The sequence below is a fragment of the Nostoc sp. C96 genome (assembly GCF_059384975.1).
The window spans coordinates 1,347,917-1,405,587 of record NZ_CM182020.1 but is presented as its reverse complement, the minus strand read 5'-3'; the positions used below and the strand labels follow the sequence as shown (position 1 = coordinate 1,405,587).

Below are 57,671 nucleotides of genomic sequence, written 5' to 3'. Positions count from 1 at the left end.
CAGGGCAATTAAAGCCTACTTCCAAGGCAACCCCGTAATGCTGGGACTGTATAAACTGTTTCCCGATATGTTTTTGGAACAGTGCCGCCAAATGTCCTACTACTCTAACCTCGGCTTATTCTGGGAAGTCATGGCCCCAGTATTCTTTGAAATGTCCGACATCTACGACGAAGGCGGGTTTAAGGGTGTACCTGATGCGATGAACTTTTTGGTCAATGGCATATTTGCGATCGCTGGTCGTCCCATTTACCATCATGTTTATATCCGTGGCGAATGCTACGAAATTATTCCCAAATCCAAAGGCTTCACTTGGTTATATGAAGCAGCATTACCCTACGTAGAAGCTGTATTCTACCGCACCGCCCCCTTTAGAGGCACAAAATCTTACAACGCCCAAGCAGGACAAGTCCCAGATGACCAAAAAGATTTCCACTACGGCATTCTCTACGCCGATGTCTTTCCTGTAGGTACTGCTGGTATTCCACCAACATTATTAATGCAAGATATGTTGCACTTCTTACCACAATATCTTGTTGATTATTACAAACAACATTGCCGTGGTGAAGACGATATGTTGATTCAGTTGGGTATTAGTTTCCAACGCTCAATGTATAACGTGACTTCTGCCGTAATTCAAGCTTTACGCACTGCACTTTTATATCCCTTAGATGACCCCAATCCTAAACATTTGCAAGCCAATCGTGAGTTTTTTGAACAGCAATTAAATCGCTTTACTCGCGCTGATTATAATATGCGTGATGCTGCCCGTCTGCGGAATATTCAAACCCCAGATTATCGCTAATTAAACAGCGAGAAGTTTGAGACTTACTGTATATACAACCAAGAGCGATCGCATTCCTCTGATATCTTTTTAGCCCAGAATATATTCTGGGCATTTTTGATAACTGAAATTCTCGTGAAAAATCAGGTCTTAGATGTATTTTGTATACACAAGTTCTGTTTTTTCTTGTAAATTTAGAAAAAAAGATTCAGCAGGATTAAAAATCTTGAAAAAGGAGGCTTTACAAGCCAGTGCTGCTTGTATTCGGGAAACATATCCGAAAAAACCTATAGGTGAAAGTAATGTTGCGATCGCCTTGAAGCTCGTCACCCAGATGCTCAAATCTCAATTGTTCGCATTGACTCTAAAGCTGGAAATTCCTAAAAAGGTGTAATTATTGGTGTAGCAATTACTGCTTTATTGAACGACAGTTGTTTTTTGCTATTGAATGTACGTTATTAAACTACTGCTGCGCTTGGATTTCGTCTAATAATTCTTCATCAGAGTAGTTAGAATACCATTCACCTTGTAACTTTAACCTAACTGACTGTGCGCCACCACTGGGTGTACAAACAACCCAATATGTATCAGGTTCGCCTTTGACTTGCGCTGCGTCTTGATTTTCTGTGCTGTCAGAAAGTCCTGAAAATGCTTGTACACATTTCCAGGCGGTTCCATCAGCAGCTTTCACTTCTCTTTCCATTTCTAACTCCTAAAATTATATTTCTAAGGTTTTCTTTTCGGTTAAACACATCGCAATTCCCTTTTCATAATATGCAGCTTCGTTAATAAAAATAGGATAAACTGTAGATGTGCTTTGATAGGCGATCGCAGTTCCATCAAATGTGAGAAATATCGGTTCACCAGGGTTAAGTGGTTCATAATCTCGAAACTGAAGTTGTGGGTGAATCATTCCTTGAATTTCTCCATATTCGTTTCGCGGATAATCAATCACTCCCGCATATTGATAATATGTAAGTGTGCTATTTTGCGGTTGTTCTATACCATGATTATAACTTTCGATATACTCTAAAACTTGATAAATTAACGCTTCAGTTTTTTGAAATAACTCAGCATTCAAAACTCCCTGTGCTACAGGCCCAACTTCAATTGCAAAACCTAATTCAGATATTGAACACAAAAAGTTAGAATCTCTTGTGGGTTGAGAATAACAAATTCTCACATCAGGGTTAATTGCGCTTAAGTGGGCGGCTAATTGTAAGATAAATGGATGTTTACTTCCTAAAATTATAGTTAACTGCATATTTGCAGTTGAACTATGCAAATCAATAATAACTTGTTGCTGATGTTTGCTTTCTTCTGCTAGTAAATAATAGATGTTTTTTGCCAAAATATCTTCATAACTTGCAAGTTGAGTATTTTTGATATCTTCTGCTGCAAAGCAACGATTTAAGTCTTTGTCAATATAGCGTCTAGCTGCTGCAAACGCCTTGGGATTACTCAATAAAACGCGAGTATCAAAACTAGGATGCTGAATCAGTTTTGGAAACTGTTCAAACTTTTTACCTAGATATATTCCTGTAAATTCATTGCCATGTGTACCAGTAGCAATTACCACTGAATTGATGTTTCCCATAGTTTTTATAAATTGTTGGGGTCGATGCCTTTTTGTTGTAATTTAGCTAAGAGTATAATAAGCTAGGAGTTAATATTTGTAATTCATTATCCACGGGTATATCATCAGAATCTGGTAATTCTGCTGATGAAGTTAAACAGGATAACGGATTGTAGTGAAACATAAGTGTATTTTCTATTAAAAATTCTCTGCTTAACTTGCCTGAGTCTGTCTTGGTAAACGTCTTTTTAAACTACAAAAACCAATAGCTGGGACTACTCCTAGGATAATTGCTGTAAATCCTTGTTGGCTGCCGTACAATATCGCTTCGGGCAGAAAATTCTGTACAAAAGATAGTAACCAAACCAACAAACTAATCAATAAAAAAGCAACAGAAGGAACAAAACTCCACCACCAAGCTTTGATGGTATAACGCCGCACTACTAACCATTGAATCAATCCCAACCAAATACCTGAAAAAATATAAGCAATTGTTGATAAGAATCCAAAGATAATAACTAACTCAGAAGACAACGTTTCATTCAGTGAACTGGCTATGGAGGAAATATAATTAATCCAAGCTGTCGCAACACAGTCAGCAGTTAGCCAACCTATGGTAGTAGCAATCATCCAGCGCCAACCAGAGAGATAGCGTCGCATGACTAAAGCTTGGTCGCCAGCAAAAACTAAGGCAAACACAATATTACTGAGTAATCTTATCCAATAACTCCATGTTTGCAATTGTACAGACCCAGCCGCAGCTAGACTTTGCGTGAGAATTCTTTCGATCGCCAAACTAGCTACACCACCTACTACCCAACCTAAAACTGTCATACCAGTAAACAATAAAAAAAACTTGCGCCGTTGGGTGCGGGGTATGAAAAATTTTACTGATGGAGAATTGCTATTAGTAGCTGCAACATTAGAAGGATTTGGATTATTAGAATTAGTTTGCATATTAAGTTAAGTAAAGCTAAGACTTGGGCTTTTCAAGCAAGCCTTCTGAAAAAGCGTAATCCCAGAATGATAAGCTAAACAGTGACATAACAAAGTGACTTAGGATGAAGTGTTAAATGGGTGTTTCGTCAACGGCCCCTCATCTCCTGCGGGCTGCTCGTGGTGAAATAGTAGATCGTCCCCCAGTATGGATGATGCGACAAGCGGGACGATATATGAAGGCGTACCGAGACTTAAGGGAAAAGTATCCTTCATTTCGCGATCGCTCCGAAATTCCTGAAGTAGCGATTGAAGTATCCCTACAACCTTGGAAAGCCTTCCAGCCGGACGGAGTGATTTTATTTTCCGACATTGTAACTCCATTGCCTGGTTTGGGCATTGATATGGACATTGCGGAAGGTAAAGGGCCAATCATTCATTCGCCCATTCGCACTCAAGCACAAATCGATAGCCTGCATGATTTAGAACCAGAGGCGGCTCTACCGTTTATTAAACCCATCTTGCAGGCATTACGCCAAGAAGTGGGCGACAAATCAACAGTATTAGGCTTTGTCGGTGCGCCGTGGACGTTAGCTGCTTACGCAGTGGAAGGAAAAGGTTCTAAAACCTATTCCATCATCAAAAACTTGGCCTTCTCAGACCCGGCAATTTTACACCAACTGCTGACAAAATTGGCAGATGCGATCGCTGTTTACGCTCGTTACCAAATTGACTGCGGCGCTCAAGTAGTGCAAATGTTCGATTCTTGGGCGGGACAATTAAGCCCTCAAGATTACGATACCTTTGCCCGTCCCTATCAGCAACGGGTATTCCAGCAGGTCAAACAAACCCACCCCGATACACCATTAATTCTTTTGGTTAGCGGTAGTGCTGGCGTGTTGGAAAGAATGGCTCAATCTGGTGCTGATATCGTCAGCGTTGATTGGACTGTAGACATGGCGGATGCTCGCGCCAGATTAGGCAAACACGTTAAAGTACAAGGTAATCTTGATCCTGGCGTACTCTATGGTTCCAAAGAGTTCATCCGCGATCGCATTCATGATACCGTTCGCAAAGCTGGTAATTGGGGTCATATCCTCAACCTCGGTCATGGTGTATTACCAGATACCCCAGAAGAAAACGTCGCTTTCTTCTTTGAAACAGCCAAGCAACTCAGTACAGCAGCACTGGTGAGTTAATTACCTTTGTGTCTTTGTGGTGACAATTTTTTAACCACAAAGACACTATCAGTTCTGTTAATAAAGTGCTGAGTAGTTATATGACCTATAGCCAATCTCACCCCTATCTTTCACCAGAAGAATATCTAGAAAATGAAAAATCTAGCCCCATTAAACATGAATATATCCAAGGGCAGATTTATGCAATGGCGGGAGCAAGTGACGCTCATGTAACTATTACTGCTAACTTAGTTGCGTTACTGAGAAATCACATTCGCGGAACTGGGTGTCGTCTTTATGTCGCTGACATGAAAGCACAAATCGAATCTCTGAATGTGTTTTACTATCCTGATATTATGGTGACTTGTGACCAACGAGATACAAATTTTGAATATTTTAAACGCTATCCCAGTTTAATTATTGAAGTTTTATCGCCTTCCACTGAAGCTTTAGATAGAGGTGATAAATTTAGTGACTATCAAGAAATAGAAACATTGCAAGAATATGTATTAATCAGTCAAAACCGTCAGAGGATTGATTGTTTCCGACGGAATGCAGAAGGACGATGGGAACTTTATAGTTATAAAGTCAATCAAGAATTACACCTTAGCAGTCTGGATTTTTCTTGTTCTCTCACTGATGTTTATGAAGATGTATCTTTAAGAGAAATTTTGTAATAATTCAGTACCCAGAAGTGGTAAATTCATGCGGTAAAAATAAATTTTTAAGCGGAACATTTCACCTTATTTTTAACTCTAAATAAAAAAACTCACTATGAGTCAGAAAAGAATTTTAGTCACAGGCGCAAGCGGCTGCATCGGTCATTACATTTCAGAAATATTAATTCAAAATACAAATCACGAGCTATTTTTACTAGTAAGAAACCCTAATAAACTGCAAGTTAATACGCAATTTCGTCCAGGTGTCACCGTCTTGCAAGGCGATATGCAAGAAATTAAACGCTTTGGAAATTTGTTATCAACTATTGATGTGGCAGTGTTAACAGCAACAGCCTGGGGTGGAGAAAATACTTACGATATTAATGTCAACAAAACACTAGAACTGCTACGTCTATTAAACCCTGAACGTTGCGAACAGGTAATTTATTTTTCTACAGCTAGTGTGCTAAATAACAACAATCAACCTTTGAAAGAAGCAGGTGAGATTGGGACAGATTATATCGGTTCTAAATATCAATGCTTGCATGAAAAAGAAAAACTAGCGATCGCACCTAAAATTACCACAGTTTTTCCCACCTTAGTTTTAGGTGGTGATGCCAACAAACCCTATTCACACCTCACTTCTGGCATTCAAGAAGTTACAAAATATATTGATTTAATTCGCTTTTTACAAGCAGACGGTAGTTTTCACTTTATCCACGGACAAGATATTGCGACCGTCGTAGAATATTTAATTGAAAATCCACCCCAAACAGACGAACAACGCAAGTTAGTTTTAGGTCAAAAAGGGTTACACGTTAATCAAGCAATTGAAGAAGTTTGTGCTTATCTAGGCAAAAAAATCTATTTTCGTATTCCTCTATCCATCTCATTAGCTAATTTGATTATTGCCGTGTTTCGTATTCAAATGGCAGCTTGGGATAGATTCTGCATGAACTATCGCCATTTTACATATAAAAATGCTGTCAATCCTGCTAGTTTTGGCTTACCAAATTATTGTGCAACCATGAGTGATGTTTTAAAAATTAGCAGTGTGCCGAGAAAACAATAATGTTATTGAAATCTCAATGCCTTATACTCTCTGCGCCTCTGCGTGAGGTAAATCATCCGGCACTTTCAATCCTACACTCGACCTAAATCCAAAACAAAACCCTGTAACACTGTTCACCTAATTGCACAGACAAAACCTTTAACGGTAAGCTAAAGCCAATGTAAAGTCAATAAGTAATTATTTTCGTTAGAGTGGGATAACAATTAGAGTGTGAGGTTTGCTACTAGATGCGAGTTTTATTAGTTTATCCGATATTTCCTAAAACCTTTTGGTCGTATGAAAAGATTCTGGATTTAGTCGATCGCAAGGTTTTATTACCACCTTTGGGTTTAGTGACTGTAGCGGCAATTCTGCCCCAAGAATGGGAATTTAAACTGGTCGATCGCAACATTCGCCCAGCAACAGAAGCAGAATGGGAATGGGCAGATATTGTCATTTTCTCAGCGATGATTGTCCAAAAGCAAGACTTACTAGAGCAAATTCAAGAAGCAAAACGCCGTGGTAAGTTAGTCGCAGTTGGTGGCCCTTACCCAACTTCCACACCTTCTGCTGTGCAGAATGTTGGTGCAGACTTCCTGATTTTGGATGAAGGCGAAATCACCTTACCAATGTTTGTGGAAGCAATTCAACGGGGTGAAACTTCTGGGACTTTCCGCACTGCTGAAAAACCTGATGTCACCAGCACACCAGTCCCCCGCTTTGATTTATTAGAATTAGATGCTTATGACATGATGTCAGTGCAGTTTTCGCGTGGTTGTCCCTTCCAGTGCGAATTTTGCGACATTATTGTACTTTACGGCCGCAAACCACGTACCAAAACACCAGCACAATTGTTAGCAGAGTTAGATTATCTCTATGAATTGGGTTGGCGGCGGGGTGTGTTCATGGTAGATGACAACTTTATCGGTAACAAACGGAATGTGAAATTGTTGCTGAAAGAGTTAAAAGTTTGGATGGAAGAACATCAATATCCCTTTAAATTTGACACCGAAGCTTCAGTTGACTTAGCACAAGACGAAGAATTATTAGAATTGATGGTTGAGTCTGGTTTCTCGGCAGTATTTTTGGGAATTGAAACACCAGATGAAGATAGCTTGCAATTAACCAAGAAGTTTCAAAATACCCGTAACTCTTTGACAGATGCAGTACAAACCATCATCAAAGCGGGGTTGCGGCCAATGGCTGGGTTTATTATCGGGTTTGATGGCGAAAAAGCTGGCGCAGGCGATCGCATCGTCCGTTTTGCTGAACAAGCAGGGATTCCTTCAACCACTTTCGCCATGTTGCAAGCATTACCAAATACTGCCCTGTGGCATCGCCTGAAAAAAGAAGGTAGACTGCGGGAAAATACCGAAAGCAACATCAACCAAACCACGTTGATGAACTTCATCCCCACCCGTCCTTTAGAAGAACTGGCCAGAGAATACGTTGAGGCTTTTTGTGCTTTATACGACCCAGTACAATATTTAGACCGCACTTATCGCTGCTTTTTAATGATGGGTACACCAAAATGGAAAGCACCATTCAGAATGCCAGAGTGGGTAGTAATTAAAGCATTGTTGATTGTAATTTGGCGACAAGGCATTAAACGGGAAACTCGCTGGAAATTCTGGCATCATTTGTTCAGTCTCCTCAAGCGCAACCCTGCTGTTGTTGACCACTACATTGCTGTTTGCGCCCATAACGAGCATTTTTTAGAATATCGCCAAATTGTCCGCGATGAAATTGAAAGCCAACTAGCTGCATATTTAGCCCAAGGTGCTGAAAAACCATACATCCCAGTAGTGGCGGAAAAAACAGAGGCGATCGCTAGTTAAATTTAAGATAGGGAGTAGGGAGTGGTAAATCAAAGATGAAAATGCACTCCCTAAATCCAAAATCTGAAATCTAAAATCTAAAATTGTATGTCTTCCACTCCATCTGAAAAAGTCCGTTGGACAACTGCCGACTTAGAGTTATTTCCTGACGACGGCAAGCGTTATGAGATAATTGATGGAGAGTTATTTGTGACCAGAGCGCCTCATTGGAAACATCAAAATGTTTGTGTCAAAATTGGCACTCAATTAGAAATTTGGTCAAATCAAACAGGTTTAGGACAAGTTGCCTTTGCACCAGGAATTATTTTTACTGATGATGATAATGTAATTCCTGATGTAGTGTGGGTAAGTAATGAACGTTTATCAGAAATATTAGATGAAGCTGGACATTTAACAGGTGCGCCAGAGTTAGTAATTGAAGTGCTTTCTCCTGGTGAAGTGCAGAAGAAACGAGATAAGCAATTAAAACTAAAACTATACTCAGTTCAAGGGATACAAGAATACTGGATTTTTGACCGCGAAAAAGAAACAGTTGAAATATACCGTCGCGAAAATGGCGTTTTAAAATTAGCAGCGACTTTATATAAAGAAGATAATTTAACGAGTCCACTTTTGCCGGGATTTAGTTGTGTTGTTAAAGTTTGTTTTAGTTAGCGATCGCCACCTAGTAATCTTGCAGTTACAAATTCGTTAACTTGCATACTTAACAATAACCCTGTTGTCATCGCAGCTAACAAATATCCGCAGCATTCATCGCCCTGAATAACTTTTTCACAGTCAATTCACAAGCTTTTCGGTTTTTTCCTGACACTTCCACCTCAAAAGCTCAACATTCACCCTTTGAACCTCAACGTTCCAGCAAAAAGGCTGAAACTTCACCCTCAAAGGCTCAACATTCACCTTCTGAACCTCAACATTCAAGCAAAAAGGCTGAAACTTCACCCTCAAAGGCTCAACATTCACCTTCTGAACCTCAACATTCAAGCAAAAAGGCTGAAACTTCACCCTCAAAGGCTCAACATTCACCTTCTGAACCTCAACACTCAAGCAAAAAGGCTCAACATTCAGCCTCATAGCATTTCACGAAAAAAATGATACAAATTTATGGGCTTTTCATTCTTTCCCCCTGCGGTCTATTTGTATCAAACTTAAAGTGAAACGGTATCAGCACTCGGAACTTGGAGTTCAAAACCTCAAATGTCTCTTTCCGAACTCAATTGACTACACAATTTACTGAAATGATTGCACAACAGTCAAAATTAAAAATGCCAAAACCCCGGCTTTGACAAAACCGAGGTTCTGGTTGCTCAGAAATTATTGATGACTACATCAAAATTACTTGCTGCTTTCAGCAGTTGTAGCAATCATTTTGGCAGCATTTTCTTCGCTTTCGAGAATACCGAACTCAATCAACAATTCTTCCAATTCTTCCATTTCAATTGGGGTAGGAATTTTGAGATTTTCGTTGTTGATGATTTTGTTAGCCAAGATGCGGTATTCGTTACCTTGGTTGCTGTCGGGTGCGTACTCGTTAACGGTCATCCGGCGCAACTCAGCGTGTTGAACAATATTGTCGCGGGGTACGTAGTGAATCATTTGGGTGTTCAAACGTTTTGCCAGAGTTTCGATCAATTCGATTTCTCTGTCAACGTTACGGCTGTTACAAATCAAACCACCCAAACGCACACCGCCTGTATGTGCATATTTCAAAATACCACGAGCGATGTTGTTTGCAGCGTACATCGCCATCATTTCACCTGATGTTACGATGTAAATTTCTTGTGCTTTGTTTTCGCGGATAGGCATTGCGAAACCACCACACACAACGTCGCCTAATACGTCATAAGATACGAAGTCAACGTCTTGGTAAGCACCGTTTTCTTCTAAGAAGTTAATAGCGGTGATAATACCACGACCAGCGCAACCTACACCGGGTTCTGGGCCACCAGACTCTACGCACTTAACACCACGGAAGCCTGTGAGCATTACTTCTTCGAGTTCTAAGTCTTCTACTGCACCACGTTCAGCAGCCAAGTGTAATACTGTAGTTTGTGCTTTAGAGTGCAGCATCAAACGGGTGGAGTCAGCTTTAGGGTCGCAACCTACAATCAGAATGCGTTGACCCATTTCAGCCATAGCTGCCAAGGTGTTTTGAGAAGTGGTAGATTTACCAATACCGCCTTTACCGTAGAAAGCGATTTGTCTGATTTTTTTGTCAATAGCCATGGTTGGTGTTTTCCTGTGATGATTGTGATTGCAAAGTTGAAGAGTCAATAGTGGTTAAAGGTTGCATACCTGAGAATGTGTCTTTCAGGAATATTGCAAGTATTGCCAAATGCAAATTCAGATAAATCTCAAGAGATGAAATTGGTATTTGTAGCCTGGTTGCTATCGGGTGTGTGCAGAAATTCCATCTCTTGAAAAGCAAAGTTGAGAAAAGCGAGACTTACACATTACAGGTTGGTGTAATTCAATCCCCATCGGTTGCTCAAGCCTTAAGAGTGGTGACAGTGGCAATTGACATTTCCCCAGGTTTTAATAAACCCAACCAACCAAAATTGCACTACACTCTGAATGGCTCTTGCTTACAACTTTCCTGTTTTTGGATGTGCCACAACTGCTCAAAACTTTTCATCGCGATCGCCGCAAATGATATCTTGAGATATCAAGCGATGCCAGCGGCAACGTCAAGGACGAACGCAGATGCTGGTATTGCTGCAAATATTCCTGAAAAATTACTCAATCTGCTAGTAATTAATGCAGTAAAATCAATCTTTTATGACAAAGATAGAGTTTATTAGGCTTGCATTATTTTCAGTAACCTTTCTGATTTCTTTTAAAGTGCCAGATGTACTAAGAGTCTTTCTTCCCAGGCTCCTAGAGTAATTATTTCTGGCTGATAATACTAGCTTTTATAGCCAATTTTTACTAGTAATTATCTAAGCAAGTTATCACTGACTTCAAGATTGTATGAAGGTGAGTATCCTATTTATCTGGCTGATTTCTACCGTTAGCAAAAAGCGTCACGATATTGAAGTGGATTTACCAGAGCAAAAGGACTCTATTGAGGTAAACTCAATATTTTTCTTGAAGTCTTTTGCGTTCTTGCTTTTTTTGATTCCTATAGTCAGCTTAACACCATTTGACTAATTTACTTATCGAAATTTGAATTATTTTTGCTTTTAGTTAATGATGCTGATTAATATTTTACTTAGACATTAGTGCTGTCATAAGATTGGTGAGATTATAAAGTTTTGCCTGACATTTTAATTTTTCCTGTTTGTTTGATTTGAACTTATCTAGTATCACTAACCATACATGAATAACAAGAACCCCAACTTATTTTAGAAGTCAGGTTTCTGAGCCTACACAAGTTATTTACATATTTTGACGAGATGAGCTTTTTACCTAATTTTAAATGTATCTTTATTTTCGTAGTCAGGCATTCGCTCTACTATCCCGATATCACACCTCAATGCTGTAAAAGCTAATGAAAACAACTATGACTGGGAGCCAAACAAGTGCAGATTACTAAGCGCAATGTCGAGTTAAGAGTCGATGACAGCTTAATGCGGGTTTATGTCGCCTCTCCCAAACCAGCAGGAACTTACCCAGGCATTTTGTTTTACAGTGATATTTATCAATTAGGTAGCCCAATGATTCGCTTGGTTAACTACCTAGCAGGATTTGGCTATGTTGTCGCCGCACCCGAAATTTTCCATCGTCTTGAACCCATTGGCGCTGTCATTGAACCGGATGATTTGGGGAGAATGCGCGGTAATGATGATGCACGTCGCACAGCGAGCGCAGAGTATGATGCAGATTGTCGGGCTGTAATTGATTTTCTCAAAACTGACGCTGCTGTTAATCCCGATAAAATTGGTACTCTCGGCTTTTGCATTGGCGGACATTTATCGTTTCGCGCCGCCTTTCAAAATGAAATCAAAGCTGCTGTCTGCTGCTACCCGACTGGTATTCCCAGCGGCAAACTCGGTAAAGGAATCGCCGATACTATTCATAGAGTGAGTGAAATAAAAGGCGAATTGCTGCTGATACTCGGTACTCTTGATCCTCACATTCCCGAAAGCGATCGCCATATATTAATTAAAGCAATTACAGATGCTAATATACCTCATCAAGTATTCTTATATGAAGCTGAACATACCTTCATGCGTGATGATGGTTATCGCTACGACGCTGTTGCAACTACCTCTGCTTGGACAGAAATCATCACCTTCTTAGCCAGAATATTTCCCTAGTAATAATCCAGTAGCGCACAAATGTGCGCCTTTTTAGTGAAGGGTGATTACCCTCATTGAATATCACAAAGTCTATGTTATTGTTTCACCAGAAATATTAGGATGCTTTACGCTTTGCCTCCATGACTAGGAGGCATTTATTTTAGGAATTACACGGCTAAATTTATAGTATTTCTCAACTCTGTGGGGTTAAAAGAAAAAATAATTAACCGCAGATGGACGCAGATTTGTATTCTACTCCAGTGAAAAGCGCCATAAATAAATGTAGAGAAGTTTCATGTCTCTACAAAATTTTTGTTAATACTTAAGTTGGCATCAGAGATAATATTGCTACTCCCCACTCCCTATTCCCTCCCTTTTTGAGAGCAATGTAAGACAATAGTCTAAAATCTAAGTTTATATATCCAAAATCAATGGATCGACGATCATTTTTACTCAGTATAGGTGGATTAGCACTGTCGCAACTGCTGGTTGGGTGTGGTAATAACAATCAAACCAAACTCAGCATTCAGTTATTGAAAAGTTCTATTCCTAGTCAAGTAGTTGATAAATTCAGCCAAGCTTTGCAACCAAAGGCGCAGCTAAAATTTGCCCCAGTTGACCAAATACAAAATTTATATCAGCAATTGCAGCGTTGGCAAGAACAGCCAAAAACCCCAGACAAGCAGCAAGCTTGGACTCGCTGGGTTCCATTTATGAATTCGCAAACAACAACTGTAGTTGACTTGATAAGTTTGGGAGATTATTGGCTAAAAAGCGCCATTGAACAGAAATTAATTCAACCGCTAGAAGCAGCAGAAGTCCAAAAATTACAATATTGGTCGAAGTTGGATGAAAGATGGCGACAACTAGTAACTCGCAATGACCAAGGTAACTTAGACCCTCAAGGCAACGTTTGGGCTGCGCCTTATCGCTGGGGTAGTACAGTGATTGTATACGATCGCTATAAATTCCGCGAATTAGGATGGCAACCACAAGATTGGAGTGATTTATGGCGGGATGGATTGCGATCGCAAATTTCTTTACTAGATAATCCTAGAGAAGTAATCGGGTTAGTGTTAAAGAAACTCGGCAAATCATACAACACCGAAAACCTCGACACTGTACCCAACCTCGAAAAAGAACTACAAACCTTAAACCAACAAGTAAAATTCTACAGTTCTAATACTTATTTAGAACCTTTAGTTACTGGCGACACTTGGTTAGCCGTTGGTTGGTCTAGTGATGTGTTACCACTCCTGTCACGTTATCCGCAACTAAATGTAGTTATCCCTCAGTCGGGAACAGCCATCTGGGCAGATTTATGGGTACGTCCCACAAAAGCCAGCAAAAACGACATATCATCTAGATGGATTGATTTTTGTTGGCAACCAGAAATAGCCAAGCAAATTACTGCCAAAACTAAAACCAATTCCCCAATTTTTCCCGATATTGCAGCTACCGATATTCAAGAACCAATACGTAGTTTGTTACAGACAAATCATCAAATTTTCTCTAAAAGTGAATTCCTGCTGGCCTTACCGACATCAACAGCCAAACAGTATGAATCTCTGTTTACCAAAATCAAAACCAGTTAATTAATCAAAATACTAATTTTTGTCTTGATAAGCACAGCCAATGTCGTTAGGACAGTGGTAGACAGACAAACTTAGTACACTATTCCATTAATTTGTAGCGAATTGGCGCTGGAAATACTCTGCATTCTCTGCGTTAACCTCTGCGCCACTCTGCGTTTAAAAAATTTACGAACTAAAAACTTTTAAATCTATCACCCTCACTGCGATGATTGCTGCAATCCTAATCTATTTAAAGAATTTATCTGAATGCGGCATAATGTTGGGTTTATTTGGAAATTACAGGTATAACTCCCCAAAAGTTCCTGCTGATAATTAAACACCCGCAGATTATAAACATCTTTTCTGGCAACATTACCTAAGCGATTCACAAAACTGTAGCGTTCTAAATAATCTAGAATGCTCCAAACTTGCTGATTGACAATCACATCTACTCGCCCAGGCGCTGTAGCATTAGCAGGATAAGCTATCCAATTATCCAACAATTTATTTTCGGAATTAGCTTGAGCTAACCATAAACTCGGAGTTGTTAATCCTTGTGGGTTAATGGTATTGGCTGTAATTACAGTACCGTTGGGCTTGGTTAATAAGTCTAGCTCTAAAGGTGCATTAGAAGGTAGCAGCACTGAGGATGTTTCTGCCAGCGAGGGAGAAATTGGCGAAAGATAAATTGTACTCAAGCTGAGACCGAGGAGTAGTGAAAAGGATTTTTGATACCTTAGCAGTTTCTGTCTAGACATAAACTAACACCGTTTGATTCATGGATTAGAGGTAGTGAAATTTACTACATATATCCCTAATTTATCTAAAATTAATGTCTGTCTTGATTTGCTAAAGTTCCGCATCAACTAAACTTTGATCGCTAAGATACGAATTCGTCGATAGTCTGCTGTCCAAGCATTATCTCGGTAAAGTGTGGGCTGGAGATAATCTTCTACTATACGTATAACTTCTATTTGTTCCTCGGCAGATAATGGAGCTAAAAAACTACTGCCAAACATTTGCAGCCAATTTTTTATACCTACTGTCCCATCGGCTAAAGGCGTAGGACGAGAGAATAAAATAGCTTGGTTAACTTCAAACCCTTGTTTTTCAAGTAAGGTAGTATACTCACTAATACTAGGAAAATACCAAGGGTTTAAAGCTTGGGGATTGGGTAGACCAATTTGTTCAAAAGCCACGTACAATGCTTGCACGATCGCCTGAACGTTGCCTTTACCACCAAACTCAGCCACAAAACGGCCTCCTGGTTTGAGTGCTTGATATATGGATGCGATCGCGGCCTCTGCTTCTTTAATCCAATGTAAGGTAGCATTAGAAAATACGGCATCGAATGACTGATCTATCTGCAAGTTGCGAGCATCAGCCACTTCAAAACGTAAATGCGAGTAATTTTGTCTCGCCTTGTCAATCATGGTGGCGGCGCTATCAATTCCCATCACCTCCGCACCAGATTCGGCAATTTTGGCTGAAAGTTGACCAGTTCCACAACCCAAATCCAAAATTAACTCTCCTGGTTTGGGGTTCAACCATTGCAACAAATCTTCGCCGTATTGCCACACAAAAGCATGTTTATCTTGATAAAGAAACGCATTCCAATTGTGTTTGGATAACGAAATATTATTCATAATTAGTGAAATTCCCAAGTGTTGACTGCTTATGCTTAATATTTACATAGGAATTAAGTCCTGAAAAGCGCCATATTACCGCTACGCAACAAAATACCCTACATCAGTAGGGTAGACATTAATTCAGGAAATACTAAATTTCAGCCTTTCAACTTTTACTCAGACTGGCTACAGTACTTATTCAGATCATTCATTAAAGTATCTGATTCTTTGCCAGCGCTTTTAGCGGCGGCGGTTAAGGCTGTATCAATTTCGGTTCTGGCCTTTTTGATTTTTTCTCTACCAGTTGGTGAAGCTTCGGCTGTTTTAGCAGCAGCCAAAGCTTTAGCCGCTTTAGCAATAGCTTGACTAAGGTTATCAAACACCTTCTGAAAACGGCTTTGATATTCTTTGAGTTTGGGATCTGCTAATTTTAGTTCTTCTAAAGATGTATCAATGGCTTCTAAATCTTTAGATAGTTGCAAGCTAGTGATTGCTTGCTTGCCTTTATTTTGATCAATGAGTGCATTTCCTTCATTCACGACTTGAATTAGCCGCTGACACTGGGCGGTTTTATTTTCACAACCAGTAACTAATAAAGCGAGACTTAAACTAACGCTAGTAATAAAACTATATTTACACCACACGGATATTCATACCCCACCAGCAGTAAAATCCAGACAATCGTAACCAATAATTTCATAAATTGTGGAAATTATTGCGTGAATTTCCTTAAAAGTTGGTGAATGGCTAGAAAAATGTTGAAGATTAGCAATCACAAGCTATGTGCTACATAGACTCAAGCTGCATACATTAAATCTGTAGCGACTGGTTAGGCTAGAGAGCTAAAACCCTACACCCATACCTCATACCGTTTCACTTTAAGTTTGATACAAATAGACCGCAGGGGGCAGGGAGCAGGGGGAAAGAATGAAAAACCCATAAATTCTGTATCATTTTTTTCGTGAAATGGTATCAACTGCCGTTCTGTAGTAGTAAATTGTATTCTCATAATTCTCTTTAAATTAGACTTTTAGCTATTATTTGGCAGAATTTTCGATTATTTAGGTTAAAGTAGCGCCAAGATTTGAACTCAAGCCATAAAATCTTATGCGTGTTTTTGTTTGTGCTTTTTTACTGGTTATTAGTTTGTTATTCTCGTTCACGCCACTAGTCAAATCGGCAACACCCCCTTCTGATATTGAGCAGTATCTGATCAATGCTCAATTTCAACAGGGTGAGGAAGCTTTTGTTACCAAGCTTCAGGAAAATGCTAATGATGATCAGACGCGATTTAAATTGGGAGTTGTGCAATTGATGGGTGCAACTCAAAAGTTAATGCAGTCACTGTACCGTTATGGTTTGCAGCAAAATATTCTGACTCAATTCTTCCCAATTTTACGTCTTCCTGTGCCGACCAACCCGACACCGCAGCCAGTCACATATCAAGATGCACGAAAGATTCTGCAAGATTTACTGAATGATCTAACTCAAGTTAAAGATACTCTCGAACCCATCAAAGATAATCAAGTCAAGCTACCGCTGCGACTTGGTTTAACACGGCTCGATTTCAATGCTGATGGTAAGTTAGAAGAAAATGAATCTTTTTGGAAAACTTTCAGCTTATTAACAGGAATACCAGCTACAGAAAAAGCTGCCCAAAGTTTAGCGATCGCCTTTGATGCGGGTGATGTAATTTGGCTCAAGGGTTATTGCAATTTACTGTCGGCGCTCGCTCAGGTGGTTTTGGCTTATGACGAAAGTAAATTGTTTGATTCCACGGCTCATTTAGTTTTTGCTCAACCACAAACTGCTTATCCATTTCTGGCTAATGGTACGGGCGCATTCGGTTGGGGTAATTTTGATATTAGCGATATGATTGCGTTCATTCATCTGATCAATTTTCCTGTTGCGGAACCAGAACGTTTAACGACTGCTCTCCAAAATTTCCAAACAGTCACAGCTTTAAGTCGTCAATCTTGGGAATTGATTTTAGCGGAAACTGATAATGATCGGGAATGGCTACCCAACCCTCAACAAAAGGGCGTAATTCCCAATGCAGTAGTCACTCAACCGATGATTGATGGCTGGCTGACTTTTTTAAATGAGGCTGATACCTTACTCACAGGCAAAAAGTTAGTTCCATTTTGGCGAAAACGCGAAGTTAGAGGTATTAATTTAAACAAGGTCTTTACTCAGCCCAGTACCTTTGATTTAGTGCTGTGGGTACAGGGAACTGGTGCTGCTCCTTATCTGCAATTGGGGAGAGTCACCGATACCAATACTTGGTTGCAGTTGTTAGAAGTGTTCCGGGGACAATTCTTTGAGTTCGCCGCTTGGTTTAATTAAAAACCAGGTTCATATTTAGGGGTGCAAGAGGTTGCACCCCTATTTAATGTTGTAGGAATGCGATCGCCTTTCGGTGTCAACCCCTTATACAGCAGCGGCTAAGTAGCTTTTATTAAATTATTTAGCCTTTTGTTGTCAAGTCTTGTTGACAGTTTGTTACAAAGTTGTTATATTAATTTACATAAGTTAACAACTAAGGAAAAAAACTATGTACACCACAATTAACGAAGACGGCGTTCTCAATAACTACGCAACCGAACCCCAGGTTTACTGCGCTGAGTACCCAACAATTTGGGAACAACGTCGTTATGTTTTACAAGGCGCAATTGCAACTATGTTTGTGACTGCTTTAGTTTTGTGTGCTTTTGCAGTTAGCTAAGATTTTCTGATTTCGGTATTTGTATCACTCATCGTCATTTGTACTTCTCCCCTTCACCTCGGTTAGTTTCGCCGAGGTTTTTTGTTGGGTAGGATTTAAATGAGAAAGGTGTAAAGGTTTTAAATACTTACTCCTAGCCTAGATTTTTAGTTATTTTTAACTTAATTCACATCAATTCTTAAATATTGGTTTTTATCCTGAATTGTGTTGATCATTCAGGGTGAGAACCAATGATTTTAAAAAAAGTTTTGCTGATGGCGATTGGAGTTATTGCGGCGATCGCCCTTGGTGCTTTGACAAGTTTACCAGGAATTGCTCAAACTCCTACAGATTTAGATTTAGCGGCTTATCATGCGCCAATTCACTATCAAGATACCGACAGTACTAAATACAGTGGCGACTATATCACACGATTTAACTATGACGGAGATTGGCGAGGTACAAATAATTGGGATAATCTTTCCGTTTATCCGCTAAATGCTCATGCTTACTATTCTGTAGCTGAGACTTGTACTCACAGGTTTATCACTTATTCTTTCTTTCATCCGCAAGATTGGACAGATACTCCCTTCGACCAAGAACACGAAAATGATTTAGAAGGTTTGCTGGCGATCGTTCGTAAAGATAGTACAACCTTTGGCAAACTCGAAGGTATCGTCACAGTATTTCATACAGACTTTTACTCTTACACACCAGCTGGTAGTTCTTTAACAAACGGTGCAGAAAATATTGACGGAGTACTTACCACAAGCAGTTACAATAGTTCTCCGCATCCCTTAACAACACAAGAAGCCAAAGGTCATGGCTTACGAGCTTGGTCTGCGGGAAATTTCAATGGAAGTAGTACTCAAGACGGAATCATCTATTATCCTTCTAAAACTACTGCGGAAGTACCTGCATCGGGGAACGATCGCAATGTATTGTATTCGTTAATTGATGTATTTGCTTCTGGTGGTTTGTGGCAACATCAATTAGATGAAGCTTCTAGTTCTACAGGGATAACTTATGCGACATGGGGAACATTCAAGGGAGATTCTAGCGGTAGTTGTGGTGATGGTACACCAACTTGTGCTAATAATTCCGCTAATACACCTTGGGGTTGGGATGACTCAAATGATGGCGCAGTATACAGAGGTGAAATGGCTTTAGATCCGGCTCACCTAACGGATGTTTATTTTAATGGTCTGGGTAACTTTGATACAACATACATCCGTAATCGATATATTCAAGATTTGCGCGATCGCGGATACAATTCCAGCAACGTTCCTTTAGGCTGGCCTACCCAAATCAATCTTAATACCTTAATTGGTAAGCTAAAAAACCAGTGTTAATTTGACAAATGAAACCCAACAAATTATAAATCATGTTGGGTTTCGCTATCTATACAGCTAACCGTCGCTACATCTCTTAATTCAGAACTACAAACTACATAGGAATTTCTATCCACATCTCACAACCCTTTCCAGGCTGAGAAACACACTTGAGTTGACCACCATGTTTGTCTACAACAATTTGGTAGCTGATCGATAAACCTAAACCAGTACCTTGTCCAGGTTGTTTAGTGGTAAAAAATGGTTCAAAAATACGCGATCGCAGATTATTAGGAATGCCACAACCATTATCAGCAATCTTAATTTGAATAATACTCTCTGCTGTCACTCTTGTCTGAATCCAAATTTTTGGTTGGTCAGTTATTTTACCTGCAACCACAGAGTCTTCTAGAGCATCAATCGCATTATTGAGAATATTCATAAACACCTGATTCATCTGGGCTGCATAGCAGATTACATGAGGTAATTCACTATATTCCTTAATCACTTCAATAACAGGAGAATTATCATTTCCTTGCAAGCGATGTTGCAAAATCAACAAAGTACTTTCAATCCCTTCATGCAGATCAACAGGTTTCTTTTCTGCTTCATCCAGTCGAGCAAAGGTGCGTAAAGACAAAACTAATTGCGAAATTCGGTCTGCTCCCATCGTCATCGAAGTGAGCATCTTAGGTAAATCATTAGCAATAAAATCTACATCTATTTTTTCAGAAAACTCTCGAATTTCTGCTTTAGCTTTGGGATAAGATTTCTGATACATCCGCAGTAATGTCAGCAAATCTTCAGTATAGTCATTCAAATAAGTAATATTCCCAAAAATAAAACTAATTGGATTGTTAATTTCATGAGCTATACCTGCAACTAACTGCCCTAACCCAGCCATTTTCTCGCTTTGAATTAACTGACTTTGAGTTTGCTGCAATTCTTTGAGAGTTTGCGTTATTTCTTCTTTTTGTCTTTGAGTTTGTTCGAGTAATTCTGCTTGCTGAAGTCCTACCCCTAATTGATTCCCAATCTGCACCAATAAATCCACTTCATCTTCTTGCCAATTACGGGCTGCGGTGTTGTGATACGCAGCTAGTAATCCCCAAAGTTTATCACCCTGAAAAATCGGCACAATCATATATGATCGCGCTTCCATCAACTGACTCAAAGATATATATTTATGAGCATCTTGATTGCTATAAATATCTCTAACTACAAGAGTATGCCCTTTAGCAAAGTCTCCTCCTTGGGTTTGTTGTAAGTATTCATTAGCAATCACATTCAAAAGTTTGCGTACTGATACCCAACCTGGGGCTGCTGACTCAGCAACAAATTCCCCACTCCAATCGGAACGAAAACGATAGATTGTCACCTGATCTACTTCTAACAACCGCTGAACTTCTTGGGTACTGGTGATAAAAATTGTGTTTAAGTCAAGAGATTGGCGGATTTTTTCGACTGTTACAGCTAACGCCTTTTCTCGTTCGGCGGCTTTGCGTTCTCGTTCGGCGGCTTTTGCTAATTGTTCAGCTTGCAACTGCACTTGTTTTAATGCTTCTGCTTGCTGTAAGGCTACTCCTAGCTGTATGCCTACTTGCGCTAGTAAGTTGATTTCTTCATCTTGCCAATAACGGGGCTGGGAGTTTTTATAAGCGACTAACAAGCCCCATAACTTTTCACCTTGAGAAATTGGCACAAACACTTCATGACGGGGATATTTGCCAGCTTGTGTTTCTTTGAGCAATACACGTTCTGTAACAGGCTGGGGTTTGACGCTGGGATTCCAACCATCAACAATGGAATCAGCCACAAATTCACCACTCCAGTCAGGGTAAAAGCGATAAATTGCTACTCGTTCCACATCCAAAAGTCTTCTCACTTCTTGAGTAGTGGTTTTAAAAATAGCGTCAATATCTAGGGATTGGCGAATTTTTTCGACAGTATTTGCCAGCGCTCTCTGGCGTTCAGCAGCTTTACTAATTTCTGCTGCTTGTAGCTGCATTTGCTGTAAAAATTCTGCTTGTTGTAAGGCTACACCTAGTTGAGTGCTAACTTGGGTAAGTAAGTAAACTTCGTCTTCTTGCCAATCGCGGCGGCCAGAGTTTTGGTAAACTGCCAATAAACCCCAGAGCTTTTGACCGTGGTAAATGGCAATGATAACGTAAGCTCTGGCTTGATAGCTTTCTAAAAGTTTGACGTAGCAGTCTGTAAAACCATAATCATAGATGTCATAACAAATACGGTATACTTCGCTCTTGGTAAAAGTACCACCCTGGGTATCTTGTAAATAAGTATCCATGATGGGAGTTTCCGCCAAGTCTTTAACGCTACACTCGCTGACATTTTCTTTTAATTGTGGTTGCGTTAACTGTTCATCAATTAGGGAAATCCAACCTTCTGCGACTGATTCAAAGATAAATTCGCCACTCCAGTCAGAATTGAAGCGATAAATAGCGACGCGATCGGCATTTAGCAATTGTCGGATTTCTGCTGTGCTGGTGCGGAAAATACTTTCTATATCTAGAGACTGCCGAATTTTCTCAACGGTGATAGCTATAATTCTCTGCCATTCAGCGGCTTTTGCTATGGCTTGTGCTTGTGCTAGTTGTGTCGACTGGATTTTGACTTGTTCAAGGTAATCGGCTTGTTGTAGAGCAACTCCTAAATGTGCGGCGATAAGTTGCACAAACTCAATTTCGGACTCTTCCCATTGCCGAGAGTCACTACATTGATGAATACATAACAATCCCCATAAGTCTTTTCCTTTCATTAAGGAGGCTGCTATGTTAGCACGTACTTGAAATCTTTCTAAGATTTGGACATGGCAATGGCTGACACCAGCTTGATATATGTCAGCCATTGCATGAATTCTGCCTTCCTGGTATAGCCCGGCAAATTCCTTAGCAAAGCAGTGATCTTTTAGTTTGGCAGTTAAGGTCCGAAACCCATTCTGAACCTACATCTTCATAGATAAATTCTCCTTCCCATCCCAACTCAGGATAAAAACGGAACACCCCCACGCGATCAGTTTTTAGTAACTGTCGGACTTCTGTAACTGTAATTTTAAAGATAGTGTCTATATCTAAAGTTTCTCGAATCCGAGAAATTACTCCAGACAAGGCTTTTTGTTTCTCACTCTGATACAGGGAGAATGAATTATCTGACTGATATTCTGGTTGTTTTGAATTCGGTTTTATGGTAGAAGAGTTTTCCATTCCTGGTGGGACTTTAAATATTGAAAGTCTTCTATTGTAGAATTCCCTAATTCGTAGGAAAGATAACAGTAGAAGATTTGATATGTAGCTAAATTAATTAATTAGACTTCACGTAAATTAAAAATTACTCAGTAATGCTCAAGTTTTAGTATTCGCTTTCATCGTTAAATCTAGAGTAATCAACAAAATGATACTCTTTACATCTAATTTACATATAGGACTCATCTTTGATTTTTGAAAATAAATACGACATTTTTACCTGATTTTTTCTTGTTTCCTATTGATTGCGATGTCTTGCGCTATCTTGAGCTTGTCAAAGGAAGCTTATAGAAGTGTTTCCTGTTCTTTGACTACACAAATAATTTTAGTAATCAACCCGGAGCCTGTTACATAAGTTTATTTATAAATTAATTTTAATTCTGCAAATCTATGAATTACTAGTTTTTATGTCAATCTAAACAATTAATGAATGAATAATGTGATCAATCAAAACAGAAAAATTATATTTACAGTAATTTCTATTTTGATGTTTGGCAACTGCAAACAATACAGGAATGCGATCGCTAATATCGCATTCCTGCAAAAAAATCATTCAACTGCGATCGCATTATCGCTTTTTGGGAGATGTACGTCGCTGTTCGCGTTTTTCGGCTTCTCGAAGACGGCGATCGCGCCATTCGGACAATGTTAAGTAGCCAACGCCACCAGTAACTGCGATTAACAGCACGAAGGCTAGTAATGCCAGGATACTCAGAAATGGACTTTCCACGATACCTCTACAGTCCGTTGCGTCCCCAAACTACCATTGCGATCGACCAGGTGAACACAACTAACAGTGATACCCAACCCAATGTCAAAATTCCCATAGTTCTAAATTTTGCAAATAATTACAAAAGGTCTCTAATATTTATCATACCTGGAACTGGACACTGGAAAGTCGGAAGTCTGAATCTGATTGTTTCTACTCCTTATTCCTTACTCTCCATTTTTCAAATGAACAGAATGTTAGAGACGCAATTGATGGCAGAACGGTTAGAATCCCTCAAGGCTGGGATGATTGGAGGTTTTTCGCTGGGTGTTACCTGGTTGATAACTAATTTATTCAACACTCTAGTATTGGCTAGGTATTTTGACATTCTCACAAGTTTGCAAGTCACACTGCATTGGTACTTACTCGTCAGTTGGGCGATCGCCTGTTTCTCTGGTTTACTATTTGGTGTTACTTACCGCTATATCATCCGCCAAGATCACAATCTTCAACTGAAAGCTGGGGGGATTATGGCTTTTGGTTTGGTGCGGGGGTTAGCGCAGATAGAATTTGACTGGAGTTTAGCTGGTGCTGTGTTGGCTAGTGAAAGCGTGCTGTGGTTTATTGTAGCTGCGATCGCTCTTGATCAAGCTATTCAAGGTGGTTGGGTTAAGCCTTTCCCATCTATTTAAGAATATCTAATTGTGAACAACCAGTACACACCCATTCAACCCCAATAATTAAGACTAAAAATTCATTAGTCCTATTGAGGCAAATTTTGTTCATTCAAACTACCTCAGCGTTTACCAGGAAGAATCTCGTAAGTTTATAAATTTTTCACTTAACTCAATCGCCACAACCGCTAAAAAGTTATTGCCTTTACTTAGCACGAGTAAAAATATAATCTACGGTTATTAACTAGTTAGATTTTTTAAGAAGACAACTATATTTTTTATATACAGATATTTGTGTTTTTATAACTATTAAGGATGCTATTATCTTTAACATTTAATGGCTAATATTTTCGTCAATTTACGTAGTTAAACCACTATTAAGTAGGGAATACTTACTGTGTTTGGCTTATTATACTAAGGCTTGAATTGTTATGTATTTTCAGCTACAAAATTTTTAAATATATATTCAAGTATTTTTATTTACTTACTTTTATCAAAATATCAAGCAATATATTTTATCCGTAAAATACTAGCATTATTTATAACTCTCAGTATATTGCTATTTAAATTAGCTCATCTATTACAAAAATTCCGTTATTAGAATCTAATAAAGATTTTTCAATAGCATTGACTATTTATCTTGAATTATTTACGCTCAAAAAATATTTTTATTTAGCTGATTAACTTATAAGTATCAAGTTAATTTGACACTTATAAGTTAAAAGGTATGAAAAAATATACCGGATTATATTTGGTCGATTTATGAAATTTCTCAAATAAGTTTTGTAATTTCTAAAAATATTCCTGGATTTAATTCTAGTGAATTGTTTAACTAATTAAAAATTTCATAGAGGCTAAAATGATTTTTAATCAACAGCAAATCATGATCAACTTGCCAATTCACAAAGTTAACATTAAAAAAGTATCTGCCATTTTACGTCGGCGACGCTTTTTAGTGCTAGGTGTGTCTTGTGCAGTAATGTCAGTTGTTGGCTTAATTGCTGTTAATACAAAATCTAATTACCAAAGTTCTATGCAATTGCTGGTGAGTTCTTATCCACAACCAGGAGTTACAACCAGTAATATTGTGAATGGAACTGATAGCGAAATTGTAAAATTTAATCTGCCAGTTGTAGATTACACAGCACAGATGAACATGGTTTTGAGTCCCCAACTCATTGAACAAGCTGTATCTTTACTACGATCTGATTATCCTGATATTACAATAGAAGATATCAACGGTAAACAAGCTCAACTTACAATATCCAAGTTTGATGAGAAAATTATAACTAATAATGTCCCTTCACAAATATTAGAAATTTCTTTCATTGATAGCGATCCAGTTAAAACAAAAAAAGTGCTGCAAGCACTACAACAAGTTTATCAAAACTATAATATTCAACAGCAAAAAGAACGTTTAAATAAAGGTCTAGCTTTTATTAATACTCGCATCCCTCAACTGAAAAAAGAGGTCAATCAAGCAGAAAAAAACTTAGAATATTTTCGTCGTAAACATAATCTGCTTGATCCAGAAATACAAACCAAAATTTTGATTGAATCTTTAGCTGAGGTGCAACAGCAGTTACAAATAACTCGCGCCCAGATGCAAGATGTACAAGCTCGCTACAATAACTTACAACAAGAAGTCGCTACTTCAGCCCATAAAGCCAGAATAAATTCATATTTAAGTCAATCCAGTAGCTACCAAACACTATTAAATGATTTTAAAAAGACTGAACTAACTTTAGCAACAGAGCAGAAGCGCTATACGGATGAGTCTCCCATAATCCAACAACTAAAAGAACAACGTCAGAATCAGTTGTGGCTCTTAAAAAGAGAGGTCAATCAATTATTAGGAGACATCAAACAACCTAATGCTCATCTAGAACAGACCGAAGGAGTTGACCCAGGACTATTACAAGAATTATTTCAAGCCCAAACCACAGCTTTAGGACTCGCCGCCAACGAAAAGAGTTTGGCTGAAACAGAACAAAGACTGCGATTTGAATTTAGTAAATATCCCAGCTTAATAGCGCAATATAACCGTTTATTACCAGAGGCGAAAGCTAAACGCAAACAACTTGAGCAACTGCTTCAAGCACAACAATCTTTGGGTTTAAAAATTGCCCAAGGAGGGTGGGAATGGCAGGTGTTAGAAGAACCAAGTTTAGGCAAACTCATCGGAATTAACAGATTATCACTGTTGTTAGGAGGTCTACTAGTTAGTCCTATTTTAGGTATTGCTGTAGCCTTAAGCTGGGGAATGTTTACCCGGACTATTTACTCAACAAAAGAATTACAACAGTCAACAAATTTACGCTTACTGGGGTCGGTTCCCAAATTAGCCCCAAGAGGATTGAAGAAATGGTTACCAAATATTTCGGGAAATAAACAACGTAATATAAACTATGATTTTGGAGAAACTGATAGTTGGTTGCCATGCCATGAAACGTTAGATATCCTCTACCAAAACCTTCAGATATCCAAGTATTCTTTACATTCCAAATCTTTGATGTTTACTTCAGCTTTATCTGGAGAAGGTAAGACTACTTTGTTATTGGGACTGGCGGCTAGTGCGGCTAGAATGCACAGACGCATTCTGCTAATTGATGCTAACTTTCGGTATCCTAACCTACATAAAATTCTGCAATTATCAAATGATTGGGGTTTATCTCTATTATTGCTAGATGAAACCAGCAACCAAATTCATAATTACATCCAACCTGTTCATCCGTTAATTGATGTTTTAACTGCTGGGCCTAAACCAGAAGATACTATTAGATTACTGAGTTCTCAGCGAATGAAAGAACTGATTAAACGGTTTGAGCAAACTTATGATTTAGTGCTAGTTGATGCTCCGCCAATTTTAGGTACAGCCGATGCCAGAATTTTAGCTGGATATTGCCATGAAGTTGTCATGGTAGGGCGTATGGGTCAACTTACCCAAACTGATTTAATGCAAGCGCAAGAAATTTTGAGCCAGTTAAATTTAATTGGTATTATCGCTAATGGTGTAAGAAGCCATCAACAGGTTTAATTCTGTCAATATCCCATAGTTATCATTGATATTTCTTCTGTTTCCTATCTCCTATTTCTGCATTTTCCTGTGCCACTTTTTCTCATCTCTCCAAAAAATACAGTGCATAATTAATAGGAGGCGGCAACCTCCTATGTTGGAGAACTGTCTCATCTTGAGTGGTAGATGCCATAGTCCCAAGCATCAAGCAGATACTAGTGTGATTAGATGATCAGCATGAAATTCCAACTGTTTTTAGGCTCTTTATTTTCTCAGGTTAAATTCCGGCATTGGTGGATGGGTATCCTCTTGTGGATTGCTTTGGTTGCTCCTGCTCAAGCATCGGTAATTTTACGCGTGGCCATTGAGAGGGGAGTTAATCAAGTAAAAGTCGGGAGTTCTACATCTGCTTTGGTTAAGGATAGTACCGGACGCACCCTAGGGCAATTACCTGCTATGAGCGCCTATTATGCTCAAGCAATTTCTGGAGGCATTGCGTTAGATAAGTGGCAGTCTGGTTTATTTTGGATTGAACCAACAGGTAAAGGATTTGTTTATATTGGCGATCGCTGGTATCGAGGTAGAACTTTAGTTGTCCCTACAGAAAAAGGCTTAACTGCGGTTAACTGGGTTGATGCCGAAGAATACCTCTACAGTGTCCTGGGTGGCGAAATGGATACTAGTTGGCCACAGGAAGCTCTCAAAGCCCAAGCGATCGCAGCTCGTACTTACGCTCTCTACGAACGGGAAAAACAACGCAATAATCCCATTTACGATTTAGGTGATAGCCCGGATCGCTGGCAAATTTATAAAGGAGTTATGAGTGAATCTCCTTCTACTTATGCGGCGGTGGATGGTACAACTGGACAGGTTCTTACTTATAACAACAAAATTATTCTCTCTGTTTTCCATGCTTGTTCTGGCGGACATACGGAAAATGTGGAAGATGTTTGGGGAAATACTTTGCCTTACCTGCGGGCTGTTCAAGACTACGATCAAAATGTCAGTGAGTGTAATTGGGTGAAAACCTTCTCACCTGCGGAAATTAGTGCCAGAATTTCTGGTGTAGGCAATGTCAAGGAAATAATTCCCGAACAATACTCGCCCTTTCGTAGTGTCAAAGCCTTAAAAATTGTGGGAGATAAAGGTACAAAAGTCTTACAAGGTGAGGCGGTACGTACCGCACTCAAACTGAAAAGTACTCGTTTTAATGTGAGTAAAAGTGCAGATGGGAGTTTTGTACTGCAAGGCTTAGGATTTGGTCATGGGTTAGGAATGAGTCAATGGGGCGCATACAACCTAGCTCGACGCGGCATCAACCATTTGCAAATTTTGGGTCATTATTATCAAGGTGTAGCTCTCACGCCGATTAAAGCGAAGTAATAACAAAGTATGAAGTGTGAAGTATAAAGGATGAAATTTATCCTTCACACTTCACCAATTATTCTCCACTTTGTAGGCGCTTTTGCCATTCAGCTTCAATTCGGGCAGAATTCTTGATTTCCTGGTCTAATAAGTCGTTTTCTGTGGAATAGACTAAATCTTTGTTTTCAATAATATTTTCTGTGGCAAATTGTTGGGCATAGTCAATTTTTTGCTGTAAATTTGCATCTGGATTGGTTAATAATTTGGCGCGAGACAAGCGATCGCGGTTACGTGCCACAATTTTTTGATTACGCCACTGAATCCAAAAATAACGTACTAACGGTACACCCAAAAAACCTATACCGTAAGCCAACAACAGCCAATAAATGCCTTGAACAAAAGCGACTAGTCCGCCCAACTGTGCCGCAACTGTGCCATCTCTTAACAAATTTCCCAGTACTAAAGCCCCAACAAAATTGAGCATTCCTAAACCAGCACTCAACATAATTTGTCCAGAATCAGCCCGGCTGAAACGCCAAGGTAATTCTTCTAAGTAAACTGGTACTGACTGACGACCTTTATTACTGGCTTTAACTTGTAATTCTGGAAAATAATAAACGATTTGTCCCTCAGAACTAACTTTTGGTTGGCCGTTGAATTTTATGAGTACAGGCAGCATATAATCTTCGTACTCTTGTTTATAGCCTGGGCCAAGGTCATCTAAATAGGGCGCAATTTGTTCTGCTACCACTGCACCACGCTGATGGCGAATTACAGTCGCTATTTCTTGCCAACGCCGTTCTTCTAATTTGGCATTAGGATTACCATCACCAAACAAAAACGAAAACACCGCCTCGAAGAAATTCATCTCGCTACCTTGACGGCTAGTTTGCCGTCTTTGTTGGTAGGAAGTATCGTAGTAATTTGGACTAAAATACCAAAATAAATCTGGGAAAAAGAAGAAACCGCCACCGCGGCTACTACCTCGATTGTCGTTATCGCGATCGGAACTAGCAGCAGTAATAATAATAACGATGCTAATAGTAATTAAGGCGATCGACAGAACTAAAAATATCCCAAAAGAAATGCGAATTAAGTAGAAAAGAATTCCCCAAACCTTTTGCCACCATTCTTGCAAACGTAACTGGAAATATTTATTACGTAAAATTGCTCTAAAATTGGGCGGAAATAGGTAAACAATGTCACCTGTTTCTGCTACTTGTAAATGTCCACCCGCATCGGCAGCTAAAGCAAGTAACCCTTGCCCAGCCTCTGCAATATTTAATCCTGCTTGGGTCGCCATATCACCGATGGTAACTCGATAACCAAGTTGTTCCACAGCGTGCATGATAGTGGGATTGGGAGCCATTGCTCTCCCCTCCTATTTAAATTGACTCTATCTTTATCTAGTATAAAGTTTTATTTTCGGAGCCTTGGGAGGTACTAATGAATTCCCAATTGATTAATAAAATCAGCAAAAATAATACTGTCTATATGTTAAAATTATATGCCTTGGCTTGGTTAACCAGCAAATTTTCTGTCCGCAAATATGGTTCAGTATACTCTCGCCCAAAGTCCAGAAATCATCCTCACTATTCCTGGCAAAGATTCAGCTAAAGCCCGTGATAAAGCAATGGATCAGTTGATGGAACTGATGGATGCAGGTAAACTCCCCACGGAATTAGAAGAAGGATTTGGCCCTCAACAATTAATTGAAGTTAAGGAATCAACTGTTGATACTGCGAATAACGGTGAGGATGCCATTACTCAAGCAGTCCAATTGTTAAGTAACTTAGCTACACTAAAGTTAAAAGTGCAAGAATCACGCACTGAAGCATTAGAAATTCGTAAATCGGTTGACGTGCTTTTCTCCGATAACTCTGTTACCGAAGAGGAAATTACTCGTCTTAAAGAAGGTTTTAAAGTTCTGAAAAATTTTGCCCAAGCAAATCTGCGTTACCAAGAAGCGCGAACTAAAGCAGAACAGGCTCGGCAAGTTTTAGATCAGGCTTTAAAATCCCCTGAAACTTAAAACTTGAGAAGTCAGAATTTTAAATTCTGACTTCTGGCAGATGATTTAGCGTCTTCTGATGCCTCTAAAAACAGAGTTAGCTTGGTCGGCGCTATTTTCTGTTTCTACTTCCACGATTTCAGCACTACCACTGTTTTTGTAGTATTGCTGATAGTAGTTATGAGAAACAGGTGTTGAATCTTTTGACTTGTTGGCAATCATCCCTAACAGGGGTGTACCAGATATCTGAATTTCTTCCAAAACTTGCTGTAGGGCAGTACGTTTTAAATGGCCTAAGCCAGCTACCATCACAATACCATTGGTGTTGGATGCTAAAAGATAAGCGTCAGCAAATCCTAGTAGGGGTGGCGTGTCATAAATCACTAAATCGAAACTACTTTGCAGTTCGTCCATTAAATCTTGCATTTTCTTAGAAGCCAGTAACCGCACTGAGTCGGGAGGTGTTGGCCCCGCAGTCATCACAAACAGATTGTCTTCAATAGGCGATCGCTCAATGACATTTTCCCAATCCAAATCTTGGGCAATTACATCAGTCAAACCTTGAACGTTCAAAATGCCAAGTCGCTGGTGTAAAGTCGGACAACGGAGGTTAGAATCTACTAGCAACACTCTCTGCCCCATTGCGGCAGCGGCTTGTGCTAAATGTACCGCCACAGTAGACTTGCCATCTCCTTGTCCGGCAGAACTAATTACCAAAGACCGAATTGGATCGTCCGAACCCAACAACATAATATTGGTGTAAAGCGATCGGAAAATTTCAAAGAAAGAAGCCCGATTAGTTTGTTGCAACCCTCTGGACAAATTGGATTGGGGTGCTGCTTCTAATTCTTTTCTCAGAGGTACAATTCCTAGTAATGGTAGCTTTGTACTGTTCTTTAACTCTTGAACTGTGTAGAAAATATTGCTGAGTTTATCGACAATTAAAGCTGCTCCTATACCCAAAACTAGTCCTAAAACACCACCAATTGCTAAGTTCAGCTTGGCATTGTTAGAAATCGCACTTGGTTTATTAACTGTAGCTAATTTCGGATCAAGTAACCGCCAAGGCTGTTGTTTTTGGGCTTTTTCAATTTCTAGAGCTTGTTGTTTAGTAGTAAATTGAGTCAGACTACTGTTGGCAATTCCTAATTGTTGTTGAATGTTGCTGTAATCACGACTCAATGTGGCTAAATATCTTACGTCATTATTCAGATTTTTGATTTTGTCATATAAAAACTGATCGCGTGCTGAAACAGAACGAATTTGGCTTTGCAATTCTTTTTGCAGACGCATTTCCTCTCCAGCCAGCAAAGGAAGTAAATAAGCTTTTCTTTCTCTGAGCGTTTGCATTGCTGGATTTTCTTCACTATATATGGCTGATTTTTGGGCAATTTCAATATCAACCGCTTGGATTTGATCCAGTATCCTTTGATAACGCCCATTTTCACTAAGCAAAGAATTACCTGCTCGTTCGCCGCGACTTTGAGCTAATTCTCTTTGCAAATCCTGATATCTTGCGACTAATTGCTCTAGTTGTAACCGATTCTCTATCCGCTGTTGTCGCAATCCAGCTAATTGACCAGCTAATTCTTGCGCTCTCTGAGTTGGATCAATTAAGTTATTTTCTACTTGTAAATTTCTGAGTTGATTTTGCCAATATTTTACCCGTGCTTCTATTGGTTTTCTTTGTTTATCAACGAACTCAATCGCTTGATCAACATCTAACTGACGTTCTTGTAAACTATACGCTAAATAGGCATCAGCTAGTAGCTTAGAAACATCACTAACTAATTTGGGGTCTGGGTGTGTATATTGGACAGTTAAAATATCTGGCGATTGTGAACCGATGCTTAAGCCAGAAGCTAGAGAATTATAAGTAATATATGGATATTTAGTCTTTAGCTTTTCCACAATCGGATCGAGTACTCGCGGACTACGTAGTACTTGAATAGTTGTATTACCACCGCCATCGCCTTTATTTGAGGAAGCTACCACTCTAGGGGTGGCATCTTCATCAGAAATTGTCTGAGGTACACTAGCTATCACCTTTGTCTCTCCAGTTACCTGTCTGGTTAAAATATCAAACGAACCCAGATATACAGGAGGATCGGTTTCTGCCTTTAACACCGCTACTGTAGCTACTAAAGCAGTGATCCCAGAAATTAGCAATAATCGACGACGCAGAATGGCGAAAATCTGCCCTACATGCAATTCATCGTCATCATTGTTGTTGAACTGAGCAGATTTAGCTTGTGACAGGTAAGGGTGTTTTTCTGACTTCAGCATAGTGTTTGTAAATTAAACGACTGGGGTTTGATGCAGCAAAAACCGCGATCTGAATTTTGGCGTAGATGCTTAGAATGCTTGTAAGTTACCTTGTCTGTTGCTATGCCCTGGCAATTAAGTGAATTGACTAACTAACCAATTCGTTAGACAATTTTCAGTATGCAGGTATTATGAAAAACTTAGTTCATACACTTATCATTGTGGTTACAGTTTTACAAATACAGCTTAGTAAAGGGTAACGCAATACAAATACAGTAACATTGCGTAGGCTAATTTTGCTCGCCCTACCGAACATTCCTTTTTAGCTATACGAAATTTTTAATTAAACTGCAAGAAATTTTTAACTTCCTAGCTCTGTGTAATATCGTGGCCGGAAAAAAATTTATCTAGTGGATTAACTTATAACGAATTTAGCATCATAGCAAAGTTAGCACTTCCGCACGGGCCAAAAAAATCTACCCATAGATGAATAAGAGTGTCAGAGGGTTCTTGATTAAGTCCTAAAATCGCTGAGTGATGAGTGTAAACCCCGTATTTTTAAAGCCTTGAGTCATCAATATAGTCTTAATTGATGGTTCGACTACCATAATTTGTATGTTGCTTGATATTGAGCGTATTAAAAACTTATCCAGCAAGTATATGTATCTGCGACTGGATTTTTGTAGTGAGATGTTATGAGGAGAGAGTTATATACAAATTAAAAAAAGGTAGAAAACTCTACCTTTTTTTATACTGGGGCGCTAGGATTCGAACCTAGGGATGGCGGGACCAAAACCCGCTGCCTTACCACTTGGCTACGCCCCATCGCTTCACCTCTGTTAATATAGCAGTCCTTGGTGGGTTAGTGTCAAGTACTTTGATAGTAAATTTTAGGAAAGAAATTCAGATGCTATTGACTAGATGAGAGGATACAGTTCGTTGCTAAGAATGGTTATAGCAAATGGTGGTAGTTACTTAACACGGTCTGCTGGAGAAAAACTGTACCAGGTATACCAGTGACGGACTGCTAACCAAACCGCCGAAAGTAAACTGGCTCCACTTAAAGTCAGACCACTAAATGGAACTAATAATCCAAATACTGGTAGCACTGCTCCAGCAATAGAACAGATAATTACAGCAATAGAAGCGCTGCGATTGGCACCTAATCCCCAACTTAATGTGAGAAAGATGAGAGAAATCATTGTCCAGGCTAATTCAGGATTTATGAAGCGAGCCAGGTAAGTCAAAGTCAAAATACATGCAAAGAACATACCAGATGCGATCGCCACATTTTGCAAACTCATTGGTACTGACAAATACAACAGCAATATCCACCAGAGAAATAATGCTGGTGATAATAATAACAACCGAGGCATGATCCCCGTATTACGGATAGGTGCGGTGTTGGTAAAAACTCCAAAAGGATTTTTTACAGAAACATTGTCATTAAATATCCAAGTATACTGAGTGCTACGGCGATCAGCTTTAATTTCGTTCGGTACAATACCACTAGCAAACTCAACAGGCGTAAAGTTAGCGGTTGCTGTCAGGCGAAAGTTACTGAGGATTTGTCCCGCAGCATTGTAAACCCAGCGCGGCCCTCCTTGAGCTTGATAAGTAACGCGAAAGTTAGCTGTTTCTCCTGGTTGCAAACTGAAGGGAAACCCATAGTCTCCAGGGTTCACAAGTTCGAGTCGAGTTCCGGAACGTTCGACTTTGTAGTTAGACAGCAGTGAGTAGCCATCGGGCGGTGGTGCTTCAAAGAAAAAACTTTGAACATTTTGGAGTCGATTGATGACTTTATAATCTGCACTGTAATCTATGCGATAAATGGCACTACGACCTTGAACATCTGTATTTTGCTCAAGTTTGACCTGAATCTGCGATCCTGCCAAGGACAGAAAACGGGTAACTTCGCGTGTATCGTTGACTTTAACTATTTTGCCGTTAACTTGGTTGTTATAAGTGAATGGCTCTTGAATCACATAACGGACTTGCGGTGCTGTCTGCTCTAATTTATCGCCAGCAACTGTTTGGGCAATTTGTACAATCTTTGCCTGTTCCCAATGATGATAGCGATTGCCTAAAGTAGAAGCAAGAAAAAATCCGACTACCAACAGAACTAATATCAGAGTCAGGTGCTGTAATCCCCGTAAAAGTTGGGAGTAACGCACAACCCACTCACCAAGAAAAATCACGTTTTCTTCTTGATGGCGACGTAAGGCAAAACTTATAAGTGCGATCGCTACACCCAAGGCTATAACTAAAAATACTAATAAAATAGAAGCCTTGAGTAGTTGGTTGCCAAACTGAATCAGTTCTATTGGATGTGTCAGATCAGGTAATCCAGGAATACCTTGATTAGAAGAGGACATTGATATTTTTTTTACAGAATTTGAAAACTCAGACTGATGAAATTTCGCAAAAGTTTCGCCAACAATGTCTACGTATCTTACTTGTATACTGATTAACTGACTAAGCAGAACACAGAATTTTCACTAATCAACATTTTACGGTTACTTACTGATTACCGTCGTTGCTGGCTGTTTGACAAACAATCTCCATAGAATTAGCTTCAGGGGTTCCAGGTTGAGGGGTAATTTCTTGCTTGGTTTGTTTTTCAGTAACTAACTGACCATCTGCACTGTAGATAGAAGATGTTTCAGAAAATAAACGACCTTCAGTACATGAAGCACGAAAAGTAGTTTTTGTGAGACCATTACCCTGTTTTTGCAAGATAGTATACTTACTTCCTTGCACCGAGCCTGCATCTAAAATAATTGGATTACCATCATGATCAGCACCTACTTGTATATGAAATGCTAATTGGTTATTAGTAGTTTGAGCTATAGCTGTATTACCTACTAACAATGTCACTGCTACTACAACGCTACTAAAGCTCTTTAAAAACATACGCTTTATTTAAATGTGTCGAACTATATATTCTTTTGTATTCATATTTACTTGATTTTTGGTGCGGTAAAATCACTGGAAAATTTAAGAATCCAAATCTAGTTTTATGAAAAATTGCGCTGATTTTAGTTACTAAATAGACTTTTTTGTTACATTTAAAATTAGCTAAAATAAGTCTTTTTACGTAATATTTAGCATCATAAAAAAACCGTAGGGGAACTGCTACGGTTTTCTAGGTATATTACTGAACTCTAACCTTATGTGAAAAGCTGATATCTTACAACTTCAGCTCTTTACCTAATCTCTAATCTCTAGGCAAACAGTTTAACGGCTTTCAACTCATTCGTCATCACAGTCTTGACAAACCCAGCTTGGTGAAATCTTCATCTATGACTACCGTAAATTTATATTGATTGTGTGAATTTCATGCAGTTCTTGGCAAACTTTTTAAGTATTAATACTATAAACTCTTAATTTAAATATACGTTTCCCAGTAAAATTTTGATAAAAATGTTAAAATAATCACTCTGAGATTTACGAAAAAAATCAGTGAGCAGGTAGGAAAAAACATAAAAAAACCCCGTTAAGTCTTCGGGGTAATAGCTGCGACAATTTCGGAGTGATTTCACTGGATGAGTTATCAAAAATACAGCCAGGAGATTGCTTTGACTAGACCTTTGCTTCCAAAGATTTGAGCAACTCAGTATTCACACCAGACTCACGAGTCAGGGCTATTTTACCAGTCCGGGCTATTTCCCTAAGACCAAATTTTTGTAGCACCTGCACAATCGCTACCATCTTTCCGGGGTCTCCTACTACTTCCAAAGTAAGAGAATCTTCCGCTACATCGACAACCCGCGCTCGGAAAATCTGAGCCAGTTCAATAACTTCAGAACGGTGAGTGCTATTAGCATTCACTTTCAAAAGCATTAACTCTCGCTCTACACAGGGAGTTTCTGTAATATCTTGAACTTTAAGCACATTAACCAGCTTGTATAGTTGCTTGGTGATTTGTTCGATTATGCGATCGTCACCAGCCACAACCATCGTAATGCGGGAAACTCCTCCCTGCTCCGCTTGGCCAACAGCAAGGCTTTCTATGTTATAGCCACGGCGGGCGAACAAACTAGAAATGCGGGAAAGAACACCCGCTTCGTCTTCTACTAGAACAGAAAGGGTATGTTTCATCTTTGCCAACACAGGCTCAGGTAGCATATTACTAACGCAAACACTAGTTAATGGCTACCTTACACGTACTGTTAAACTAAATTTTTTGATAAGTGCGATTTTCTATTTTAAACTTATACCTGCACTCATTACACTTTCTAGACAGAAGTTCTCGACAAATCATACTGAAAGTAGAAACCTTCTGAAGTGTAGATCTTTTCCTTGACAGATGAAAATAATGACAAAGAACCATTATCTTCAAAATGTTATGGAATGTTTATAGGAGAGTAGCATTTATGGGTTGGTTAAAAAGATTATTCGGTTTGGAAAAACCACAAAATGCACAAGTCAATCCGGCTCCGCAAGCAGTACCCCAAGCTGCTACTGCTGCGCCTACAGCAACTCAATCTATGCCACCAGAACGGATCGGATTGAATGGCGAATATGACCAAAGTGGATTGGCCAAGCGGGTAGCATTAGCATTTGATCAAGATCAGCAGCTTGATGACATAGACACACTTTGGGTTGCTCAGACTGGTGGAACTGTAGTTCTCAAAGGTAAAGTTCCTAGCCAGGAGATTCTCAACAAGATGGTTTCTGTAGCCCGCGCTGTCAATGGTGCTACAGAAGTTGATACAGCCCAAGTCCAAATAGGCTAGATCTGCGTGAATGAATTCTGTACGACTGGCGGATAGTGTAGCGTAAAGCCTTATCTTGGAGAGGCTTCACCAACGGCATAGCTTCGCTTAGAGCGAGTCCGCGAGCGTCAGAATAACCGAGTTTAAGGCTCCCACCAAATTGAAAATTTGGTGGTTAACGAGGTTTTTGAAGTGTGGTCTTCAATTAGTCGTCGGTCAAAGTTGCTTAATGATTGATTCTGACTCCTGAATTCTAACTTGTGAATTCTTCTTCAATGCTGGCGATCGCCAAAACATCGAGTCATCCAATCTAAAATTGCTTGGTTAATTTGTTCTGGACACTCATCATGAGGGCAATGTCCTACATTCTCTAGGTTGAGTAGTTCTAATTTGTTGTTGTATTGAGCAAATCGAGTAGCCAATACAGGTGGAACAAAGCGGTCTTTTTGTCCCCAAATTAACAGCATAGGAATTGTTAATTTGGGCAATACAGCTTTGACACTAGGACTAAAATTAACGCCGATCGCCGCTTTAAATAAAGCACTAAAAGCCCGCGCCGAACCTCTGTCTTGGGGAGGCCCAGCCAAAATTTCTATAAGTTCATCGGTAATAGCTTCGGGATTTGCATAAGCCAAACTCGCCCAGCGCCGTAAGACGCTGGGTTGACGCACAAACTGAAATACTGGCTGCAATACTAACGGGGAAGCAACAATATTTTTGATAGTTTTCACAATTGGTCGCAAAACAACAGGTATCGCTTCTTGTTCCAATGATGGGTCAGGTAAACTCATCATCACAATGCCTTGTACCATATCAGGGTGAGCCGCTGCTGCTGCTAAGGAAATCAATGAACCATTAGAATTTCCTATCAATACAACAGGTTGGCGGATAAATGCTCGCCAGAATTCGTATACCTGCTCAACCCATAATTCTATGCTGTAATTTGCTGGAGCTTTTTCCGAAGCGCCAAAACCCAGCATATCTAAAGCATAAACTGTATGATATTCACCCAAAACTTCTAAATTATGCCGCCAATGTCCAATAGAAGCACCAAACCCATGTAGCAAAATTAAGGGCGTTGAGTGATTGTAATTGGCGCTAGGGCGGATGTAAGTATAACGAGTTTGCCAGCCCCGCCAAACCCAGTCCCTTTGATTGCCAACTCGCTGTTGCCAGTGTACTGCTGTGGTCAAGCTTACCTCCGATGCTGGAAGATGTGCATACTATATACATCCAATATAAAAGCTGTCTATTGAAGTCGGAATTCTGAAATGTGAAGTCTGAAATTTTGAGACAGTCGCTTATGGGAAAACTCACGACTGACTCAGGAAAATATTCTGATTCCCCTACTCCCGAACCCTAATATATATTTTCGTATATTTGTCAACAGTAAATAAAATAATTGTTACAATAAATAATTTTGCCTTTGCTTGTGTAATTTAAGTTAACTATTGCAGAGAAATTTTTGTCATTATGAGTAGAATGACAAATACAGCCCTTAGTAACTAGACTATAGATTAGTTACTCTAGAATCAAAGACTGATTGTTAAGTCCTCAGTTATTTTAAGTATTGTACTTCTGAGGCATACCGAGCAAAACCAAACTATATTCTAAAAAGAGAGCTTCCATAAATCATAATGCCTGTGATTGAGAAAAAAAGAACTCGCGATCTGCCCCAAATCAACGAGAGAATCCGCTTCCCGAAAATTAGAGTCATTGATACTGATGGCTCCCAACTAGGAATTATCACTCCTCAGGAAGCATTACAACTAGCAGAAGAAAAAGAGCTAGATTTGGTGCTGCTGAGTGATAAGGCTGACCCGCCAGTTTGCCGAATTATGGACTACGGGAAATACAAATTTGAACAGGAGAAGAAGGCGCGGGAAGCCCGGAAAAAGCAGCACACGGCTGATGTCAAGGAAGTAAAGATGCGCTACAAAATCGAAGAACACGATTACAACGTGCGTGTGAAACAAGCAGAGCGCTTCTTGAAAGATGGTGATAAAGTCAAAGCTACTGTTATGTTTCGGGGTCGAGAAATTCAACACAGTGACTTAGCAGAAGATTTACTCAAGCGTATGGCGACAGATCTTGAACCTTTTGGAGAAGTGCAACAAGCACCGAAAAAAGAGGGAAGAAATATGATGATGTTGATTTCGCCGAAGAAATAAGCTTTAACTTTTCTGAACACAACGCATAGTTTACAGCTAGAAATAGCCTAGCGACCATAAATCGCAGAAGTTTATCAAAAACTGATAGTCCTGAGAGCTGAGTGGGAAACATAATACTCAGTTGCTCAGGACTCTTGCTTTTTAAGTGCTGAGTGCGATGTTTGCTCGAACTGTTGCAGGGTGATATCAGAAAGTTAAACTGCATGGAACTGAAAAATTACTCGTTGGTTGTCAATAAAGGTGTTCTCTCACGACTGCTACAGTGGGTAAATCTGCGACCAGAAGAAGGTGAACGTACATGGATTATGTTTGCCTTTTACACAACTGTATCTATTGGATTACGCTGGGCAGAGGATAGTACAGTAGCACTGTTTTTAGATGAATATGGGGCTGGGCCGTTGCCTTGGATGTACATTGCTAGTGCTGCAACGGGTGCAGGGTTGGTTTTTGTTTATTCTTGGCTGCAAAAGATTTTTCCTTTGCGTTGGGTAGTGGTAGCGATCGCACCTTGTATGGTTGTGCCGCTGATATTCTTGGTATTATTGCGTGAGGGATTACATCTTTCGTACCTAGCAGTAATTTTGGTATTCATCCTGCGACTGTGGGTAGATGGACTTTATGTAGTTAACGACCTCAACACTTCAATTGTTGCTAACCAAATATTTAACATCCGCGAAATTAAACGCACATACCCATTAGTTAGTAGTGGATTATTAGTGGCAGATGTCATTAGTGGCTTTAGTTTGCCGTGGATTTTGCAATTTGTCAAACTAGAAAAAGTCATTCTCATTGCTTGTTTATTGATTGTTTTAGGGTCAGCAATTTTAGCTTATTTAAGTAATCAATATCGAGCCGCCTTTCCTGATGCGCCACAACGTCAAGTTCCCCACGAACAAGCTTCTCGATATCGACGGATTCAAGCACCACTGCGCCGCTATACATGGCAGTTATTTGCGTTTGTTGGTCTTTTACAAGTAATTGGATTATTAGTCGATTTTCAATATCTCCGGGAACTGAAATCTAATTTAGGCGATCGCGACCTTGCTAGTTTTTTAGGTATATTCGGGGGGATAGTCGGACTATGTGAGTTAGGAACTCAATGGTTTGTTTCCAGCCGACTCATCGAACGGATTGGGGTATTTTTCACCGCCGCACTGTTACCGATTAGTGTTGGCTTTGTTGTCCCAACTGCGATCGCATTATTAAATTTATTCCCCGCTTTGCATTCTTATGGCATTTTTTGGGGATTAGTCAGTTTAAAATTTTGTGATGAATTGCTGCGCTACACCTTTGTTGTTAGCAGTGGACCAGTACTTTATCAACCCATTCCCGAACGGCTACGCAGCCACATGCAGGCATTATCTGGCGGAACAGCCGAAGCGATCGCAACTGGTGCGTCTGGATTACTAATTTTGGCGACTTTGTTTGTTTGTAACCGAGTTGTTCCCACAGCATTACAAGAGTGGGTATTTGTGGGCGAAACCGTATTAGCGGCTGCTACCTGTTTAAGAGTTGTTTGGGTACTGCGATCGCGTTATGTTGATTTGTTAGTTTTGAGTGCAGAACGGGGCGAATTAAGTGCTTCTACCGTCGGCTTGCGTGTCTTTAAACAGGGGGTAGTCAAAGCTTTAGGAGAAAAAGGTAGTACCACAGATAAACACTCTTGTATTGAACTTTTAGCCCAAATTGATCCCCAAGGAGCCGCCGAAGTTTTAGCACCGTTGCTGTTGAAGTTACCGCCAGAATTACAGCGCCAAAGTTTGGAAGTTATGTTTATGGGCGGGGCGAATCCTGCTTATATTTCGGATGTGCGCCTGTTAATTGAACAACTCCCAGAAAAAATTGATCCAGAAGTTTTGGCTTTAGCGTTGCGCTATGTTTGGCTGGCTGAGGAAAATCCTAATTTGAGTCAATTAGAAGAATATTTGCACGCGCGACACCATTCCTTAATTCGCGCCACCGCCGCCGCTTTGATTTTGCGTCAGGGAACGCCGATACAAAAAGTAGCAGCTACCAAAACTCTGCAAAGGATGTTGACTCATCAACAAGAACGAGAACGCATCAATGGAGTCAAAGCCTTAAGAGAAACAGTTTATCTTCAAGCTCTGCGAATTCATATCCCCAATTTGTTACAGGATGAATCTTTGCGTGTGCGCTGTGCTGTTTTGGAAATGATTGCAGCGACTCGCTTAGAAGATTACTATTCAGCCTTGATTGCTGCACTTTACTATAAATCAACTCGCAGCACGGCTATGCGTGCCTTAGCCAAACTGGAGAATGAAGCTTTAGATATGTTGTTGCGGCTGGCTACCAATACTTATAAGCCAGAAATAGTGCGGATGTATGCGTGGCGAACAATTGCTCACATTCCTACTCTAGAAGCGATTGAAGCCCTCTGGCTACACTTAGAAAAATCTTGGGGTGCGACTAGATATCAAATTTTGCGTAGTTTACTTAAAGTACAGAAACAACCAGAAACCAGCAATCGAATAGACCGCTTCCATCAAACTAGGGTAGAAGGTTTAATTGAGCAAGAGTTAAAGTTTTTAGGAGAAATTTACTCTGCTTACATTGACTTGCAAAAACCACCAACTCTGGACAATTATTCCACATCCCAAAGAGCAGCGGTTGTCTGCGAATTGTTGCAACGAGCGCTATTAGAACTAGAAATTGATGGACGAGAAAGGTTACTGTTGCTTTTGAAACTGCTGTATTCGCCAGAAAAAATGCAAGCAGCAGCGTTTAATTTGCGATCGCCTTCTGGGGTGAATATCGCACGGGGTTTAGAAATTTTAGAGCATACCGTTACTTTACCCGTCAAATCACTGTTGTTGAATATTTTAGACAAGCGATCGCACCAAGAAAAACTGCATTATTTAGTAGAAGCTGAATTAGTAGAATATCAACCAATGCCAGTCAGTGAGCGACTACAGAAAATGCTGAGTTTGGATAATTTTCTGTCTGATTGGTGTTTAGCTTGCTGTTTTCATCTGGCGCAAGTTAGCCGCATTCGCCTAACTAGTAAAGAGATTTTACTAGCCTTGCGTCATCCTACAGGCTTTGTGCGAGAAGCGGCGATCGCATATTTAAATGCAGTTTCACATCGCGTTCTCTTAGAACTATTACCAAAATTGCAACAAGATTCACACCCATTGGTATCTACCCAAGTAAAAGAGTTAATGAAAAAATACACTGCTCGCCGTCCCTCTGCCACCATCCCCCATTAACTTAGATAGAATCACTATGGTGATATTTAAATCTATCTCAGCCTGATGAAAAGCGATCGCACACAAAACTCACAAACTTCTTTTCAACGTCCTGAACTGCTTGCGCCCGCAGGTAACAGGGAATGTGCTAAAGCTGCTGTCGAAAATGGTGCTGATGCGATTTATTTTGGGTTGGATAGATTTAACGCCAGAATGCGGGCGCAAAATTTTACAGAAGCCGATTTACCGCAATTAATGCAGTTTTTACACCTGCGGGGTGTCAAAGGCTATGTCACAGTTAATACACTGATATTTCCTAAAGAATTAACAGATGCACAGCAATATCTCCGCACCATTATTGCGGCTGGGGTAGATGCGGTAATTGTGCAGGATGTCGGCATTTGTCGTCTCATTCGTCACCTCTCACCTGATTTTCCTATCCACGCTTCTACTCAGATGACCATCACGAGTGCGGCTGGGGTAGAATTTGCTAAATCTCTCGGCTGTCAGTTAGTAGTTTTGGCGCGGGAATGTTCTATTAAAGAAATTAATAAAATTCAGCAAGCAACTGCTTTACCATTAGAAGTTTTTGTTCACGGCGCTTTGTGTGTCGCTTATTCTGGTCAGTGTTTGACGAGTGAAGCTTTGGGTGGGCGTTCGGCTAACCGGGGTGAATGCGCCCAAGCTTGTCGGATGCCATACAATTTAATCGTTGATGGTGAAATTGTCGATTTGCAGGAACGCAAATATTTACTCAGTCCCCAAGATTTAGCAGGGTTAGAAGTATTGCCTGATTTGGTCAAGGCTGGGGTAACTAGTTTAAAGATTGAAGGGCGGTTGAAAGCGCCGGAGTATGTTGCGAATGTTACTCGTGTTTATCGAGAAGCTTTGGATAAGGTGATGGCGGAGTTGGAGAGACCTAACCCCCTAACCCCCTTCCCTGCGAGGGAAGGGGGAAATAAGACTCCCCTCTCCGCTTCGGAGAGGGGTTGGGAGAAAGGTCAAGAACAATACAACTTAGAAATGGCGTTTTCGCGTGGATTATATACTGGCTGGTTTAATGGGATTAATAATCAAGAATTAGTTCATGCGCGGTTTGGGAAGAAACGCGGGGTTTATTTGGGCGAAGTTACCCGCATTCGCAACGAACAGGTGACAATTAGGTTAGAAGCACCTGTCAAACCAGGAGATGGAATTGTTTTTGACTGCGGTCATCCAGAGGGAAAGGAAGAAGGTGGTCGAGTTTATACGGTGACGCAGAAAGGTCAGGAAGTTGTACTCACTTTTGGCAAAGATAGCCTTAACTTCCGGCGGGTGCATATCGGTGATAAAGTTTGGAAAACTAGTGACCCAGAATTAGATAAGCAGCTGCGTCAGAGTTTTGCTGGAGAGAACCCACAATTTCAACGTCCGATAGCTTTGGAAATTTATGGGGAAGTTGGGGAATTATTAATAGCGATCGCTCGTGATGAACTTGGTAATATTGTACAAATAGAATCGGCGATTGCACTAACCGAGGCACACACTAAACCTTTAGATACTGACCGTTTGCGAGAACAGTTCGGTCGTCTGGGAAACACTCCCTTTTGTTTAGGAACTTTAACTAATCATCTCAACGGTGCTGTAATGGTTCCCGTGAGTGAGTTAAATCGGATGCGTCGAGAAATCGTCACGCAGTTAGAAGCGTTACGCACTCAACCCAAACGCTGGGAACTGCGTTCTAATATTTCCTTGCAAGACCTACTTCCGGCTAAATCTTCTTCATCTCCCGCATCTCCTTCACTCATAGTTCTAGTACGCAACCTCAAGCAACTCCAAGCCGCCTTGAATACTGGTGTGGAAACTCTCTACTGCGAATTTGAAGACCCCTGCACCTACCGCCAAGCCGTACAACTAGTAGGGGCGAACGGCCGTTCGCCCCTCCCTCAGATTTGGGTTGCACCTCCCCGCATTACCAAACCTGGAGAAAACTGGATTTTACAGCAAGTACAGGCTGCAAATGCTGACGGCTATTTAGTGCGGAATTATGATCAGTTACAATTTTTTGGTGCAGACAAATGCGTAGGTGATTTCTCGCTTAACGTTGCTAATGCGTTAACCGCAGATTATTATCAACAGCACTTTGGTTTAGAAAGGCTAACTGCATCCTATGACTTAAATATTGCTCAACTCGAAGACTTACTTAGCAGTTGTCCACCCCAATGGTTTGAAGTGACAATTCATCAGCATATCCCCATGTTTCACATGGAACATTGTGTTTTTTGCGCCTTTCTTTCAGAAGGCATAGATTATACCAACTGTGGTAGACCCTGCGAAAAACATGAAGTAAAATTACGCGATCGCGTTGGTAGTGAACATGTTCTGCAAGCTGATGCAGGTTGTCGTAACACAGTATTTAATGGCACAGCCCAAACCGGAGCCGAATACGTACAGCGTTTGATAGAACTGGGTTTACGCCATTTCCGCATTGAATTTGTCAATGAAACACCAGAACAGGTGACTAAAACAATACAGCGTTACCGTCAGCTACTCCAAGGTGAAATTTCTGGTTCTCAACTTTGGCGAGAATTGAAGTTACAAAATCAATTAGGGGTTACTCGCGGCCCTTTGGGGTTATCTACGGTTGGCGGTGGGAGGAAGTTGTAATATCGTGTCCGGTCAAATTATCATTAAGACCGCAGAGGACGCAGGGGAGCAGAGGAAGAGTTTTTGGGTTTTGTGCATAGATTTGGGAATTATCACTAATTAGCCGGACATGATATTACAACAGCTTTTTTGATAAGAAATATCGCTGATGACCGGGAGGAAAGTCTTCTAAAACGCCAAAGATTTGATAGCCGAGACGTTGGTAAAAACCCAAGGCTTGAAAACTAAAGGTATCGAGATATGCGTGTCCACAGCCGCGTTGTTTCGCTACTTTCTCAGCCTCTAGTATCATTTTGCTACCATATCCTTGGCCGCGCAGTGTCTCAGATACCCACAGATGGGAAATATACAGCCATTCCCAATTTGTTTTGCCAATTAACCCCGCAACAATGGTACTATCATTATCCCGTACCCAAATAGCTAGAGGCTTGTTGACATCTGGCTGTGTTTGACTATTGTTGTATTCCACCAGATGGCTGATGACAGTATGAATATCTTTTGCATCAGGTTGATCATCTACTGTAATTTTTAGATGTGTCATCTTAGTCATTTGCACTAAATGGCGCTAAAATATCACGGAATCCCACGGTCACAAAGTTGTCTTTCCCATAAAATAGGAGCGAAGCTTCTATAAATCCTTCAACTATCTCAAGGTAGAGGTTTTGTAGCGGATTTGAAATTATATCCAGATTAGGCCTGTAGCATCTATAACGCTAGTAAGATTTTTATGAATTCCCGGATTCGCTTTTTAATGTGTCCTCCTGACCACTATGATGTGGACTATGTGATTAATCCTTGGATGGAAGGGAATATTCACAAATCCTCACGCGATCGCGCCGTCGAACAGTGGCAAGGTTTATATCAAATTCTCAAAGAACACGCAATTGTAAATTTAGTCACACCCCAGAAAGGTTGGCCTGATTTAGTTTTTACTGCCAACGCGGGTTTAGTTCTCGGTGACAATGTTGTACTGAGTCGTTTTTTACATAAAGAACGGCAGGGAGAAGAACCACACTTTAAACAATGGTTTGAAGAAAACGGTTATACAGTCTATGAACTGCCAAAAGATTTACCTTTTGAAGGCGCAGGTGATGCACTTCTAGATAGAGAAGGGCGTTGGTTATGGGCGGGATATGGTTTCCGTTCTGAGTTAGACTCGCACCCATATCTCGCTAAATGGCTGGATATTGAAGTGTTATCTCTGCGTTTAATTGATGAACGTTTCTATCATTTAGATACTTGCTTTTGCCCTTTAGCTAACGGCTATTTACTTTACTATCCTGGCGCATTTGATTCTTACTCCAACCGCTTAATTGAAATGCGTGTCGCCGCAGAAAAGCGCATAGCCATAGCCGAGGCTGATGCAGTCAACTTCGCTTGTAATGCGGTGAATGTTGACAGTATCGTAATTATGAACAAAGCCAGCGATGCTTTAAAATCTCGTTTGGCGGAAGTTGGTTTTCAAGTTCTGGAAACTCAGTTAACCGAATTTCTCAAGGCTGGTGGTGCAGCTAAATGTCTCACCTTGCGCGTAACAGAACCAGTCCGAGATGAAGTTCATGCGAATGTGTCTGTCGAAAGTCGGATTATTCGTCTAGAAGGACATTTGCTGGACTCTGGTTTAATTAACCGCGCCTTAGACTTGATTGTCGATACAGGCGGAAGTTTCCAAGTTTTGAATTTCAACTTGGGAGAACAGCGCCAAAGTACCTCGGCGGCTGAAGTGAAGGTATCAGCACCATCCCATGAGGTGATGGAAGAAATCATTTCTCTATTGATTGATTTGGGTGCGGTAGACTTACCTCAAGATGAACGGGATGCCAAACTGGAACCTGTGATTATGGCAGGTGTAGCCCCTGATGATTTCTATGTCAGTACAATTTATCCGACAGAAGTGCGGATAAACGGGCAGTGGGTGAAGGTAGAAAATCAGCGTATGGACGGCGCGATCGCCATTACTCAAGGCTCTAATGGTATAGTGGCACGGTGTAAAATTCTCCGCGATTTGGAAGTTGGCGAACAGGTAGTTGTCGATGTCCTGGGTATCCGCACCATTCGCAAAACCGAATCACGGGAACAACGCAACTCCCAAGAATTCAGCTTTATGTCGGCGGGTGTTTCTAGTGAACGCCGCGTGGAATTAGTCGTGGAACAAGTTGCTTGGGAACTACGTAAAATCCGAGATGCTGGCGGTAAAGTAGTTGTCACAGCCGGGCCTGTGGTTATTCATACTGGTGGCGGCGAACATCTCTCACAGCTGATTCGAGAAGGATATGTACAAGCCTTACTAGGAGGAAATGCGATCGCAGTCCACGACATCGAGCAAAATCTGATGGGAACATCCCTTGGTGTAGACATGAAGCGGGGTGTCGCCGTGCGGGGTGGACATCGCCATCACCTCAAGGTAATTAATAGCATCCGTCGTCATGGCAGTATAGCCAAAGCTGTAGAGGCGGGCGTAATTAAAAGCGGCGTGATGTATGAATGTGTCCGCAATAATGTGCCGTTTGTCCTAGCTGGTTCCATTCGAGATGACGGGCCTTTACCTGATACCCAAATGGATTTGATTAAAGCCCAGGAAGAATATGCCAAACATCTCGAAGGTGCGGAGATGATTTTGATGCTGTCATCCATGCTGCACTCCATTGGTGTAGGGAATATGACCCCAGCTGGTGTGAAAATGGTTTGTGTGGATATTAACCCGGCTGTAGTGACTAAATTGAGCGATCGCGGTTCGGTTGAATCAGTGGGTGTAGTTACAGATGTGGGTTTATTCCTCAGTTTGTTGATTCAACAGCTTGATAAGTTGACAAGTCCTTATCGTGCAGTGGTAGGTTAAGAAAGGTTGCGTGCAAAGAAAGGAAATGGCTAGAGTCGCTTTCACAAGAGAGTTACAAGTTAATTGGGTCAGTTTCATTGCTGATTTTCTGCTGGCGGGGATGGTTTTTGGCCCGCCAGTCGCCCCCTTTCTTGCTGCGTCTGGTGTATGGTTACTTGGGGGTATTGCGAACATCATTTATTTCATGGGGAATCATGTATGTCCGCAACCAGATATGGGCTTAGATTTAGCACCCCCATTTATCATGGCTGTGTGTATGCGGTGTTATGGTACTGTCACAGGGCTGTTAGTGACCCGCCTACTGTATGCTGTGACTGGTGGTAAAGGTTTTTATTGGTTAAGCCAATATGGTTGGAATGGTGCGGCTTTCGCTAGTGTTTTCATGATGGCTTACCCATTAGAATTAGCAGCGCAAATTTTTGGCTTATGGGATTTTAATAATTATGTGGTTACACCCTTTGGGTTAATGACTGGTTTGGCTTGGGGGTTGTTTACGATGCCGATTTTGCATAGTGGACAGCGTAGTCAGCTTTTCTAAACGCCAAGTAGCGCCAAGGTTGACGCAGCGGAACACAGAGAATTAAAGAAGTAAAGACAAACCCATAGCACAAAATATCTATAAAAGCTAGATACATGAATAGAGAAGAATTTTTATTAAGTATTAACATCAATGAGCAATAGATTCATTGACGAATCCGGCTGAAGATAGCTTTAATATTCAGTTAAAATCGGCGATTATCCTTGTATAAATGAGAGGTGATCTGATTTTTGCATGATTTGTACTTGAATGAGTACGATTATCAGCAACTGATACAGCTTAGGATAATCTCATCCTAGAGGTTGCAGTTGATGGACAAACCCAAAACTCAGATAGATTGGGCTAACGCATCCTACCGTTTTCTAGCTTCTGTCTTTTTACTGACTGTCTACCTTGGAGTTGATGCAGTAGAGATTAGAGGCATTTATGGTTATAGGGAATACAATGTGTTACCCAGTCAAGTCTGATAAACTTGTGCCTTGTCTAATCACAGCCTTTTGGTTGTAATTGTCCGGATTAAAAAACCCAACTGTCAAATTTATGGAAGTTAAAATGCAAGAACCGGAATTCGCAGAAACAAAATCCACAGAAGCAGCAGTGGCAGATATCAACAGCCAAACAGGAACCATTACTAAACTCCAGCCTCCTGCTCAACCTCAAGAGGAATGGATAAAATACGGAGAACAGATTTCTGGCTTTTTAGGAACCCTGCCTGAGTACCTTGGTAGCTTTTTCAATAAATACAAGCAGCCCTTGGTTAGTGTTGGCTTAATTTTGACAGCACTGGTCGCAGTTAAGGTACTTTTGGCAATATTAGATTCTTTGAATGACATTCCTTTGGTAGCACCTACCTTTGAGTTGATTGGTATTGGTTACTCTGCTTGGTTTATTTATCGCTATTTACTCAAAGCTTCAACCAGGAAAGAGCTAACTAACGAAATTACAACTCTTAAATCACAAGTGGTTGGCAGAAACGCTCCTGGCGCATAATAACAACTCTCGCTGCAATTTAATTTAAAACACAGAAGTGAGGGCAGCACCAAACACTGCCTTCACTTCTTAAAGATTCAAATTTAGGTACTGATACCATTTTGAATTTTGGATTGTGTCAGCTTTTTTAATTTGCTCTTATTTACTGAGATGATAATTCGTTAGTGAATTTACCTGTGGATAATGAACTTTGTCCAGGTGATCGCACAATATTCTCAGAAGAAATTTTATCTAGCCTGCCCAACTTGACTAACGCCTGATGCACCATTGCCGCTACTTCCGCACGTGTAGCTGCTTGATTAGGAGCCAATAATTGGGGAGTACCATCGGTAATGACCAAACCATTAGCTGTGGCGATCGCTACCTTGTCCACAGCATATTTAGGAATATTTTTAGTATCTTGATAAATACTTAACACCTGTGACTGTTTGGCTGATTGTTTAAGATTCAACCCACTCACAAGAGCTACTAAAACTTGTACACGGGTAATCTTTTGACTTGGTTTAAAAGTTTTGTCAGGAAAACCTTTTAAAAATCCTGCACCTACAGCGCGATCGATTGCTGGTGTTGCCCAATATTTGGTTGATACATCTTTAAAAGGGACAGAATTTTTACTCAGTTCTGTGTCAAAAGCTTGCTGGAGAATAGCCGCGAATTCAGCACGGTTAACAGGCTGAGTTGGCCTAAACGTATAATCTGGAAAACCCTTAATAATGCCACGCGCCGAAAGAGCGTTAATAAACCGAGTTGCCCAAAAATCAGTGGGTACATCGTTAAAGGCAATAGGGGGTGGGATAATCGATTTTTGTTCAGTTGGGGTAACTAAAGGTAAAGGTGACGATGGAATTGATAAGTCTGAGTTTCTAGATGTAGAAAAAGGTTCAGATCTAGGTGATGAATTTAGTGGAGTTACTGGAACTGCTGGAAGTATCAAAGGAGAAGGAGGGCTAGGTTCAGGAACTATATCCTTGGGCGGTAACGGCACAGCCTCAAGTTGAGCATCTACCTTTGGTTGCACCTGGGAAGCGGGAGAAGTAATGGCGGGACTTGGTTGAGGTTTACTGGTTGAACTTGGTGATGGCGACAAAACTATATTGAAGTTCCAGTTATTATCCCGTCGAGAAAATGACCACAACAAAATTCCCCCGATCGCCACAAAGGCAACCAAAATGGCAATAAATTCATCAAAGCCAAGGGCTGTTTTGTCAGATGACTTAGGATCGGAAGGCGGTAGATTGGTCATCGTGTTTCCCTGGAAGCAATCAAGTTTATTTTGAGAAATTAACCTAAAAAATGAGGAAGTATCGGTGACTAAAGTCGTAATTATACAAACAAAACCCGCGTAGGCGGGTTTAACAACTTAATTTTTATACATCCTCTACACACATTTACTTCATACTTTTTAAAGCACTCTTAAGATACTGGCAATACTATCAATCGCCTCTAGATGCCGAATTTCATCCAAAGCTTGGCGGAAGTCGCCTTCTTTCACATCGTGGGTAACAACAACAATTTCTGCTAATGCGCCTTGAAAACCCGTTTGCACAACTGATTCTAAGCTCACACCATGATTACCAAAGCAAGTTCCTAATTTGCCAATCACACCAGGGTGGTCTTTGGTGAGGAAACGGGCGTAAAAACGAGTGACTAATTCAGCAATGGGGGTAACTTGACAGTAATCTTCGTGTCTACAGCTAAGTAAGGGATTTGGTACAGCAGAATTACTCTTAAGGGCTGCTACTAAATTTAAAATGTCTGAGGTGACAGCACTGGCTGTTGCACCTGCACCTGCACCTGGCCCAAAAAACATTACTTGGCCGATGGGTTCGCCTTCTACAAGAATGGCGTTATAAACACCGTTAATACTGGCTAATGGGTGAGCTTTGGGTACAAAGGTGGGATGAACTCGCACAGATAACTGAGAGTTAGCTTTGTTTTGGTATTTAGCGATCGCTAATAATTTAATCACAAAGCCCAATTTTTCAGCGTAGGTAATATCTGTCTTACTAACTTGACGGATACCCTCACAATAAACATCTTGTAAATGAATGCGTCCACCAAAACCCAAGGATGCTAAAATCGCAATTTTATCGGCTGCATCTAAGCCATCGACATCTGCTGTGGGGTCAGCTTCAGCATAGCCCAAGCGTTGAGCATCAGCTAAAACATCACCAAAGTCGCTACCTTCAGTTTGCATCCGGGTAAGGATATAGTTAGTCGTACCGTTAACAATACCAATAACAGTATGAATGCGGTTGACGCTTAAGGCTTGCTTTAAGGGTTGAATTACCGGAATTCCGCCGCCCACAGCAGCTTCGAGCATTACATATACACCAGCTTCATTGGCGGCGTTGAAAATTTCTGCTCCAAATCGGGAGATAGCGGCTTTATTAGCTGTGACAATATGTTTACCATTTTTGATGGCTTGGAGAATGAGCGATCGCGCCGGTTCCAATCCTCCCATTACCTCAACTACAATATCCACTGCCGGATCATTAACAATCGCTGCTAAATCAGTAGTTATCGCTGACTGTGGTAATTCTACAGCACGGGTTTTGTCAGGCGATCGTACACCCACTCGATAGATTTCCACTTCCTCTAACAGTGGATGACGGCCAACAGCATCTTGTAGTAGTTGCACCGTACCTGTACCTACTGTACCTAATCCTAGTATTCCTAGCTTTACACCCACAAACTTTTCATCCAATATATTTAGTGCTGAGTGCTGAGTGTTTAACCACCAAGACTCTTTTCTCAGTAAGTATATATAAAAAACAATTGTAGGGTGAGCATCGCCCACCCTACAGATTATCCTGTTTTAGTTGTCTTTTGTCAGTTGTCTTAATCTAATGACTAATGACTAATGACCATTGACTAATGACCAACTTAATAAGTTTCTACGTGCCAGCGTCCAGCTTTCTTGAGTTCCTTCTGGTAATCACTCCAGGTTACGCCTTCCTTACCAGCAGCAGCAGTTAAAGCCGCATCAATCCCATCTTCCATACCGCGTAAACCGCAGATGTATGTATGGGTTTTTTCGTTTTTAATCAACTGCCACAGTTCATCAGCGTGTTCTGCTACGCGGTCTTGAATGTACATTCTACCGCCTTGAGGATTCTGCTGTTCACGGCTGATAGCATAAGTCAAGCGGAAGTTATCAGGATACTTTTGCTGCATTTCTTCCAATTCTGCTTTATACAGAATATTGGGAGAGGTTGGCACGCCAAAGATTAGCCAAGAGAATCCTTTAAATTGATATTCTGGGTTAGCGGCTCTTTCTGCATCCTTAAACATCCGCCACAGATAAGCACGCATAGGGGCAATACCTGTACCAGTTGCCATCATAATGACGTTAGCTTCAGGGTCATCGGGTAATAACATTTCTTTACCCACTGGCCCGGTGATTTTGACTTCTGCGCCTGGTTCGAGGAAACACAGGTGTGTAGAGCAAACACCATAAACTGTTTCGCCACTTTCTGGGTGCTTATATTCCAACTGGCGAACGCACAACGAAACTGTTTTGTCATCTACATCATCACCATGACGAGTAGAAGCAATAGAGTATAGTCTGAGTTTTTCTGGTTTGCCGTTCTTGTCCAAACCAGGAGGAATAATCCCAATACTTTGACCTTCGATATACTTTAAATCACTACCAGAAAGGTCAAATTTAATATGCTGAACAATACCAATCCCGCCTTCTCCCACTAACGGATCATTAGATATACACTTACCGATAAATGGAGCATTGGGACGATAAGTGTTTACAGGAACGTCAGCGTGGGCTTTTTTGGCTTTCGCTTGAGTCATGGTGTTGCCTTGGTTATCCTTATTCTTTGGCTGTTCTTCAGCTGGTGATTTAGCAAAGCCTTTCGCTTCACTTTTCACTTTCACAGGTGTGGCTTGACCATTTCCCTTATTGTTAGCGGTCTCCACAGGTGCAGTATTCACAACTGGGGTTTGACCATTGAGTTGCTCTAGAACACTTGCAGGTTGAATGCTAACAATTGTGCCGCCTAGGCGAGTGATACGTCGCATTTCTTGATTCATGCGGTTGTAAGGCACTCTGATGAACACACTGCCACTTTTACGAATTGGGTAGTTCGTTTGATCAGTCTCTCCGTTCTGACGCAGACCCACCACTTCGTAAACGAAGATGCGGCTACCTAATTCTGTGTTGGCAGCACCCTCAACAGCACCTTGATTGTACATTCGTTCTATCACTCCGATATTTACTTAACCGTTTTTCAAAAAAACTATTTCCCATCACTAGCCAGATTTTAGTGTATCGGATTTTTGGGTACCAAAACTAGCGCGTTGGGAAAGAGGCATCACAAAATGATACCTTGCTAAGTACACTCACCTTCAGACAAGCAGGTATTGCAATAAACACACCTGTTCATCCTCTAAAATAGAGGATAAGTCGCTGGCAGAATGTTAACCATGCGTCAATTTAATCTTTTTTTCCTGAATACTCTGGCAGACAAATCTCTGCTGACAAGCTTAAAAAAACTGGATACAAATGCTATTAGCACATATAACTAATGCTGAATGAAGGCAACTTTGACTCAGGATTATCTGGTATTTAAATTAATGATTTATTCCTAGCTCATGATACATTGTAAGATGAACATGTCTATCACTATGATGGAAATCTCAAGCTAATATCAACCATGACAATCAAGTTCACTTGCCGTGAAATTGCTGTCAACGGTGATAGAAAGTTGGCTATAAGGTTGATATTGGTGTTAGAAGTCTTTTTCAAAAATGACTGCTCAGTTCATGATAATGAACATCAAATATCTGCTCATTCTTTAGGTAGATTTTCACAATGAATGTAGAAAGTGTTGAGAACTACCAATAAATCAGCACCAACACGCAAATATTGCCTTTTTAAGCAAAATTACACCCAATAAGACTTGGAGTATGGGTATATCATGGGGAAGATGGGTGAAAAACAAAATTTGTGCTGTGTCTAGAAAATTTGCCATTAAATCATTAATCCGACAGTAGCACCACAAGATTCTTGCTGATATTAAATCTTGTATAGGATAACCCCTTCTGTTAAAATTAAGTATACCACTAGGATTAAATACTTACTAGCTGCAAAATAAGGCAATCTCAGACGAGTAACAGCCGTTGATTTGGTTGTTGGCCCGTCTGATAATCGTTATGTGGCTGAGTAGCAAGAACACAGGAAAAACCGATGGGGTAAACTCCTGGCTTCAAAAATCTGCTGTGTGAAAAATTATTGAATGACACATTTAGTATTTAGAGGAGATTTATGACAAATAAGCCGGAACGCGTGGTACTAATTGGAGTAGCCGGAGACTCTGGGTGTGGCAAATCTACTTTTTTGCGTCGTTTGATCGACTTGTTTGGTGAAGAGTTTATGACAGTTATCTGTTTAGATGACTATCATTGCCTAGATCGCAAACAACGCAAGGAAACTGGGATAACTGCACTTGACCCCAGGGCAAACAATTTTGACTTGATGTATGAGCAAATTAAAGCGCTCAAAGAAGGTCAAGCTATTAATAAGCCGATTTATAACCACGAAACCGGCCTGATTGATCCACCAGAAATAGTAGAACCAAATCACATTATTGTGGTTGAAGGTCTACATCCTTTATATGATGAACGGGTGCGATCGCTACTCGATTTCAGCGTTTATTTTGACATCAGCGATGAAGTGAAAATTGCCTGGAAAATTCAACGCGATATGGCAGAAAGAGGTCATCGCTACGAAGATGTCTTAGCTGCTATCAACTCCCGCAAACCTGACTTTACAAAATATATCGAACCCCAAAGAGAATTCGCTGATGTAGTTCTCCAAGTATTGCCCACAAACCTCATTAAAAACGACACAGAGCGTAAAGTTTTGCGGGTACGGATGTTGCAGCGCGAAGGAAAAGAAGGCTTTACTCCAGTTTACCTGTTTGATGAAGGTTCAACTATTAACTGGACTCCTTGTGGACGTAAGCTTACCTGTTCCTATCCAGGTATGCAACTGTACTATGGTTCCGATGTTTATTATGGCCGCTACGTCTCCGTTCTAGAAGTAGATGGTCAATTTGACAACCTAGAAGAAATCATCTACATCGAAAACCACCTCAGCAACACCTCCACCAAGTACGAAGGTGAAATGACTCACTTGTTACTCCAACACCGTGAGTACCCTGGTTCTAATAATGGAACTGGTTTGTTCCAAGTACTGACAGGTCTAAAAATGCGTGCTACCTACGAGCGTTTAACATCAAAGGAAGCAAAACTAGCAGTTCAAGTCTAAAACTAAACAGCAGTGTTTGTGTCAAATTTTTTGGGGGTGCTTCCGGGGGTACCCCCTTTTTATTTGGGGGAATAGAGAATAGTCCCAAGAAAAACCATTGACTGTTGGCTACCCCAAATATTTAACTATTACTTCCTTTACAAATATCGCAACTGGATTATGTGTTTTTAAAATATAGCACTACACTTACTACCGAATGTGTCAAGACTGGTATGATTCTAGAAATAATTAGCTGAACTAAATAGTTAATATTTAGTCAGTGATTATATTATTACAGGAGGAAATCTCTTTGTCTCGACGTTATTTATTTACCTCCGAGTCAGTCACTGAAGGTCATCCAGATAAAATCTGCGATCAAATCTCAGATACAATCCTGGATACCTTATTGACACAAGATCCCAGCAGTCGTGTAGCAGCGGAAGTAGTAGTTAACACAGGCTTAGTGCTAATTACTGGTGAAATCACCACCAAAGCTAACGTCAATTATGTGAATCTGGCTCGCAAAAAAATTGCTGAAATTGGCTATGTTGATGCAGATAACGGCTTTTCTGCTAACAGTACCAGCATCATCGTTGCTTTAGATGAACAATCGCCAGATATTGCCCAAGGTGTAAACGTCGCTCAAGAAACTCGCCAACAGGATAGTGATGAGCTATTCGATACAATCGGCGCAGGCGACCAAGGTATCATGTTTGGCTTTGCTTGTAACGAAACCCCTGAACTAATGCCTTTACCTATCAGTTTGGCACACCGGATTGCTCGCCGACTGGCAGCAGTTCGTAAAACAGGTGAGTTGTCATACCTGCGTCCCGACGGTAAAACCCAAGTAACCGTAGTCTACGAAGATGGTAAACCTGTAGGCATTGATACTATCCTGATTTCCACCCAGCACACAGCCAGCATTGGGGAAATCACTGATGAGGCAGCAGTGCAAGCTAAAATTAAGCAAGACCTCTGGACAGCAGTGGTCGAACCTGTTTTTAGCGATATTAATATCAAGCCTGATCAAGAAACCCGCTTTTTAGTCAATCCTACAGGCAAATTCGTAATCGGTGGGCCGCAAGGTGACTCTGGTTTAACAGGTAGGAAAATCATTGTTGATACCTACGGTGGTTATTCCCGTCATGGTGGTGGTGCTTTTTCTGGCAAAGACCCCACAAAAGTAGACCGTTCTGCGGCTTATGCAGCTCGCTATGTAGCCAAAAACATTGTAGCTGCTGGTTTGGCAGAAAAATGTGAAGTTCAACTGAGTTATGCGATCGGTGTAGCTAGAACCAGTCAGTATTCTCCTAGAAACCTTTGGGACTGGCAAAGTAGATGATGAAATTTTGTTGGAATTAGTCAAAGAAAACTTTGAACTACGTCCAGCCGGAATTATTCATGCTTTCAACTTACGTAAGTTACCAAGTGAACGAGGCGGACGTTTTTATCAGGACGTCGCGGCTTACGGCCATTTGGGACGAAATGACTTAGATTTGCC

Annotated in this window: 45 protein-coding genes, 1 tRNA gene and 3 pseudogenes (2 of these 49 running past the window's edge); 27 read left to right on the top strand and 22 right to left on the bottom strand. The window is 40.5% G+C overall.

Annotated elements, in window-relative coordinates; genetic code table 11:
- Both AC504W_RS06050 and AC504W_RS06045 read left to right on the top strand, forming a co-directional pair.
- A protein-coding gene (locus tag AC504W_RS06050) for a CO2 hydration protein (RefSeq protein WP_494876789.1) crosses the window boundary here: on the top strand, window positions 1-802 show its 3' portion. It extends 524 nt beyond the left edge of the window; 802 of the gene's 1,326 nt are visible here — the last part of the coding sequence; its start codon lies off the left edge, out of view; its stop codon occupies window positions 800-802.
- 205 nt (window positions 803-1,007) lie between these two features.
- Entirely contained in the window at window positions 1,008-1,175 is a 168-nt protein-coding gene (locus AC504W_RS06045) for a hypothetical protein (protein ID WP_494876788.1), read from the top strand.
- 69 nt (window positions 1,176-1,244) lie between these two features.
- Here the strand turns inward: AC504W_RS06045 and AC504W_RS06040 are convergent, their stop codons facing one another.
- From AC504W_RS06040 to AC504W_RS06025, 4 genes and pseudogenes are all read right to left on the bottom strand, one after another.
- A complete protein-coding gene (locus AC504W_RS06040; RefSeq protein WP_494876786.1) occupies window positions 1,245-1,484 on the bottom strand; it encodes a hypothetical protein in 240 nt (79 codons plus the stop codon).
- Window positions 1,485-1,499: 15 nt separating this feature from the next.
- Window positions 1,500-2,378: an aspartoacylase gene (locus AC504W_RS06035; RefSeq protein WP_494876784.1), complete on the bottom strand. Its 879-nt coding sequence runs from the start codon at window positions 2,376-2,378 to the stop codon at window positions 1,500-1,502.
- A 55-nt stretch (window positions 2,379-2,433) separates the two neighbouring features.
- Window positions 2,434-2,541: pseudogene (locus AC504W_RS06030) on the bottom strand (Uma2 family endonuclease); the annotation flags it as partial.
- Between the two features lie 29 nt (window positions 2,542-2,570).
- Window positions 2,571-3,314 (bottom strand): hypothetical protein, encoded by a 744-nt coding sequence (locus tag AC504W_RS06025; protein ID WP_494876783.1) that lies wholly within the window; start codon window positions 3,312-3,314, stop codon window positions 2,571-2,573.
- Between the two features lie 116 nt (window positions 3,315-3,430).
- On the opposite strand from AC504W_RS06025, the gene hemE reads away from it, so the two are divergent.
- From hemE to AC504W_RS06000, 5 genes are all read left to right on the top strand, one after another.
- Complete coding sequence (hemE, locus tag AC504W_RS06020) at window positions 3,431-4,492, top strand: uroporphyrinogen decarboxylase (protein ID WP_494876782.1); 1,062 nt, start codon at window positions 3,431-3,433, stop codon at window positions 4,490-4,492.
- An 80-nt stretch (window positions 4,493-4,572) separates the two neighbouring features.
- A complete protein-coding gene (locus AC504W_RS06015; protein ID WP_494876781.1) occupies window positions 4,573-5,148 on the top strand; it encodes a Uma2 family endonuclease in 576 nt (191 codons plus the stop codon).
- Window positions 5,149-5,245: 97 nt separating this feature from the next.
- Window positions 5,246-6,202, top strand: a complete 957-nt coding sequence (locus AC504W_RS06010; RefSeq protein WP_494876780.1) for an NAD-dependent epimerase/dehydratase family protein — start codon at window positions 5,246-5,248, stop codon at window positions 6,200-6,202.
- 227 nt (window positions 6,203-6,429) lie between these two features.
- Complete coding sequence (locus AC504W_RS06005; RefSeq protein ID WP_494876779.1) at window positions 6,430-8,019, top strand: B12-binding domain-containing radical SAM protein; 1,590 nt, start codon at window positions 6,430-6,432, stop codon at window positions 8,017-8,019.
- An 87-nt stretch (window positions 8,020-8,106) separates the two neighbouring features.
- Complete coding sequence (locus AC504W_RS06000) at window positions 8,107-8,673, top strand: Uma2 family endonuclease (RefSeq protein WP_494876778.1); 567 nt, start codon at window positions 8,107-8,109, stop codon at window positions 8,671-8,673.
- 681 nt (window positions 8,674-9,354) lie between these two features.
- On the opposite strand, the gene nifH is transcribed toward AC504W_RS06000, so the two are convergent.
- Entirely contained in the window at window positions 9,355-10,245 is an 891-nt protein-coding gene (gene nifH / locus AC504W_RS05995; protein ID WP_494876777.1) for a nitrogenase iron protein, read from the bottom strand.
- Between the two features lie 191 nt (window positions 10,246-10,436).
- Here nifH and AC504W_RS05990 point away from each other — a divergent pair, with 191 nt between their 5' ends.
- From AC504W_RS05990 to AC504W_RS05980, 3 genes are all read left to right on the top strand, one after another.
- Window positions 10,437-10,820: a hypothetical protein gene (locus tag AC504W_RS05990; RefSeq protein ID WP_494876776.1), complete on the top strand. Its 384-nt coding sequence runs from the start codon at window positions 10,437-10,439 to the stop codon at window positions 10,818-10,820.
- 720 nt (window positions 10,821-11,540) lie between these two features.
- A complete protein-coding gene (locus AC504W_RS05985; protein WP_494876775.1) occupies window positions 11,541-12,278 on the top strand; it encodes a dienelactone hydrolase family protein in 738 nt (245 codons plus the stop codon).
- 413 nt (window positions 12,279-12,691) lie between these two features.
- Window positions 12,692-13,855 (top strand): extracellular solute-binding protein, encoded by a 1,164-nt coding sequence (locus tag AC504W_RS05980; protein ID WP_494876773.1) that lies wholly within the window; start codon window positions 12,692-12,694, stop codon window positions 13,853-13,855.
- A 197-nt stretch (window positions 13,856-14,052) separates the two neighbouring features.
- On the opposite strand, the gene AC504W_RS05975 is transcribed toward AC504W_RS05980, so the two are convergent.
- The 3 genes from AC504W_RS05975 to AC504W_RS05965 all read right to left on the bottom strand — a co-directional run bounded on the left by AC504W_RS05975 (window position 14,053) and on the right by AC504W_RS05965 (window position 16,112).
- Complete coding sequence (locus tag AC504W_RS05975) at window positions 14,053-14,592, bottom strand: hypothetical protein (protein WP_494876771.1); 540 nt, start codon at window positions 14,590-14,592, stop codon at window positions 14,053-14,055.
- Between the two features lie 108 nt (window positions 14,593-14,700).
- On the bottom strand, window positions 14,701-15,480 hold the full coding sequence (locus AC504W_RS05970; protein ID WP_494876770.1) for a class I SAM-dependent methyltransferase: 780 nt from the start codon (window positions 15,478-15,480) through the stop codon (window positions 14,701-14,703).
- A 155-nt stretch (window positions 15,481-15,635) separates the two neighbouring features.
- The gene (locus AC504W_RS05965) at window positions 15,636-16,112 is read right to left on the bottom strand and encodes a hypothetical protein (protein ID WP_494878578.1); all 477 of its coding nucleotides are present in this window, start codon (window positions 16,110-16,112) and stop codon (window positions 15,636-15,638) included.
- 457 nt (window positions 16,113-16,569) lie between these two features.
- Here AC504W_RS05965 and AC504W_RS05960 point away from each other — a divergent pair, with 457 nt between their 5' ends.
- From AC504W_RS05960 to AC504W_RS05950, 3 genes are all read left to right on the top strand, one after another.
- Window positions 16,570-17,808: a hypothetical protein gene (locus AC504W_RS05960; protein WP_494876769.1), complete on the top strand. Its 1,239-nt coding sequence runs from the start codon at window positions 16,570-16,572 to the stop codon at window positions 17,806-17,808.
- Window positions 17,809-18,016: 208 nt separating this feature from the next.
- A complete protein-coding gene (gene psb34, locus AC504W_RS05955) occupies window positions 18,017-18,187 on the top strand; it encodes a photosystem II assembly protein Psb34 (protein WP_494876768.1) in 171 nt (56 codons plus the stop codon).
- 230 nt (window positions 18,188-18,417) lie between these two features.
- Window positions 18,418-19,518 (top strand): hypothetical protein, encoded by a 1,101-nt coding sequence (locus AC504W_RS05950; protein WP_494879571.1) that lies wholly within the window; start codon window positions 18,418-18,420, stop codon window positions 19,516-19,518.
- 94 nt (window positions 19,519-19,612) lie between these two features.
- Here the strand turns inward: AC504W_RS05950 and AC504W_RS05945 are convergent.
- From AC504W_RS05945 to petN, 3 genes and pseudogenes are all read right to left on the bottom strand, one after another.
- Window positions 19,613-22,718: pseudogene (locus AC504W_RS05945) on the bottom strand (GAF domain-containing sensor histidine kinase).
- A gap of 607 nt (window positions 22,719-23,325) precedes the next feature.
- Entirely contained in the window at window positions 23,326-23,487 is a 162-nt protein-coding gene (locus AC504W_RS05940; RefSeq protein WP_096583057.1) for a hypothetical protein, read from the bottom strand.
- Between the two features lie 7 nt (window positions 23,488-23,494).
- Window positions 23,495-23,584, bottom strand: coding sequence for a cytochrome b6-f complex subunit PetN (petN, locus tag AC504W_RS05935; protein WP_083468698.1), 90 nt, complete (start codon window positions 23,582-23,584; stop codon window positions 23,495-23,497).
- A gap of 127 nt (window positions 23,585-23,711) precedes the next feature.
- Here petN and AC504W_RS05930 point away from each other — a divergent pair, with 127 nt between their 5' ends.
- The 3 genes from AC504W_RS05930 to AC504W_RS05920 all read left to right on the top strand — a co-directional run bounded on the left by AC504W_RS05930 (window position 23,712) and on the right by AC504W_RS05920 (window position 28,539).
- Window positions 23,712-24,158, top strand: a complete 447-nt coding sequence (locus AC504W_RS05930; RefSeq protein WP_494876766.1) for a hypothetical protein — start codon at window positions 23,712-23,714, stop codon at window positions 24,156-24,158.
- A gap of 841 nt (window positions 24,159-24,999) precedes the next feature.
- On the top strand, window positions 25,000-27,177 hold the full coding sequence (locus AC504W_RS05925; protein WP_494876765.1) for a GumC family protein: 2,178 nt from the start codon (window positions 25,000-25,002) through the stop codon (window positions 27,175-27,177).
- 216 nt (window positions 27,178-27,393) lie between these two features.
- Complete coding sequence (locus AC504W_RS05920) at window positions 27,394-28,539, top strand: SpoIID/LytB domain-containing protein (RefSeq protein WP_103125115.1); 1,146 nt, start codon at window positions 27,394-27,396, stop codon at window positions 28,537-28,539.
- Window positions 28,540-28,597: 58 nt separating this feature from the next.
- On the opposite strand, the gene AC504W_RS05915 is transcribed toward AC504W_RS05920, so the two are convergent.
- Window positions 28,598-29,890, bottom strand: a complete 1,293-nt coding sequence (locus AC504W_RS05915) for a hypothetical protein (protein WP_494876763.1) — start codon at window positions 29,888-29,890, stop codon at window positions 28,598-28,600.
- Between the two features lie 180 nt (window positions 29,891-30,070).
- Between AC504W_RS05915 and AC504W_RS05910 the strand changes: the two genes are divergently transcribed.
- On the top strand, window positions 30,071-30,553 hold the full coding sequence (locus AC504W_RS05910) for a hypothetical protein (protein ID WP_096583067.1): 483 nt from the start codon (window positions 30,071-30,073) through the stop codon (window positions 30,551-30,553).
- Between the two features lie 45 nt (window positions 30,554-30,598).
- Here AC504W_RS05910 and AC504W_RS05905 read toward each other — a convergent pair whose 3' ends face one another.
- The 5 genes from AC504W_RS05905 to ilvN all read right to left on the bottom strand — a co-directional run bounded on the left by AC504W_RS05905 (window position 30,599) and on the right by ilvN (window position 36,898).
- Window positions 30,599-32,818 (bottom strand): GumC family protein, encoded by a 2,220-nt coding sequence (locus AC504W_RS05905; RefSeq protein WP_494876761.1) that lies wholly within the window; start codon window positions 32,816-32,818, stop codon window positions 30,599-30,601.
- Window positions 32,819-33,550: 732 nt separating this feature from the next.
- Window positions 33,551-33,622 (bottom strand) — tRNA-Gln (locus tag AC504W_RS05900).
- A gap of 146 nt (window positions 33,623-33,768) precedes the next feature.
- Entirely contained in the window at window positions 33,769-35,172 is a 1,404-nt protein-coding gene (locus AC504W_RS05895) for a hypothetical protein (protein WP_494876759.1), read from the bottom strand.
- Window positions 35,173-35,317: 145 nt separating this feature from the next.
- The gene (locus AC504W_RS05890; protein WP_103125111.1) at window positions 35,318-35,710 is read right to left on the bottom strand and encodes a hypothetical protein; all 393 of its coding nucleotides are present in this window, start codon (window positions 35,708-35,710) and stop codon (window positions 35,318-35,320) included.
- A gap of 669 nt (window positions 35,711-36,379) precedes the next feature.
- Window positions 36,380-36,898: an acetolactate synthase small subunit gene (gene ilvN, locus AC504W_RS05885; RefSeq protein ID WP_096585593.1), complete on the bottom strand. Its 519-nt coding sequence runs from the start codon at window positions 36,896-36,898 to the stop codon at window positions 36,380-36,382.
- Window positions 36,899-37,173: 275 nt separating this feature from the next.
- Between ilvN and AC504W_RS05880 the strand changes: the two genes are divergently transcribed.
- A complete protein-coding gene (locus AC504W_RS05880; protein ID WP_096583075.1) occupies window positions 37,174-37,536 on the top strand; it encodes a BON domain-containing protein in 363 nt (120 codons plus the stop codon).
- A 251-nt stretch (window positions 37,537-37,787) separates the two neighbouring features.
- On the opposite strand, the gene AC504W_RS05875 is transcribed toward AC504W_RS05880, so the two are convergent.
- Window positions 37,788-38,708, bottom strand: a complete 921-nt coding sequence (locus AC504W_RS05875) for an alpha/beta fold hydrolase (RefSeq protein WP_494876758.1) — start codon at window positions 38,706-38,708, stop codon at window positions 37,788-37,790.
- A 444-nt stretch (window positions 38,709-39,152) separates the two neighbouring features.
- Here AC504W_RS05875 and infC point away from each other — a divergent pair, with 444 nt between their 5' ends.
- The 3 genes from infC (at window position 39,153) to AC504W_RS05860 (ending at window position 45,538) form a co-directional block, all read left to right on the top strand.
- Entirely contained in the window at window positions 39,153-39,686 is a 534-nt protein-coding gene (infC, locus tag AC504W_RS05870) for a translation initiation factor IF-3 (RefSeq protein ID WP_015111888.1), read from the top strand.
- 203 nt (window positions 39,687-39,889) lie between these two features.
- Window positions 39,890-42,913, top strand: a complete 3,024-nt coding sequence (locus AC504W_RS05865) for an MFS transporter (RefSeq protein WP_494876756.1) — start codon at window positions 39,890-39,892, stop codon at window positions 42,911-42,913.
- Window positions 42,914-42,958: 45 nt separating this feature from the next.
- The gene (locus AC504W_RS05860; RefSeq protein ID WP_494879569.1) at window positions 42,959-45,538 is read left to right on the top strand and encodes a U32 family peptidase; all 2,580 of its coding nucleotides are present in this window, start codon (window positions 42,959-42,961) and stop codon (window positions 45,536-45,538) included.
- A 115-nt stretch (window positions 45,539-45,653) separates the two neighbouring features.
- On the opposite strand, the gene AC504W_RS05855 is transcribed toward AC504W_RS05860, so the two are convergent.
- Window positions 45,654-46,088 (bottom strand): GNAT family N-acetyltransferase, encoded by a 435-nt coding sequence (locus AC504W_RS05855; protein WP_494876754.1) that lies wholly within the window; start codon window positions 46,086-46,088, stop codon window positions 45,654-45,656.
- A 177-nt stretch (window positions 46,089-46,265) separates the two neighbouring features.
- On the opposite strand from AC504W_RS05855, the gene argZ reads away from it, so the two are divergent.
- The 4 genes from argZ to AC504W_RS05835 all read left to right on the top strand — a co-directional run bounded on the left by argZ (window position 46,266) and on the right by AC504W_RS05835 (window position 49,905).
- On the top strand, window positions 46,266-48,377 hold the full coding sequence (gene argZ, locus AC504W_RS05850) for a bifunctional arginine dihydrolase/ornithine cyclodeaminase (protein ID WP_494879567.1): 2,112 nt from the start codon (window positions 46,266-46,268) through the stop codon (window positions 48,375-48,377).
- A 25-nt stretch (window positions 48,378-48,402) separates the two neighbouring features.
- Window positions 48,403-48,915: a DUF2085 domain-containing protein gene (locus AC504W_RS05845; RefSeq protein ID WP_494876752.1), complete on the top strand. Its 513-nt coding sequence runs from the start codon at window positions 48,403-48,405 to the stop codon at window positions 48,913-48,915.
- Between the two features lie 311 nt (window positions 48,916-49,226).
- Window positions 49,227-49,382, top strand: a complete 156-nt coding sequence (locus tag AC504W_RS05840) for a hypothetical protein (RefSeq protein ID WP_187308147.1) — start codon at window positions 49,227-49,229, stop codon at window positions 49,380-49,382.
- A gap of 85 nt (window positions 49,383-49,467) precedes the next feature.
- Window positions 49,468-49,905 carry a CAAD domain-containing protein gene (locus AC504W_RS05835; RefSeq protein ID WP_096585596.1) on the top strand — a complete coding sequence of 146 codons (438 nt, stop codon included), beginning with the start codon at window positions 49,468-49,470 and terminating at the stop codon, window positions 49,903-49,905.
- A gap of 142 nt (window positions 49,906-50,047) precedes the next feature.
- Here AC504W_RS05835 and AC504W_RS05830 read toward each other — a convergent pair whose 3' ends face one another.
- The 3 genes from AC504W_RS05830 to cpcD/petH form a co-directional block, all read right to left on the bottom strand.
- On the bottom strand, window positions 50,048-51,148 hold the full coding sequence (locus AC504W_RS05830; RefSeq protein ID WP_494876750.1) for an S-layer homology domain-containing protein: 1,101 nt from the start codon (window positions 51,146-51,148) through the stop codon (window positions 50,048-50,050).
- Between the two features lie 159 nt (window positions 51,149-51,307).
- The gene (locus AC504W_RS05825; RefSeq protein ID WP_494879660.1) at window positions 51,308-52,597 is read right to left on the bottom strand and encodes a homoserine dehydrogenase; all 1,290 of its coding nucleotides are present in this window, start codon (window positions 52,595-52,597) and stop codon (window positions 51,308-51,310) included.
- A gap of 194 nt (window positions 52,598-52,791) precedes the next feature.
- Window positions 52,792-54,114: a bifunctional rod-capping linker CpcD/ferredoxin--NADP reductase PetH gene (gene cpcD/petH, locus AC504W_RS05820; RefSeq protein WP_494876749.1), complete on the bottom strand. Its 1,323-nt coding sequence runs from the start codon at window positions 54,112-54,114 to the stop codon at window positions 52,792-52,794.
- Between the two features lie 1,072 nt (window positions 54,115-55,186).
- Here cpcD/petH and AC504W_RS05815 point away from each other — a divergent pair.
- Both AC504W_RS05815 and metK read left to right on the top strand, forming a co-directional pair.
- The gene (locus AC504W_RS05815; RefSeq protein ID WP_096583095.1) at window positions 55,187-56,191 is read left to right on the top strand and encodes a phosphoribulokinase; all 1,005 of its coding nucleotides are present in this window, start codon (window positions 55,187-55,189) and stop codon (window positions 56,189-56,191) included.
- Window positions 56,192-56,480: 289 nt separating this feature from the next.
- Window positions 56,481-57,671 (top strand): annotated as a pseudogene (gene metK, locus AC504W_RS05810) (methionine adenosyltransferase); it runs 73 nt beyond the window's last position.

Excerpts from the sequence above, each read along its gene's own strand:
- AC504W_RS05880 (WP_096583075.1), top strand. The coding sequence starts at position 37,174 with ATGGGTTGGTTAAAAAGATTATTCGGTTTGGAAAAACCACAAAATGCA.
- AC504W_RS05915 (WP_494876763.1), bottom strand. The coding sequence starts at position 29,890 with ATGGCTCCCAATCCCACTATCATGCACGCTGTGGAACAACTTGGTTAT.
- AC504W_RS05835 (WP_096585596.1), top strand. The coding sequence starts at position 49,468 with ATGCAAGAACCGGAATTCGCAGAAACAAAATCCACAGAAGCAGCAGTG.
- AC504W_RS06000 (WP_494876778.1), top strand. The coding sequence starts at position 8,107 with ATGTCTTCCACTCCATCTGAAAAAGTCCGTTGGACAACTGCCGACTTA.
- hemE (WP_494876782.1), top strand. The coding sequence starts at position 3,431 with ATGGGTGTTTCGTCAACGGCCCCTCATCTCCTGCGGGCTGCTCGTGGT.
- AC504W_RS06005 (WP_494876779.1), top strand. The coding sequence starts at position 6,430 with ATGCGAGTTTTATTAGTTTATCCGATATTTCCTAAAACCTTTTGGTCG.
- AC504W_RS05925 (WP_494876765.1), top strand. The coding sequence starts at position 25,000 with ATGATTTTTAATCAACAGCAAATCATGATCAACTTGCCAATTCACAAA.
- AC504W_RS05930 (WP_494876766.1), top strand. The coding sequence starts at position 23,712 with ATGAACAGAATGTTAGAGACGCAATTGATGGCAGAACGGTTAGAATCC.
- nifH (WP_494876777.1), bottom strand. The coding sequence starts at position 10,245 with ATGGCTATTGACAAAAAAATCAGACAAATCGCTTTCTACGGTAAAGGC.
- AC504W_RS05815 (WP_096583095.1), top strand. The coding sequence starts at position 55,187 with ATGACAAATAAGCCGGAACGCGTGGTACTAATTGGAGTAGCCGGAGAC.
- AC504W_RS05950 (WP_494879571.1), top strand. The coding sequence starts at position 18,418 with ATGATTTTAAAAAAAGTTTTGCTGATGGCGATTGGAGTTATTGCGGCG.
- AC504W_RS05905 (WP_494876761.1), bottom strand. The coding sequence starts at position 32,818 with ATGCTGAAGTCAGAAAAACACCCTTACCTGTCACAAGCTAAATCTGCT.
- AC504W_RS06025 (WP_494876783.1), bottom strand. The coding sequence starts at position 3,314 with ATGCAAACTAATTCTAATAATCCAAATCCTTCTAATGTTGCAGCTACT.
- infC (WP_015111888.1), top strand. The coding sequence starts at position 39,153 with ATGCCTGTGATTGAGAAAAAAAGAACTCGCGATCTGCCCCAAATCAAC.
- AC504W_RS06010 (WP_494876780.1), top strand. The coding sequence starts at position 5,246 with ATGAGTCAGAAAAGAATTTTAGTCACAGGCGCAAGCGGCTGCATCGGT.
- petN (WP_083468698.1), bottom strand. The coding sequence starts at position 23,584 with ATGGGAATTTTGACATTGGGTTGGGTATCACTGTTAGTTGTGTTCACC.
- AC504W_RS05960 (WP_494876769.1), top strand. The coding sequence starts at position 16,570 with ATGCGTGTTTTTGTTTGTGCTTTTTTACTGGTTATTAGTTTGTTATTC.
- cpcD/petH (WP_494876749.1), bottom strand. The coding sequence starts at position 54,114 with ATGTACAATCAAGGTGCTGTTGAGGGTGCTGCCAACACAGAATTAGGT.
- AC504W_RS05890 (WP_103125111.1), bottom strand. The coding sequence starts at position 35,710 with ATGTTTTTAAAGAGCTTTAGTAGCGTTGTAGTAGCAGTGACATTGTTA.
- AC504W_RS05865 (WP_494876756.1), top strand. The coding sequence starts at position 39,890 with ATGGAACTGAAAAATTACTCGTTGGTTGTCAATAAAGGTGTTCTCTCA.
- AC504W_RS05845 (WP_494876752.1), top strand. The coding sequence starts at position 48,403 with ATGGCTAGAGTCGCTTTCACAAGAGAGTTACAAGTTAATTGGGTCAGT.
- AC504W_RS05970 (WP_494876770.1), bottom strand. The coding sequence starts at position 15,480 with ATGAATAATATTTCGTTATCCAAACACAATTGGAATGCGTTTCTTTAT.
- AC504W_RS06015 (WP_494876781.1), top strand. The coding sequence starts at position 4,573 with ATGACCTATAGCCAATCTCACCCCTATCTTTCACCAGAAGAATATCTA.
- AC504W_RS06040 (WP_494876786.1), bottom strand. The coding sequence starts at position 1,484 with ATGGAAAGAGAAGTGAAAGCTGCTGATGGAACCGCCTGGAAATGTGTA.
- argZ (WP_494879567.1), top strand. The coding sequence starts at position 46,266 with ATGAATTCCCGGATTCGCTTTTTAATGTGTCCTCCTGACCACTATGAT.
- AC504W_RS05860 (WP_494879569.1), top strand. The coding sequence starts at position 42,959 with ATGAAAAGCGATCGCACACAAAACTCACAAACTTCTTTTCAACGTCCT.
- AC504W_RS05910 (WP_096583067.1), top strand. The coding sequence starts at position 30,071 with ATGGTTCAGTATACTCTCGCCCAAAGTCCAGAAATCATCCTCACTATT.
- psb34 (WP_494876768.1), top strand. The coding sequence starts at position 18,017 with ATGTACACCACAATTAACGAAGACGGCGTTCTCAATAACTACGCAACC.
- AC504W_RS05840 (WP_187308147.1), top strand. The coding sequence starts at position 49,227 with ATGGACAAACCCAAAACTCAGATAGATTGGGCTAACGCATCCTACCGT.
- AC504W_RS06035 (WP_494876784.1), bottom strand. The coding sequence starts at position 2,378 with ATGGGAAACATCAATTCAGTGGTAATTGCTACTGGTACACATGGCAAT.
- AC504W_RS05980 (WP_494876773.1), top strand. The coding sequence starts at position 12,692 with ATGGATCGACGATCATTTTTACTCAGTATAGGTGGATTAGCACTGTCG.
- AC504W_RS05920 (WP_103125115.1), top strand. The coding sequence starts at position 27,394 with ATGAAATTCCAACTGTTTTTAGGCTCTTTATTTTCTCAGGTTAAATTC.
- AC504W_RS05855 (WP_494876754.1), bottom strand. The coding sequence starts at position 46,088 with ATGACTAAGATGACACATCTAAAAATTACAGTAGATGATCAACCTGAT.
- ilvN (WP_096585593.1), bottom strand. The coding sequence starts at position 36,898 with ATGAAACATACCCTTTCTGTTCTAGTAGAAGACGAAGCGGGTGTTCTT.
- AC504W_RS05830 (WP_494876750.1), bottom strand. The coding sequence starts at position 51,148 with ATGACCAATCTACCGCCTTCCGATCCTAAGTCATCTGACAAAACAGCC.
- AC504W_RS05975 (WP_494876771.1), bottom strand. The coding sequence starts at position 14,592 with ATGTCTAGACAGAAACTGCTAAGGTATCAAAAATCCTTTTCACTACTC.
- AC504W_RS05895 (WP_494876759.1), bottom strand. The coding sequence starts at position 35,172 with ATGTCCTCTTCTAATCAAGGTATTCCTGGATTACCTGATCTGACACAT.